Source organism: Viridibacillus sp. KH_047, assembly GCF_057838945.1.
The window spans coordinates 692,058-749,728 of sequence record NZ_CM174479.1; the positions used below are offsets into that span (position 1 = coordinate 692,058).

The 57,671-nt window shown below is 36.5% G+C and carries 62 protein-coding genes, 1 tRNA gene, 1 other RNA gene and 1 riboswitch (2 of these 65 cut by a window edge); of the genes, 55 read left to right on the top strand and 9 right to left on the bottom strand.

Features of this window, described 5'->3' with window-relative positions; genetic code table 11:
- The 9 genes from hisF to AC3IS5_RS03490 all read left to right on the top strand — a co-directional run.
- Positions 1 to 533 carry the 3' portion of an imidazole glycerol phosphate synthase subunit HisF gene (gene hisF / locus AC3IS5_RS03450; RefSeq protein ID WP_489426577.1) on the top strand. 226 nt of this gene lie to the left of the window's left edge, so only the last 533 of its 759 coding nucleotides appear in the window; its start codon lies off the left edge, out of view; the stop codon is at positions 531 to 533.
- Positions 530 to 1,150 (top strand): bifunctional phosphoribosyl-AMP cyclohydrolase/phosphoribosyl-ATP diphosphatase HisIE, encoded by a 621-nt coding sequence (gene hisIE / locus AC3IS5_RS03455; protein ID WP_489426578.1) that lies wholly within the window; start codon positions 530 to 532, stop codon positions 1,148 to 1,150. Before hisF ends, hisIE begins: the two co-directional genes overlap by 4 nt.
- Before the next feature lie 74 nt (positions 1,151 to 1,224).
- A complete protein-coding gene (locus AC3IS5_RS03460) occupies positions 1,225 to 2,751 on the top strand; it encodes a tetratricopeptide repeat protein (protein WP_489426579.1) in 1,527 nt (508 codons plus the stop codon).
- Positions 2,752 to 2,853: 102 nt separating this feature from the next.
- Positions 2,854 to 3,798, top strand: a complete 945-nt coding sequence (gene trxB, locus AC3IS5_RS03465) for a thioredoxin-disulfide reductase (RefSeq protein ID WP_489426580.1) — start codon at positions 2,854 to 2,856, stop codon at positions 3,796 to 3,798.
- Positions 3,799 to 4,085: 287 nt separating this feature from the next.
- Positions 4,086 to 4,568 (top strand): NUDIX hydrolase, encoded by a 483-nt coding sequence (locus AC3IS5_RS03470; RefSeq protein WP_489426581.1) that lies wholly within the window; start codon positions 4,086 to 4,088, stop codon positions 4,566 to 4,568.
- On the top strand, positions 4,561 to 5,445 hold the full coding sequence (gene rapZ / locus AC3IS5_RS03475; protein WP_489426582.1) for an RNase adapter RapZ: 885 nt from the start codon (positions 4,561 to 4,563) through the stop codon (positions 5,443 to 5,445). Before AC3IS5_RS03470 ends, rapZ begins: the two co-directional genes overlap by 8 nt.
- 4 nt (positions 5,446 to 5,449) lie before the next feature.
- Positions 5,450 to 6,430: a gluconeogenesis factor YvcK family protein gene (locus AC3IS5_RS03480; RefSeq protein ID WP_489426583.1), complete on the top strand. Its 981-nt coding sequence runs from the start codon at positions 5,450 to 5,452 to the stop codon at positions 6,428 to 6,430.
- Positions 6,431 to 6,473: 43 nt separating this feature from the next.
- The gene (gene whiA, locus AC3IS5_RS03485) at positions 6,474 to 7,421 is read left to right on the top strand and encodes a DNA-binding protein WhiA (protein ID WP_489426584.1); all 948 of its coding nucleotides are present in this window, start codon (positions 6,474 to 6,476) and stop codon (positions 7,419 to 7,421) included.
- Between the two features lie 57 nt (positions 7,422 to 7,478).
- Positions 7,479 to 7,736, top strand: a complete 258-nt coding sequence (locus AC3IS5_RS03490; protein WP_489426585.1) for an HPr family phosphocarrier protein — start codon at positions 7,479 to 7,481, stop codon at positions 7,734 to 7,736.
- Positions 7,737 to 7,794: 58 nt separating this feature from the next.
- On the opposite strand, the gene clpP is transcribed toward AC3IS5_RS03490, so the two are convergent.
- Complete coding sequence (gene clpP / locus AC3IS5_RS03495; protein WP_038188848.1) at positions 7,795 to 8,385, bottom strand: ATP-dependent Clp endopeptidase proteolytic subunit ClpP; 591 nt, start codon at positions 8,383 to 8,385, stop codon at positions 7,795 to 7,797.
- 157 nt (positions 8,386 to 8,542) lie between these two features.
- Here clpP and AC3IS5_RS03500 point away from each other — a divergent pair.
- Positions 8,543 to 8,614: transfer RNA gene (locus tag AC3IS5_RS03500), tRNA-Arg, on the top strand.
- 166 nt (positions 8,615 to 8,780) lie between these two features.
- Here AC3IS5_RS03500 and AC3IS5_RS03505 read toward each other — a convergent pair.
- Complete coding sequence (locus AC3IS5_RS03505) at positions 8,781 to 9,689, bottom strand: TetR/AcrR family transcriptional regulator (protein WP_489426586.1); 909 nt, start codon at positions 9,687 to 9,689, stop codon at positions 8,781 to 8,783.
- A 171-nt stretch (positions 9,690 to 9,860) separates the two neighbouring features.
- Between AC3IS5_RS03505 and AC3IS5_RS03510 the strand changes: the two genes are divergently transcribed.
- Positions 9,861 to 11,492 (top strand): DHA2 family efflux MFS transporter permease subunit, encoded by a 1,632-nt coding sequence (locus AC3IS5_RS03510; RefSeq protein ID WP_489426587.1) that lies wholly within the window; start codon positions 9,861 to 9,863, stop codon positions 11,490 to 11,492.
- Positions 11,493 to 11,542: 50 nt separating this feature from the next.
- Here AC3IS5_RS03510 and AC3IS5_RS03515 read toward each other — a convergent pair whose 3' ends face one another.
- Positions 11,543 to 12,163: a spore coat protein gene (locus AC3IS5_RS03515; RefSeq protein ID WP_489426588.1), complete on the bottom strand. Its 621-nt coding sequence runs from the start codon at positions 12,161 to 12,163 to the stop codon at positions 11,543 to 11,545.
- Between the two features lie 173 nt (positions 12,164 to 12,336).
- Here AC3IS5_RS03515 and AC3IS5_RS03520 point away from each other — a divergent pair, with 173 nt between their 5' ends.
- The 19 genes from AC3IS5_RS03520 (at position 12,337) to AC3IS5_RS03610 (ending at position 31,262) form a co-directional block, all read left to right on the top strand.
- Positions 12,337 to 12,918: a LemA family protein gene (locus AC3IS5_RS03520; protein WP_489426589.1), complete on the top strand. Its 582-nt coding sequence runs from the start codon at positions 12,337 to 12,339 to the stop codon at positions 12,916 to 12,918.
- Positions 12,915 to 13,724: a TPM domain-containing protein gene (locus tag AC3IS5_RS03525; RefSeq protein ID WP_489426590.1), complete on the top strand. Its 810-nt coding sequence runs from the start codon at positions 12,915 to 12,917 to the stop codon at positions 13,722 to 13,724. The genes AC3IS5_RS03520 and AC3IS5_RS03525 overlap by 4 nt, the downstream gene beginning before the upstream one ends.
- Before the next feature lie 103 nt (positions 13,725 to 13,827).
- Positions 13,828 to 15,102 (top strand): RNA polymerase factor sigma-54, encoded by a 1,275-nt coding sequence (gene rpoN / locus AC3IS5_RS03530; protein WP_489426591.1) that lies wholly within the window; start codon positions 13,828 to 13,830, stop codon positions 15,100 to 15,102.
- Positions 15,103 to 15,114: 12 nt separating this feature from the next.
- Positions 15,115 to 15,357 (top strand): glutaredoxin family protein, encoded by a 243-nt coding sequence (locus AC3IS5_RS03535; protein WP_489426592.1) that lies wholly within the window; start codon positions 15,115 to 15,117, stop codon positions 15,355 to 15,357.
- Positions 15,358 to 15,529: 172 nt separating this feature from the next.
- Entirely contained in the window at positions 15,530 to 16,558 is a 1,029-nt protein-coding gene (locus AC3IS5_RS03540; protein ID WP_489426593.1) for a sugar-binding transcriptional regulator, read from the top strand.
- Between the two features lie 23 nt (positions 16,559 to 16,581).
- Positions 16,582 to 17,589, top strand: a complete 1,008-nt coding sequence (gene gap, locus AC3IS5_RS03545) for a type I glyceraldehyde-3-phosphate dehydrogenase (protein ID WP_489426594.1) — start codon at positions 16,582 to 16,584, stop codon at positions 17,587 to 17,589.
- Positions 17,590 to 17,829: 240 nt separating this feature from the next.
- Positions 17,830 to 19,014, top strand: coding sequence for a phosphoglycerate kinase (locus AC3IS5_RS03550; RefSeq protein ID WP_489426595.1), 1,185 nt, complete (start codon positions 17,830 to 17,832; stop codon positions 19,012 to 19,014).
- A 14-nt stretch (positions 19,015 to 19,028) separates the two neighbouring features.
- On the top strand, positions 19,029 to 19,790 hold the full coding sequence (gene tpiA, locus AC3IS5_RS03555; protein ID WP_489426596.1) for a triose-phosphate isomerase: 762 nt from the start codon (positions 19,029 to 19,031) through the stop codon (positions 19,788 to 19,790).
- A complete protein-coding gene (gene gpmI, locus AC3IS5_RS03560; protein WP_489426597.1) occupies positions 19,783 to 21,309 on the top strand; it encodes a 2,3-bisphosphoglycerate-independent phosphoglycerate mutase in 1,527 nt (508 codons plus the stop codon). The genes tpiA and gpmI overlap by 8 nt, the downstream gene beginning before the upstream one ends.
- 20 nt (positions 21,310 to 21,329) lie before the next feature.
- Positions 21,330 to 22,625: a phosphopyruvate hydratase gene (gene eno, locus AC3IS5_RS03565; RefSeq protein WP_489426598.1), complete on the top strand. Its 1,296-nt coding sequence runs from the start codon at positions 21,330 to 21,332 to the stop codon at positions 22,623 to 22,625.
- 244 nt (positions 22,626 to 22,869) lie between these two features.
- The gene (gene secG / locus AC3IS5_RS03570) at positions 22,870 to 23,097 is read left to right on the top strand and encodes a preprotein translocase subunit SecG (protein ID WP_038188803.1); all 228 of its coding nucleotides are present in this window, start codon (positions 22,870 to 22,872) and stop codon (positions 23,095 to 23,097) included.
- 117 nt (positions 23,098 to 23,214) lie between these two features.
- Positions 23,215 to 23,961 (top strand): alpha/beta hydrolase, encoded by a 747-nt coding sequence (locus tag AC3IS5_RS03575; protein WP_489426599.1) that lies wholly within the window; start codon positions 23,215 to 23,217, stop codon positions 23,959 to 23,961.
- A 43-nt stretch (positions 23,962 to 24,004) separates the two neighbouring features.
- On the top strand, positions 24,005 to 26,284 hold the full coding sequence (gene rnr, locus AC3IS5_RS03580) for a ribonuclease R (protein ID WP_489426600.1): 2,280 nt from the start codon (positions 24,005 to 24,007) through the stop codon (positions 26,282 to 26,284).
- A complete protein-coding gene (locus AC3IS5_RS03585; protein ID WP_489426601.1) occupies positions 26,281 to 26,415 on the top strand; it encodes a hypothetical protein in 135 nt (44 codons plus the stop codon). Before rnr ends, AC3IS5_RS03585 begins: the two co-directional genes overlap by 4 nt.
- Before the next feature lie 33 nt (positions 26,416 to 26,448).
- Positions 26,449 to 26,916: an SsrA-binding protein SmpB gene (gene smpB, locus AC3IS5_RS03590; protein WP_038188785.1), complete on the top strand. Its 468-nt coding sequence runs from the start codon at positions 26,449 to 26,451 to the stop codon at positions 26,914 to 26,916.
- A 178-nt stretch (positions 26,917 to 27,094) separates the two neighbouring features.
- Positions 27,095 to 27,454: a transfer-messenger RNA gene (gene ssrA, locus AC3IS5_RS03595) on the top strand.
- 179 nt (positions 27,455 to 27,633) lie between these two features.
- On the top strand, positions 27,634 to 28,599 hold the full coding sequence (locus AC3IS5_RS03600; RefSeq protein WP_489426602.1) for a tyrosine-type recombinase/integrase: 966 nt from the start codon (positions 27,634 to 27,636) through the stop codon (positions 28,597 to 28,599).
- A 991-nt stretch (positions 28,600 to 29,590) separates the two neighbouring features.
- A complete protein-coding gene (locus AC3IS5_RS03605; protein ID WP_489426603.1) occupies positions 29,591 to 30,859 on the top strand; it encodes a hypothetical protein in 1,269 nt (422 codons plus the stop codon).
- Between the two features lie 229 nt (positions 30,860 to 31,088).
- Positions 31,089 to 31,262, top strand: a complete 174-nt coding sequence (locus AC3IS5_RS03610) for a hypothetical protein (protein ID WP_489426604.1) — start codon at positions 31,089 to 31,091, stop codon at positions 31,260 to 31,262.
- Between the two features lie 240 nt (positions 31,263 to 31,502).
- Here the strand turns inward: AC3IS5_RS03610 and AC3IS5_RS03615 are convergent, their stop codons facing one another.
- Both AC3IS5_RS03615 and AC3IS5_RS03620 read right to left on the bottom strand, forming a co-directional pair.
- The gene (locus AC3IS5_RS03615) at positions 31,503 to 32,057 is read right to left on the bottom strand and encodes a recombinase family protein (protein WP_489426605.1); all 555 of its coding nucleotides are present in this window, start codon (positions 32,055 to 32,057) and stop codon (positions 31,503 to 31,505) included.
- Positions 32,058 to 32,269: 212 nt separating this feature from the next.
- A complete protein-coding gene (locus AC3IS5_RS03620; protein ID WP_489426606.1) occupies positions 32,270 to 32,809 on the bottom strand; it encodes a carbon monoxide dehydrogenase in 540 nt (179 codons plus the stop codon).
- Between the two features lie 190 nt (positions 32,810 to 32,999).
- Here AC3IS5_RS03620 and AC3IS5_RS03625 point away from each other — a divergent pair, with 190 nt between their 5' ends.
- From AC3IS5_RS03625 to AC3IS5_RS03665, 9 genes are all read left to right on the top strand, one after another.
- Positions 33,000 to 33,431, top strand: coding sequence for a hypothetical protein (locus AC3IS5_RS03625; protein WP_489426607.1), 432 nt, complete (start codon positions 33,000 to 33,002; stop codon positions 33,429 to 33,431).
- Positions 33,432 to 34,194: 763 nt separating this feature from the next.
- Positions 34,195 to 34,422, top strand: a complete 228-nt coding sequence (locus AC3IS5_RS03630) for a hypothetical protein (protein ID WP_489426608.1) — start codon at positions 34,195 to 34,197, stop codon at positions 34,420 to 34,422.
- A 40-nt stretch (positions 34,423 to 34,462) separates the two neighbouring features.
- A complete protein-coding gene (locus AC3IS5_RS03635) occupies positions 34,463 to 34,588 on the top strand; it encodes a hypothetical protein (protein WP_489426609.1) in 126 nt (41 codons plus the stop codon).
- Positions 34,589 to 34,720: 132 nt separating this feature from the next.
- On the top strand, positions 34,721 to 35,080 hold the full coding sequence (locus tag AC3IS5_RS03640; RefSeq protein ID WP_489426610.1) for a hypothetical protein: 360 nt from the start codon (positions 34,721 to 34,723) through the stop codon (positions 35,078 to 35,080).
- A gap of 591 nt (positions 35,081 to 35,671) precedes the next feature.
- Positions 35,672 to 35,839, top strand: a complete 168-nt coding sequence (locus AC3IS5_RS03645) for a hypothetical protein (protein ID WP_489426611.1) — start codon at positions 35,672 to 35,674, stop codon at positions 35,837 to 35,839.
- A gap of 176 nt (positions 35,840 to 36,015) precedes the next feature.
- Complete coding sequence (locus AC3IS5_RS03650) at positions 36,016 to 36,153, top strand: hypothetical protein (RefSeq protein WP_489426612.1); 138 nt, start codon at positions 36,016 to 36,018, stop codon at positions 36,151 to 36,153.
- A gap of 72 nt (positions 36,154 to 36,225) precedes the next feature.
- Positions 36,226 to 37,134, top strand: coding sequence for an EamA family transporter (locus tag AC3IS5_RS03655; RefSeq protein WP_489426613.1), 909 nt, complete (start codon positions 36,226 to 36,228; stop codon positions 37,132 to 37,134).
- A gap of 117 nt (positions 37,135 to 37,251) precedes the next feature.
- Positions 37,252 to 37,770, top strand: coding sequence for a sigma-70 family RNA polymerase sigma factor (locus AC3IS5_RS03660; RefSeq protein WP_489426614.1), 519 nt, complete (start codon positions 37,252 to 37,254; stop codon positions 37,768 to 37,770).
- Complete coding sequence (locus AC3IS5_RS03665) at positions 37,763 to 39,082, top strand: DUF4179 domain-containing protein (RefSeq protein WP_489426615.1); 1,320 nt, start codon at positions 37,763 to 37,765, stop codon at positions 39,080 to 39,082. The genes AC3IS5_RS03660 and AC3IS5_RS03665 overlap by 8 nt, the downstream gene beginning before the upstream one ends.
- Before the next feature lie 48 nt (positions 39,083 to 39,130).
- Here AC3IS5_RS03665 and AC3IS5_RS03670 read toward each other — a convergent pair whose 3' ends face one another.
- A complete protein-coding gene (locus tag AC3IS5_RS03670; RefSeq protein ID WP_489427813.1) occupies positions 39,131 to 39,970 on the bottom strand; it encodes an alpha/beta hydrolase in 840 nt (279 codons plus the stop codon).
- Between the two features lie 268 nt (positions 39,971 to 40,238).
- Between AC3IS5_RS03670 and AC3IS5_RS03675 the strand changes: the two genes are divergently transcribed.
- Together AC3IS5_RS03675 and AC3IS5_RS03680 are read left to right on the top strand one after the other, a co-directional pair.
- Positions 40,239 to 40,700 carry a hypothetical protein gene (locus tag AC3IS5_RS03675; RefSeq protein ID WP_489426616.1) on the top strand — a complete coding sequence of 154 codons (462 nt, stop codon included), beginning with the start codon at positions 40,239 to 40,241 and terminating at the stop codon, positions 40,698 to 40,700.
- 15 nt (positions 40,701 to 40,715) lie between these two features.
- Positions 40,716 to 41,165 (top strand): OsmC family protein, encoded by a 450-nt coding sequence (locus AC3IS5_RS03680; protein WP_489426617.1) that lies wholly within the window; start codon positions 40,716 to 40,718, stop codon positions 41,163 to 41,165.
- Positions 41,166 to 41,249: 84 nt separating this feature from the next.
- Here AC3IS5_RS03680 and AC3IS5_RS03685 read toward each other — a convergent pair whose 3' ends face one another.
- Complete coding sequence (locus tag AC3IS5_RS03685) at positions 41,250 to 41,834, bottom strand: DJ-1/PfpI family protein (RefSeq protein ID WP_489426618.1); 585 nt, start codon at positions 41,832 to 41,834, stop codon at positions 41,250 to 41,252.
- A 140-nt stretch (positions 41,835 to 41,974) separates the two neighbouring features.
- Here AC3IS5_RS03685 and AC3IS5_RS03690 point away from each other — a divergent pair, with 140 nt between their 5' ends.
- From AC3IS5_RS03690 to AC3IS5_RS03700, 3 genes are all read left to right on the top strand, one after another.
- A complete protein-coding gene (locus tag AC3IS5_RS03690; RefSeq protein WP_489426619.1) occupies positions 41,975 to 42,415 on the top strand; it encodes an Lrp/AsnC family transcriptional regulator in 441 nt (146 codons plus the stop codon).
- A 338-nt stretch (positions 42,416 to 42,753) separates the two neighbouring features.
- Positions 42,754 to 44,241, top strand: a complete 1,488-nt coding sequence (gene hutH, locus AC3IS5_RS03695; RefSeq protein ID WP_489426620.1) for a histidine ammonia-lyase — start codon at positions 42,754 to 42,756, stop codon at positions 44,239 to 44,241.
- A gap of 201 nt (positions 44,242 to 44,442) precedes the next feature.
- Positions 44,443 to 45,330, top strand: coding sequence for a 5'-3' exonuclease (locus AC3IS5_RS03700; protein WP_340705770.1), 888 nt, complete (start codon positions 44,443 to 44,445; stop codon positions 45,328 to 45,330).
- Here the strand turns inward: AC3IS5_RS03700 and AC3IS5_RS03705 are convergent.
- Together AC3IS5_RS03705 and AC3IS5_RS03710 are read right to left on the bottom strand one after the other, a co-directional pair.
- Positions 45,313 to 45,834, bottom strand: coding sequence for a C39 family peptidase (locus AC3IS5_RS03705; RefSeq protein ID WP_489426621.1), 522 nt, complete (start codon positions 45,832 to 45,834; stop codon positions 45,313 to 45,315). The two genes, AC3IS5_RS03700 and AC3IS5_RS03705, sit on opposite strands and share 18 nt — an antisense overlap.
- Positions 45,835 to 46,081: 247 nt before the next feature.
- Complete coding sequence (locus AC3IS5_RS03710) at positions 46,082 to 46,408, bottom strand: thioredoxin family protein (protein WP_489426622.1); 327 nt, start codon at positions 46,406 to 46,408, stop codon at positions 46,082 to 46,084.
- A gap of 258 nt (positions 46,409 to 46,666) precedes the next feature.
- Here AC3IS5_RS03710 and AC3IS5_RS03715 point away from each other — a divergent pair, with 258 nt between their 5' ends.
- From AC3IS5_RS03715 to AC3IS5_RS03765, 11 genes are all read left to right on the top strand, one after another.
- A complete protein-coding gene (locus AC3IS5_RS03715) occupies positions 46,667 to 49,051 on the top strand; it encodes a 3-hydroxyacyl-CoA dehydrogenase/enoyl-CoA hydratase family protein (RefSeq protein ID WP_489426623.1) in 2,385 nt (794 codons plus the stop codon).
- A gap of 31 nt (positions 49,052 to 49,082) precedes the next feature.
- A complete protein-coding gene (locus AC3IS5_RS03720) occupies positions 49,083 to 50,255 on the top strand; it encodes an acetyl-CoA C-acetyltransferase (protein ID WP_368539262.1) in 1,173 nt (390 codons plus the stop codon).
- A 27-nt stretch (positions 50,256 to 50,282) separates the two neighbouring features.
- Positions 50,283 to 52,067 carry an acyl-CoA dehydrogenase FadE gene (locus AC3IS5_RS03725; RefSeq protein ID WP_489426624.1) on the top strand — a complete coding sequence of 595 codons (1,785 nt, stop codon included), beginning with the start codon at positions 50,283 to 50,285 and terminating at the stop codon, positions 52,065 to 52,067.
- Positions 52,068 to 52,175: 108 nt separating this feature from the next.
- Positions 52,176 to 52,532, top strand: a complete 357-nt coding sequence (locus AC3IS5_RS03730; protein ID WP_489426625.1) for an arsenate reductase family protein — start codon at positions 52,176 to 52,178, stop codon at positions 52,530 to 52,532.
- A 78-nt stretch (positions 52,533 to 52,610) separates the two neighbouring features.
- Positions 52,611 to 52,991 carry a glycine cleavage system protein GcvH gene (gene gcvH / locus AC3IS5_RS03735; RefSeq protein ID WP_427735259.1) on the top strand — a complete coding sequence of 127 codons (381 nt, stop codon included), beginning with the start codon at positions 52,611 to 52,613 and terminating at the stop codon, positions 52,989 to 52,991.
- Positions 52,992 to 53,070: 79 nt separating this feature from the next.
- The gene (locus tag AC3IS5_RS03740; protein ID WP_489426626.1) at positions 53,071 to 53,415 is read left to right on the top strand and encodes a toprim domain-containing protein; all 345 of its coding nucleotides are present in this window, start codon (positions 53,071 to 53,073) and stop codon (positions 53,413 to 53,415) included.
- An 11-nt stretch (positions 53,416 to 53,426) separates the two neighbouring features.
- Positions 53,427 to 53,735, top strand: a complete 309-nt coding sequence (locus AC3IS5_RS03745) for a thioredoxin family protein (RefSeq protein ID WP_340705775.1) — start codon at positions 53,427 to 53,429, stop codon at positions 53,733 to 53,735.
- Between the two features lie 56 nt (positions 53,736 to 53,791).
- A riboswitch (SAM riboswitch) is annotated at positions 53,792 to 53,898 on the top strand.
- Between the two features lie 126 nt (positions 53,899 to 54,024).
- Positions 54,025 to 55,050, top strand: coding sequence for a methionine ABC transporter ATP-binding protein (locus AC3IS5_RS03750; protein ID WP_430355714.1), 1,026 nt, complete (start codon positions 54,025 to 54,027; stop codon positions 55,048 to 55,050).
- Complete coding sequence (locus AC3IS5_RS03755) at positions 55,043 to 55,711, top strand: methionine ABC transporter permease (RefSeq protein WP_489426627.1); 669 nt, start codon at positions 55,043 to 55,045, stop codon at positions 55,709 to 55,711. The genes AC3IS5_RS03750 and AC3IS5_RS03755 overlap by 8 nt, the downstream gene beginning before the upstream one ends.
- A gap of 63 nt (positions 55,712 to 55,774) precedes the next feature.
- On the top strand, positions 55,775 to 56,578 hold the full coding sequence (locus AC3IS5_RS03760) for a MetQ/NlpA family ABC transporter substrate-binding protein (protein WP_489426628.1): 804 nt from the start codon (positions 55,775 to 55,777) through the stop codon (positions 56,576 to 56,578).
- A 261-nt stretch (positions 56,579 to 56,839) separates the two neighbouring features.
- Positions 56,840 to 57,671, top strand: partial view of a dicarboxylate/amino acid:cation symporter gene (locus AC3IS5_RS03765; protein WP_489426629.1) — the 5' portion only. 335 nt of this gene lie beyond the right edge of the window; the window shows 832 of its 1,167 coding nt (coding positions 1-832); its start codon is at positions 56,840 to 56,842; the stop codon falls past the right edge of the window.

The following is a 57,671-nucleotide window of genomic DNA, read 5'->3' on the forward strand; positions in this document are numbered from 1 at the left end:
CTTTTACTGTTGGGGGAGGCATTCGAACACTAGAGGATATGAAACGATTACTCCGTGCTGGTGCAGATAAAGTATCAGTCAATTCTTCTGCTTTGCAACGGCCGGAACTTATTAAAGAAGGTTCTGATTACTTCGGAGCACAATGTATCGTTGTGGCAATCGATGCTAAGTGGAGTGAAGAAGACGGTACTTGGATGATATATACGCACGGTGGTCGCAATAAAACGAATTGGCAAGCAGTGGCTTGGGCGAAAGAAGCAGTAAGGCTTGGAGCAGGAGAATTATTAGTCACAAGTATGGATCAAGATGGAGAGAAAAGTGGCTTTGATTTACCGTTAACAAAAGCAATCCGTGAAGCTGTCAACGTACCAATTATTGCGAGTGGTGGTGCTGGAAACGCGGATCACTTTTATGATGTTTTACAACATGTAGATGCGGATGCTGCACTAGCGGCTTCTATATTTCACTATAAAGAAACAAGTGTCGCAGAAGTGAAAAATGAATTGCGACAAAAGGGAGTGTTCGTGAGATGATAGAAAATCTTCAATTTGACGAAAGAGGTTTGATTACTACAGTAATACAAGATGCACAAACGAAAGAAGTATTAACTGTTGCATTCATGAACAAGGAATCTTTAGACAAAACATTAGCAACAGGTGAAACGTGGTTTTATAGCCGTTCTCGTCAAGAACTTTGGCATAAAGGGGCCACAAGTGGTAATACACAAAAAGTGATAGCTATTCGTGCTGACTGCGACAAAGATGCACTAGTTGTAGAAGTTTTACCAGCAGGACCTGCGTGTCATAATGGTACGACAAGTTGCTTTACTGAGACCATAAAAGAAAAATCAGAGAATGTTGGTTCTTTAGATATTATTACGGAGCTTCGTAGTGTTATTCAAAACCGCGAAAAGGAAATGCCAGAGGGTGCATATACAACTTATCTATTTAACGAAGGTATCGATAAAATTTGTAAAAAAGTCGGAGAAGAAGCAACAGAGGTTGTTATAGCTTCAAAAAACCGCGATGTCGATGAATTGAAATGGGAAACTGCAGATTTAATTTATCACTTATTGGTACTATTACAAGAACAAAAGGTGGATGTATTTGATGTTTTAGGTGTGCTTCAAAAGCGCCATGAGCAACATTAAATATGTTATAATCAAGGATACTAGAGTATAAGGGACGTTTCTATACGTTCCTTATTTTTTTCGGAGGAATTTTTTTGGAGAAAAATCGTAAACTAAAACCGCGAGAAAATGTCGTATCTTTTATTCCAAATGGGGATTTTTATTATAATAAAGCATTACAAGCGTTAGATCGAGAGCAGTTTGATAAGGCGCATAAATACTTACAAAGAGCAGCAGAACTTAGCCCTGATGATTCACTTATACTTATGCAATATGGTGTTATTAAAATGGAGCTTGAACAGCATGATCATGCTTTAGAGCTATTAAGAAAAGCGTATTCAATTGACCCTGATGAACCAGAAATAGTATTGTTTTTAGCTGAAGTCTCTGCGCATCTAGGCATGTCAGATGAAGCAGGAAAATACGCAAAGCTTTATCTAGAGTTAGATCAACAAGGTGTTTATGCGGAAGAAGCGCTTGAAATTATTGATTTTTCTGAGCAGATGAAAGAGCAACCAACTTCTGATGAACCACAAGATTCAGAAGCTGTGTATTTACAAGAAAAGGCTCGCCGTATGATGGAAGAAGGAAATTTTAAAGAAGCCATTGAGCAATTTGAAGAGATTATTCAAGATAACCCAGATTTCTGGGCAGCCTATAATAATCTATCTCTTGCTTATTTTTATCTAGGTGAAGCTGAACAAGCAAGAGCGTTATTGCATCAAGTGTTAAAAGGGAATTTTGGTAATTTACATGCCCTTTGTAATTTAACGGTCATGGCTTACTACGAAAAAAACAAAGAAGAGTTGGACGAGCTACTTGAGTTATTAGTGAAAATCCAACCATACTCATTTGACCATCGTTATAAATTAGGAGCTACATTAGCTCTCGTTGGTCGTTATGAAGAAGCTTATAAATGGTTACGTAGTTTGCAAAAACGTGGGTTTGAAGGCGATCCTGGATTTTACTTTTGGCTATCCCATGCAGCTTATTTCTCAGGTAGAAAAGTTGTTGGGAAAAGTGCTTGGAAAAAACTACTTGAAATCGATCCCGATAAAGAAGGCTTTGAGCCATGGGCACACGAGAGCCGTGTGACAAATCCGAATGCTATCGAGCAAAATCGCGATTTTATCGTTGAAAAGCTTGAAAGTAAATACCGTAGTGATCGATTATTTGGTTTATATTTATTAGGTAAAACAATTCACAAACAGGAAATTATTGCACATCCAAGTTGGATAGATGTCGATGAATATTCTTCGATGGAAAAGCTATTTTTAGCATACGCACTTGAGCATGAATTTGATGCGCAGGATAAAAGTATTTTACCGTTTTTAAGAGCAATGGAAGCTTCGGATATTTTATACATGCAATCGATGCCTATATCAATGCCTACCACATTTCTATTTCAAATGTGGTTCGTATTATGTGAACGAGCGTTAGATGAAAATTATCAATTCAAGAATCCAAAGGCACTTGTAGCAGCAGCGGACTATATGTATAAATCCTCACGTATGAAAAGTGTTACTAAAAAATCGGTTGCTGAAGCATATGGGGTTACAACAACTACTTTAACGAAATATGTGAACGATTTAATACATTTTTTACCTGGATTCGACGCTTAAATGTCAAAATGGTAAGCAGAAATATTGAACCTACACCAGTTATCCTCTACCATGGATATTGAATATAATGAAATGCTTTATACAGATCTAGGAGGAACAGATATGTCAGAAGAGAAAATTTATGATGTAGTTATTATCGGTGCAGGTCCGGCAGGGATGACAGCTGCCGTTTATACTTCTCGTGCCAACCTATCTACATTAATGTTAGAACGCGGTATTCCAGGTGGACAAATGGCTAATACAGAAGAAGTTGAAAACTATCCAGGTTTCGATTCTATTTTAGGACCTGAATTATCTACTAAAATGTTTGACCACGCGAAAAAATTCGGTGCTGAATATGCTTATGGTGATGTTACTGAAATTATCGATGGCGAAGAATATAAAACAATTAAAGCAGGTTCAAAAGAATTTAAAACACGTGCAATCATCATTACTACAGGTGCTGAATACAAAAAAATGGGCGTACCTGGTGAAAAAGAACTTGGTGGACGTGGTGTAAGTTATTGTGCAGTATGTGACGGGGCATTCTTCAAAAATAAAAACTTAGTTGTTGTTGGTGGAGGAGACTCTGCTGTTGAAGAAGGTATTTACTTAACTCGCTTTGCGGAAAAAGTAACAATTGTTCACCGTCGTGATAAATTACGTGCCCAAAAAATCATTCAAGATCGTGCATTTGCTAACGAAAAAATTGATTTTATTTGGAACAACACTGTTAAACAAGTGAATGAAGAAAACGGAAAAGTAGGCAGTGTAACGCTCGTTTCTACTGTGGATGGTTCTGAACAAGAATTTGCTGCTGATGGTGTATTCGTTTATATTGGTATGTTACCATTAACAAAACCGTTTGAGGGTCTAGGAATCTTAAATGAAGCTGGATATATCCCAACAAATGAAGAGATGGAAACAACGATTCCTGGTATCTTCGCTGCTGGTGACGTACGTGAAAAAACATTACGTCAGATCGTAACTGCAACTGGTGATGGTAGTATCGCAGCTCAAGCTGTTCAACATTATGTGGAAATGTTAAAAGAAAAGATTGGTAATTAATTGCTAATTTTAACGTCTTCTTAACATAGCTGTAACTCATTTGCAATATAATAAGGGTATAGTTGTAAGTGCAATAACCCCCTATTAAGATAGATATATTGGTAAGGCTGTTTCGCGGTAATTTGCCGTTAGAAGCAGCCTCTTTTTTATATTATATAGTTTTTGATAATGGACTAGAGTGATGTAAACATATGAAATCACTGTTCTTTCGTACATAATTTTGTACGCTAATGGTGTAACAATGTATAATAATGATTATAAGTTTACAATGATTTGGAGTGTCGTGCGTGCAAAGAATAGCAAATTTGATTGTTAGAAAAGATAACAAAGTTCTTTTACTGAAAAAACCACGACGAGGCTGGTATGTTGCGCCAGGTGGTAAAATAGAGAGTGGGGAGTCTATTTTTACAGCTGCTAACCGAGAATTCCGGGAAGAAACGGGGACAATCCCTTTAAACCAGCACTTAAAAGGTATATATACAATGGTGATAAAAAATGATCAAGATATTGTAAATGAGTGGATGCTCTTTACATTTGTTGCAGATGGCTTAGAAGGCACGCCTTATGAAGATACAGTTGAAGGTGTCCTGGAATGGCACCCAATTGAAAGCTTGCACCACTTACCGATGGCTGAAGGAGATCGTACTAATTTATTGTTTGCCGTAAACGAAAAAGGTATGCAATATGGTACTTTTACTTATACAGAAGATTTCGAACTATTAAATGAAACAATTCAAATTTCAACTGAAGGAGATGGCATCAATGCCTAGCACTCAACCGGTTAACGAATTGATCATTATTACAGGGATGTCTGGAGCAGGAAAAACGGTCGTAATCCAAAGTTTTGAAGACTTAGGTTTTTACTGCATCGATAATTTACCTCCTGCATTACTACCAACTTTCTTAACTCTTATGAAAGAGTCGAAAAAAGAATTTTCTCGTATCGCAGCTGTGATGGATTTACGAGGTGGTGATTTCTTTTCATCAATAATTGATGCATTAGAGCAAATCGAGAAACAAGATTTAGTCGCGACAAAAATTTTGTTCTTAGATGCAGATAACGAAACACTAGTGAGACGTTATAAAGAAACACGCCGCTCACACCCACTTGCTCCTGCTGGTGGATTGCCGTTAGAAGGGATCCATCATGAAAGAGAATTACTTGCTGAAGTGAAACAAAAAGCACAATTTATATATAATACATCAAGTATGAAACCTCGAGAATTACGCGAACGAATTATTGCGCAATTTTCAGGTGTAAATTCTCGAAGATTTACAGTCAATATTATGTCATTCGGCTTTAAGCATGGCCTTCCAATTGACGCGGACTTAGTATTTGATGTGCGTTTTTTACCGAATCCTTATTATGTGGAGAGTTTACGCCCTAAAACAGGATTAGAGAAGGACGTATCATCATATGTTCTAAAATATGATGAAGCACAGACATTAATAAAAAAACTGACGGATTTATTTGAATTTATGGTGCCTCTTTATAAAAAAGAGGGTAAAACACAACTCATTATTGCATTTGGTTGCACAGGGGGTCAGCATCGCTCTGTTACATTAGCCGAATATTTTGGTGATTATTTGAATAAAGATGTGCCAACGGTTATTACGCATCGCGATATTGCGAAAAGAAAGGGCTAATTCTATGGGGAAACGAAATACGCGTATCGTCATTCTCGGTGGAGGAACTGGATTATCAACTCTTTTACGAGGTTTGAAAAAGTTCCCAATTGATATAACTGCCATTGTGACGGTAGCGGATGATGGGGGAAGCTCGGGTAGATTAAGAGATGACTACGAAATACCGCCACCAGGCGATGTGCGAAATGTCATCGCTGCACTATCTGAAGTCGAACCTCTGGTAGAAGAAATGTTCCAATATCGATTTTCAGCATCTGAAGATTTAAGTGGTCATTCACTAGGCAACTTGATGTTAACCGCATTAACTGAGATTACTGGCGATTTTTCGCACGCAATTCGAGAAATGAGTCGTGTCTTAAATGTGCACGGTAAAGTATTACCAGCAGCAAATCAAAGAATTACTCTTTTTGCTGAGCTAATTGATGGTACAATTGTAAAAGGTGAATCTAAAATTCCAACATTCAATACAGGCATCAAAAGGATTTTTTTATCGCCTGAGGATGTGAAACCGCTACCAGAATCTGTAAGTGCTATCAAAAAAGCGGATATTATTATTATAGGACCTGGAAGTTTATATACGAGTATTTTACCGAATCTGTTAGTGGATGATATTCAAGAGGCCATTATTAGTGCTAAAGGAAAGAAAGTGTATATTTGCAATCTCATGACGCAAGCAGGAGAAACACAAAACTTTGCGGCGTCAGACCATGTAAAAGCATTATATGATCATGTAGGGCAACCTTTTATTGAAACTATTTTAATTAATAAAGAAGAGGTACCAGCATCTGTAAGGGCGGCTTATAAAGAACAAGAAGCAGAGCCGGTTTTTTTTGATGTTGGAGTATTAGAAAAAATGGGTATCCAAGTAGTAAAAAAAGAAATTGCTACAACTCATGATGGCGTTGTGCGTCATGAAGCCTCAAAGGTTGCTGAATGGTTAGTAGAGTATGCTCATTCTTTTAACAGTGACATAAAAATGATATAAAATCCGTTATTTTATATAAATTATGATAGAGAGGGGGGTTAATATGTCATTTGCTTCAGAAACAAAAAAAGAATTAACGCAAGTTGAAGCAGGCGATACCGGCTTAAAAGCAGAATTATCTGCCCTCATCAGAATGAATGGCTCTCTTTCATTTGCAAACCGTCAACTTAGTCTTGATATTCAAACTGAAAATGCAGCAATCGCACGAAGAATCTATACAGTAATGAAGAGGTTCTATAGTTATAGAGTTGAGCTTCTTGTGCGAAAGAAAATGCGTTTAAAGAAGAATAATGTTTATATCTGCCGTGTGAGAGAAGGAGCAAAAGAAATTTTGGAGGATTTAGAAATTGTCTCTGGGAACTTTTTGTTCAATCATACAATTGCAGAAGCTTTAGTCGATACAACAAGTGGTAAGCGTTCATATTTAAGAGGCGCATTTTTAGCTGGTGGCTCTGTCAATAATCCGGAAACTTCTGCGTATCATCTAGAAGTGTATTCGTTATATAAAGAGCATGGTGAGGCATTGGCCGATTTAATGAATAATTTTGATTTAAATGCAAAAACAATCGAAAGAAAAAAAGGATTTGTCACATACTTAAAAGAAGCTGAAAAAATTTCAGACTTTTTAAGTTTAGTAGGTGCACATCAAGCCATGATGAAATTTGAAGATGTGCGTATTGTACGTGATATGAGAAATAGCGTGAATCGACTTGTGAACTGTGAAACGGCCAATTTAAATAAAACGATTGGAGCAGCTGTTCGCCAAGTAGAAAATATCCGATATATCGATCATAATATTGGGATTGATCAACTACCTGAGAAGCTTAGAGAAATCGCTCGATTACGTGTGGAGTATCAAGAAGTAACATTAAAAGAACTTGGTGAAATGGTATCAGCAGGTACTGTTAGTAAATCTGGTGTCAATCATCGCCTACGTAAAATTGATGATATTGCTGAATCTTTGCGTCGAGGCGAAGCGGTTAAGCTTTAATGAAATGAAGATGCACGAATAATGAATATGTAAGTAATTATAGGAGGAGTAAAACGAATGGCAGAACAACAAGTAGAAGTAAAACTTAAATCAGGATTACAAGCAAGACAGGCAGCTTTGTTCGTACAAGAAGCAAATCGCTACTCATCGGATGTGTTTTTAACGAAAGATAATAAAAAAGTAAATGCTAAAAGTATTATGGGTATTATGAGTTTGGCTGTTGCAAAAGGATCAAAAGTTATTTTAACTGCAGATGGTGCCGATGAAGCACTTGCATTAGAAGGCCTAGTAAAACTAATTCAATCAGAGGATTAAATGAATACAATATAAAAACCGCTGTTCTCATCTTACGAGAATAGCGGTTTTTAGATGTTTATTTAATTTCGTTACGTTCAAAAATTTGATCGATTAAACCATATTCTTTTGCACGTTCAGCTGTCATGAAGTTATCACGATCTGTGTCTTTTGCTATAACTTCGATTGGTTGACCTGTACGTTCAGATAAAATACTGTTTAGTTTTTCGCGAAGGAATAAAATGCGTTTTGCAGCAATTTCAATTTCAGTCGCTTGACCTTGTGCACCACCAAGTGGTTGGTGAATCATAACTTCAGCATTCGGTAATGCAAAGCGTTTGCCTTTTTCACCAGCAGCAAGTAAGAAAGCACCCATAGATGCAGCCATACCGATACAAATTGTTTGTACATTTGGTTTGATAAATTGCATAGTATCGTAGATTGCCATACCAGCTGTAATGCTACCACCAGGGCTGTTAATGTAAATAGAGATATCTTTCTCTGGATCTTCAGCTTCTAGGAATAAAAGTTGAGCAACAATAGCATTTGCAACGTTGTCATCGATAGCGCTACCTAACATAATAATACGGTCTTTCAATAAGCGTGAGTAAATGTCATAAGCACGTTCACCGCGGTTTGTTTGTTCAATAACTGTAGGGATTAAGTTCATAAGAATATCCTCCTCAAAAGGTAAATTCAATTTTCTTCTATTGTATCTTTATCATACACATTATGGTCAAGGAAGGTCAAATGATTCGAATCCAAATTCCTATGGTTGAATTGTTTTGGTTTCCTTTGTATAATAGAAAAGTCGCAATTGATGAATTGCCCTCGTAGTGTAATGGATAACACATAAGATTCCGGTTCTTAGGCTGGGGGTTCGATTCCCTCCGAGGGCGTATATAACTGCACTTTAAACATCTAGGTCGTTATTTAAATAGCGACCTAGATGTTTTTGTATGATTTGCTCCAGTAATGATAATATGCCCAATTCAATAGAATAATAAACTGTAATAAGGAAATTAAAAGTCGCTTTTATATTGAAAAGCGACTTTTTCTGTCTAACTAATTACTATTTAATATGTCTAAACTGTGATTTTGTTTTAAAAATAGCCATAAAAGATTAGCAATTTCTTGGGCTTCTGCAGCATGTTTAGTCCCTTTAAAGCTAGTGTTAAAGGGTGATGCAATTGCTTCAATTATATAGTATGGGATGGTTTCTTCATGTAATGATTTTATAAGGCAGGCTGTATATTCTTTACCAGCTTGTAAATCATCTTCAATAAGACCTTTTGAAAATCCATTTAGCTGTTCTGCTAAATATTCTTTCGTTACATATTTATGTTTGAAATTCTCATGTAAGTACTTTGCTAAATCACAGCCAAGGAAATGTTCACCTTTCTCAATTTGAGCAGGTAAAATGGCGTCTAGCTGTTGAATGACGTATTTTACAATCAGTACTGGGTCTAGAGAATCTTCACGAGTAATTTTCCAAATATGCAGCATGTGTTGTATCATACCGAAAGTTAGGATGGCAGCATCATAACAGTGTGGCTTTGATTCTTCTCCGTAAATATCGACAATTCGTTTTGCGAGCCAATTTAATTCGTTAAGATGAAATCGCATTACTACTTCTTTAAGTTCTGGGTCACCTGAATGGAAAATCGATTCAAAGATGGGGATTAAATTTTGATCACGGTTTATTTGCATCAATACAGCAATTTGCTTAGCTAAAATGTTTTTATCTTTTGGATCCTGTCCTATAAGCATCTCATGCTTGCGAACATCGGCTTCTTCACGACCCTTTGCTATTATGGCGATTAAGCATTCGTTTTTTGAAGCAAAATAATTATAAAAAGTGCCTTTAGAAATATGTGATTCATCTAGAATGTCTTGGATGGAAGTATTTTGAAAACCTTTTTCGACGAAGAGCTTTTGAGAGGCAACGATAACTTGACGTTTACGATTGTTCATAAATTCACCTGTATTTTCGATTAGTGTACTATCATTCTAACTTGGAAACGCTTTAATATCAATGTTTATAAAATGACGAAATTTTTTAGTTGAAAAAGTTGTACCGTGAGTATAAAATGAAACAAGTAAACTTCTAGATACGAAATATATTGAAAGTAGAGAGGGTAAAATATGAATAGTAACGCATTACAGAAAAAGCCACCTTACGCAATGATAGTAATCTTGTTTATAGGTGCTTTTGTTTCTTTTCTTAACAACACATTATTAAATGTGGCATTACCAACGATAATGAAGGAGTTTGATGTAGCGGCTTCTCAAGTTCAATGGCTATCAACGGGGTATATGCTTGTCGGAGGTATACTAGTTCCAGCAAGTGCTTTCTTTATCACTCGATTTAAAAACCGTCATTTATTTATTACATCAATGACGTTGTTTTCTATAGGTACAGCTTTAGCTATATTCGCTCCAGAGTTCTGGGTACTTATTGCAGCTCGTATGATCCAAGCAGCAGGTGCAGCGGTATTAGGACCATTATTAATGAACGTTATGTTAACAAGTTTCCCAATTGAAAAACGTGGGTCTGTTATGGGTATCTTCGGTCTAGTAATGATTTCTGCTCCAGCTATCGGACCAACATTATCAGGCTGGATTGTAGAGCACTATGATTGGCGTATGTTATTTGAAATCATCTTGCCTTTCGCAATTCTTGTATTATTGCTAGCAATCTTTAAACTAGGCAATGTAATGGAAACAAGAAAAGTAAGTCTAGATGTCTTTTCATTAATCTTGTCTACAATTGGATTTGGTTCTTTACTTTATGGCTTCAGTTCAGCTGGAGATAAAGGTTGGGATAGTCCAATCGTATACGGTACAATTATTGTCGGTGTTTTAGGTGTTGCTGCATTTGTTATTAGACAGCTGTTCTTGGAACAACCTTTGCTAGATGTTAGAATTTACAAACACCCGATGTTTGCACTTTCTTCAGCGATTTCAATCGTCGTTTCTATGGCAATGTTCTCAGGTATGATTATTACACCAATTTATGTTCAAACAGTTCGTGGTATTTCGCCTTTAGATGCCGGATTATTAATGCTACCAGGTGCACTTGTGATGGGGATTATGTCACCAATTACAGGTAAGTTATTCGATAAATTCGGCCCTAAAATATTGGCTCTTACTGGGTTAACAATTACTACGATTGCAACATATGAGTTAACAAAATTAACTGCTGATACGAGTTATGGTTACTTAATGTTTGCATATACAATTCGTATGTTCGGTATGTCTATGGTTATGATGCCGATTATGACAAATGGTTTAAACCAATTACCAATGAAGATGAATCCACATGGTACTGCCATGAATAATACGCTACAACAAGTTTCTGGCGCGATTGGTTCAGCTGTATTAATCACAATTATGACAAAGCATACAGCAACTCGTGCAAAAGAGATAGGTTTAGAAATGAAAGAAAAAATGGCTTCAGCTGCGCAATCTGGTAATGTACCAAGTGCAACAGAAATTGCTCAAATGAAAGCTCAAGTTGGTCAACAAGCGTTGATTGATGGTATTAACTTCTCATTCTTGGTAGCGATGTGTATTACGATAGTTGCATTTATATTAGCACTATTCGTTAAACGTGTTAAGGTTGATGGAAAATCAATGAAATCAACTGAAAACACTCAAACTCAAGAACAAAAAGAAGAAATTAAAGAAGAAATTAAAGAAGAAGTTAAAGAAGAAATTAAAGAAGAAGTTAAAGAAGAAATTAAAGAAGAAGTTAAAGAAGAAGTTAAAGCTTAACAAAAGAAAACGCTCAGTCATGACGTAAAGTCATAACTGGGCGTTTTTTGTTATTGTAGACGGGAATTTGGAGCGGGGGCAAAAGCATTTAATAACTCTTGCATATCTTTTCCATCTAATTGTGGAACTTGATAATATTTATGTTTGTTTTGATACAGGGATAATTCGTAAGCCATTTCGATACAGTTCGGTATTGAATCGGCTAGCACACGTCTTGTGACTGGGTTAGTTGTTTCGAGGGCAGTTGTTGCCTTACATGAAGCGAGTTGTTTATGCCCACCTAGTAAGTAACCTGAAATCATTTCGTCATTCAGCTCAGAGGCATTGGACATTGGCTTTTTTGGTTGAGATGGTTCTAAGCCGTAGATGAAATCATGGTTAAGTTTCATCTTATAGCTACCTGTCGGATGTGAAGGATCACGTCCTCCTCTAAATGACTCAACTGTAATATTGTACTCATCTAAGCTGAAATTGTACTGGCGGTCTAAAATATCCAGTAATTCGGGGTCTTGTACGTGTGGACGCAAAAGTACAGCATGATTAAGCATAGCAACTGTTTCAGATAATGTTTCGTGCATGTCTAAAACTTCATGGCCACCATGGTTCATCTTCGTCGACTGTGGTTTATACATATCACCGGATTCAGTTTGTCCAAATTGGTTATTAGTCAATTGTTTGGCCTCCTTAATGAAATAGCGTTTTTACCGCAACTGTAGTATGGATTTAATGCAAAACATTATACGATGAAAATGAAACTTCCAAATGTTTGAAGCGTATAATAAGTCGTATGTTTTTTCATAAGGAAGTAAGGGAAGAATAATCAAAAATTGAGGAGGTCATTCATTTGAAAAAGTTGGTCACACCCTTAATAATAATAGCCGTAATTATTGGTGTTTTAGCGATGATGATTGTGCCACGCTATAACAAGTTAGTGAATGCGGATGAGCAAGTGGATTCGAAGTATGCTCAAATTGAAAATCAATTACAAAGACGTTTGGATTTAATACCTAATTTAGTGAATACAGTTAAAGGATATGCAACTCATGAAAAGGAGATTATGTCGGACATCGCAGAATCTAGATCGAAATTAGCTGGGGCGAATACACCACAAGATCAAGCTACCGCAAATGATCAATTAACTGGTGCATTAAACCGTTTATTAGTTGTTGTAGAAAAGTACCCTGATTTAAAAGCAGACGCGAATTTCCGTCAATTGATGGATGAACTCTCTGGAACGGAAAATCGTATTGCTGTCGCTCGTGAAGATTATAATGAAGAGGTAAATAGTTATAATAAATTAAGAAGAGCATTTCCAGGGAATCTTATTGCTGGAATGTTCGATTTTGAGAAAAAAGAATATTTTAAAGCTAATCCTAATGCCAAAGATGCTCCGGCAGTAGATTTTGGCGGGAATGATTCAAAATGAAAAAAATCACTCTTGTACTAGGTGTATTATTTACTGGAGTGTTGTTTTTTATAACTTCTGCAACGGCTCAAGCCGCAACTTTACCCAAGCCTGAGCAAGATGGTTATGTGCAGGATTTCGCAAATGTTGTATCAAAAGACACAAAAGAAGAATTGAATGAGCTCTCCAAAAATTTAGAGATTGCAACCGGTGCACAAATTTATATTCTAACAGTAGATACTTTAAATGGTTTGGATGCTGCATCTTACGGTACAAAAATTATGCGTGCATGGGGAATTGGAAGCAAAGAAAAGAATAATGGAGTACTTATTTTAGCAAGCTTTGGTGAAGCAGAAGGTGATCGAGATTTACATATTACTGTTGGTCAAGGTCTGGAAGGCGCTTTGCCTGATGCTAAAATTGGAAGGATCTTAGATGAATACATGGTACCGAATTTAAAGGCTGGAAATTATGACGATGCCTTTAGTTCTGCATATAAGCTAATATATAATATCGTTGCAGAGGAATATAACTGGAATGGGAAAGTAGATAATCCTGTAAAACCTGAAGAAGAAGGCTTATCACCACTATCGATTATCATCATCGTTATCCTTTTTTTAATCGTATATAGTATATTTTCAAAAGGCGGAGGTGGATCTGGTGGTTCAGGTGGTTCACGAGGTCGACGAAGAAGTATATATGATTATGGGGGTGGCTGGGGGAGTTTTAATTCCGGTGGTAGTGGTAAATCTAGTGGCAGAAGTTTTGGTGGATTTAACGGCGGTGGAGGATCATCAGCTGGTGGTGGAGCAGGTCGAAAATGGTAGATGAGATGGTTTCGCGAAATTGCGGAACCATTTTTTTGTATATGTGTTTTCGATTGGCATGATCATCGCATAAACTTTATAATTGAGGTGGGGGTGTAAAGAAATGTCATTTCGCTTTGAGCAATCGCAAACACAAATTCAAAAGCTAGCGCTAACGCAGGAAATGCGGCAATCATTAGATTTATTGCAATATTCCTCTGAAGAATTGCACGCTTTTCTACAAGAAAAACAAGTGGAAAATCCCTTTTTAAAAATAAAAGTAAAATCATCAAGGAATCAACCAACTAAAGATTGGGTAGAGTGGACTGCATCGGCAGAATCGGATTCAATTCAAAGTTCTATTATGGATCAGTTATTAAACCAATCCGTATCTCCTGAATGTAAAAAAGCTATCAATTGGTTAATTAATGATTTTGATGATTTTGGCTTCTTAACAAGTACGGATGAAGAATATTCTAAATGGCTAGGTCTGAATATTTCAACTATAAAACAAGCTAGACAATACATACTACAATGTGAACCAACTGGCATTGGAGCTAGCTCGATGTCACAATGTTTACTATTACAAGCAGAAAAAGGGCAAATGAATGAAGTTGTTTGCAATATTTTATCTAGTTACTACACATTATTTATTGAGAAAAGGTGGCAGGAGTTAGGTCGTATTTCAAACTATTCTTTAAAACAAATCCAACAAGCAGCAGATGCAATTGGTACGTTGAATCCATCACCTATAGATTATTTAAGAACACCTAAAACAGAATATATAATTTCGGAAGCAGACGTTTTTATGGAAAATGGTAAATTGTTAATTCGATATGCAAAGGAAGCATTCCCTTCTGTCGAGTTAGACGAAGAGTATGTTAAGGAAATCCAGGGAGATCAAGAATCACTTGCTTATATTAATGGAATGAAGGAACAGGTACGTATTATAGATAAGCAATTATTGCAAAGAAAAGAAACCCTGCGCCTTGTCATTCAAGAAATCGTTAAAAAGCAATCAGCATTTTTTTCAAAAGGTTACGACGCCATTGTTCCTTATACAATGACAGAATTAGCTACAAAGTTAGAGTTACATGAATCGACGATAAGCAGGACAATTAAAGAAAAATATATTCATACTGCATTGGGTACATTACCATTACGTAGATTCTTTTCTCAGCGCTCAACGATGGTCAAGGACGAAGATATTTCTGTAGATCGTGTCAAAACAAAGTTACAACAATTAATTCAAGCTGAGAATAAAACAAAGCCATTATCTGATCAAGCAATAAAAAGTTTGCTCGAGCAGCAAGGTTTGGTATTATCAAGACGTGTCATAGCGAAGTATCGGGAGCAATTAGGTATACTTGCTTCGACGAAACGAAAAAGGTTTGAGTAATGAGGTGAGTAGATGAACATCAAATATTATAGTCGACCGGGTTGTGGGCTTTGTGAAGAAGGGATAGAACTATTAAAGATAGTACAAGAAGATGTTCCATTTACAATAGAAGAAATTAATATTGAAACAGATGATTCGTTGCATGAGCGATTTATGTTAATGATTCCGGTGGTTGAAAAGAATGGAGAAATCGTTCAATATGGAGCACTTGATTATGTGACTTTATTAGAGGGATTAGCTAAAGAAGAGGGGTAATTACCCTCTTTTTTTAGCTAAAAAAAGTTGATTAATAATTCACTTTTTAGTTGCGAATTTTGAAAGGCAATTGTATACTATGGGCATGAAATAAATTTTTTTACCCCATGTGGGACAAAATAATAACTAGTGGGATAGAAAACGACCCACCGCTGATGGAGGACGTAATAATATGTATACATTATCGGAGGCACAATTAAAATTACTACCCGAAATGTCAGACATCCTTCAAATCAGATATCGACTTCTTCAAACGATTCAGATGATGGGTCCGATTGGCCGTAGAGCATTAGCTGAGCAATTATCAGTTACTGAGCGTGAAGTACGTAAGGAAACTGATTTGTTAAATGAGCAAGGATTAATATTTACGAGTCGTTTAGGTATGAGTATTTCGGATAGTGGGCATCATGTACTCAGTAAACTAAAATCTCTCGTGCATGAATGGTCAGGAATATCATCATTAGAAACTATACTCACAAGACAATTCAAAATTCAAAAAGTAATTATTGTACCTGGCAATAATGATGTTGAACCATCTGTCAAAGCTTTAATGGGAACGGAAGCTGCAAATGAGCTAGAACGCTTAGCGAATGGTAAGAAAACCGTAGCTGTCACTGGTGGAAGTACTGTTAGTGCAATTGCTGAAAGTCTAACTCCATCGAATAAATTTTCACAACTACAGTTTATAGCAGCTCGGGGCGGTATTGGTGAAGAAATGCAGTTACAAGCAAATACCATTGCATCTGTATTTGCAAGTAAAACAGGCGGTACTTATCGCACGTTGTATTTACCGGAATATTTAAGTGAAAAAGCTTATTCTACAATGATGCAAGAACCTATTGTGAGAGAAATGATCGATCTATATGAACAGACTGATATTGTCATACATGGTATCGGTTCTGCAGAGGAGATGGCTGTTCGCAGAAATTCATCACCTGAAGATTTACAAGCATTACAAAGTTTTGGAGCAGTCGGTGAAGCTTTTGGTTATTATTTTGATGAAACGGGTAACGCAGTACATAGAATTCGTACTGTTGGTATCCAGCTGGAGCAAGTTCATAAATGCCCGTCTATTTTAGCTGTAGCGGGAGGAACTTCAAAGGCTAAGGCAATTCTTTCGTATATTAAACATCCTGCTGAGCAAACTATCCTTATAACGGATTTAGGTGCAGCAGAAGAAATGATTCAATTACTTAAGTAATTAAACAAATGGAGGAATAGAACATGACTTTAAAATTAGCGATTAACGGATTTGGACGTATTGGACGATTAGTATTTCGAAATGCAGTACAGCATGAGAATATTGAGGTAGTAGCAGTAAACGATTTAACAGACGCAGCAATGTTAGCTCATTTGTTAAAATATGATTCCGTACACGGTATTTTAGATGCAGAAGTATCTTCTGAAGGCGAATACCTAATTGTTAATGGTAAGAGAGTACGTGTTTATGCTGAAAAAGATCCAGCAGTTTTACCTTGGAAAGACCTTGGAGTCGATATTGTTATCGAGTCTACAGGACATTTTGTTAAAACAGAATTAGCAAGTAAACATCTTGAAGCAGGTGCTAAAAAAGTTATCGTTTCTGCACCAGGTAAAGGTAGTATGCCAACATTCGTTATGGGTGTAAACCATAAAGAATACAATGCTTCAGAGCATAATGTTGTTTCAAATGCATCTTGTACTACAAACTGCTTAGCACCATTAGCAAAAGTATTAGATGAGAAATTTGGTATTAAACGTGGAATGATGACAACAATCCACTCATATACAAATGACCAACGCATTTTAGACTTACCGCATTCTGATTATCGTCGTGCACGTGCAGCTGGTGAATCAATGATTCCAACAACAACAGGTGCTGCAGTGGCAGTTGCAAAAGTTTTACCTAATTTAAAAGGCAAATTAGATGGTATGGCAGTACGCGTACCAACGCCTAATGTATCTTTAGTAGACTTAGTAGCTGAATTAGACAAATCAGTATCAGTAGAAGAAATCAATGCGGCACTAAAAGAAGCTTCAGAAAACGAACTAAAAGGCATTTTAAATTTCACAGACTTACCACTAGTTTCAATTGATTATAATGGTAATAAAGCATCATCAACAATTGATAGCCTATCAACAATGGTCCTTGAAGATAACCTAGTAAAAGTACTATCTTGGTACGACAATGAGTCAGGATATTCTGCTCGTTGTATTGACTTAGCGCTTTACATGTACGATCAAGGTTTGTAATAGAAAAACCGTAGCCTTTATGAACCCGAGAGTTTATAATGTATTAGGGTAAAAGGAGAAGGGGTTACTCTTCTCCTTCTTTTATTCCTAAAAAGAGTAAGCGTTTGCCTACTAGTAATATTGGAATGAATTTTTCGAAGGTATTGTCGAATGGCCTGTTATATTATCAAAAAATTATAAATAAGATGCTTGTTCACATAGTTGGAAAAGCAATTTAAACAATTGGAGGAGGCTCTCTTCATGTATCAGAAGAAGACGATGAATGATGTAGAAGTAAACGGAAAACGTGTATTTGTGCGCGTAGATTTTAATGTGCCTATGGAAGATGGTAAAATCACCGACGACACTCGTATTAGAGCAGCACTTCCTACAATTTCTAACCTAGTTGAAAAAGGTGCTAAAGTAATTTTAGCTAGTCATCTTGGACGTCCAAAAGGTGAAGTGAAAGAAGAGTTACGTTTAACTGCAGTTGGAAATCACCTAGCTGAATTGCTAGGAAAACCTGTTACAAAATTAGACGAATCAATTGGTGAAACAGTAAAAAAAGCGGTAGCAGACATGAAAAACGGTGACGTAGTATTACTTGAAAACGTTCGTTTCCATGCTGGAGAAGAAAAAAATGATGCTGACCTTGCAGAAAGCTTTGCTAAATTAGCAGATATTTATGTGAACGATGCATTTGGAGCAGCTCACCGTGCACATGCAACGACTGCGGGTATCGCTGAATATATCCCAGCTGTTTCGGGCTTATTAATGGAGAAAGAGCTTGATGTATTAGGTAAAGCTTTATCTACTCCAGAACGTCCATTCACTGCAATTATTGGTGGAGCCAAAGTTAAAGATAAGATTGGCGTAATCGAAAATCTTTTAGAGAAAGTAGATCACTTAATCATTGGTGGCGGTCTGTCATACACATTCTCGAAAGCACAAGGTTTTGATATCGGACAATCTTTATTAGAAGAAGATAAAATTGAGTTAGCGAAATCTTTCATCGAAAAAGCGCAAGCTAAAGGTGTGAAATTGCATATGCCTGTCGATGTAGTTGTTGCGGATACATTCTCTAAAGACGCGAATACAAAAGTAGTTGATATCGATCAAATCCCTTCTGATTGGATGGGGCTAGATATTGGTCCTAAAACAACTGCAAATTATGCAGATGTCATCAAAAACTCTAAGTTAGTTATTTGGAATGGACCGATGGGTGTCTTTGAAATGGATGCTTTTGCGAACGGAACAAAAGGCGTGGCTCAAGCTATGGCAGAAACGGATGCCTACACTATTATTGGTGGTGGAGATTCAGCTGCAGCAGTTGAAAAATTCCATGTAGCAGATAAGATGGACCACATCTCAACAGGTGGCGGTGCATCACTAGAATTTATGGAAGGCAAAGCTTTACCAGGCGTTGTCGCATTAAACGATAAATAATGGAGGGTATTCACATGCGTAAACCAATTATTGCAGGTAACTGGAAAATGTTTAAACACTTAAGCGATGCTGTAGAATTTGTAGAGGCAGTAAAATCATCAATCCCGAACAAAGAAAAAGTGGACTCAGTTATTTGCGCTCCAGCTTTATTTTTGCCAACACTTGTCGAACAAGCTAAAGGCTCTAATTTAGCAATTGGTGCTCAAACAATGCACTTTGAAAAAGAGGGTGCCTTTACAGGTGAAGTAAGTCCTTCTCAACTTTCAGATATTGCGGTTTCTTATGTAGTTTTAGGCCACTCTGAGCGCCGTGAGTATTATAACGAAACGGATACAGCAGTTAACAAAAAAACTCAGGCAGCATTTGAATATAACTTAACTCCAATTGTATGTGTTGGTGAAACACTAGAAGAGCGTGAAGCTGGAAACACAGTTGCAAAAGTAGCTGGTCAAGTACGTGCAGCTCTTGAAGGTTTATCAACAGAGCAAGTAAAACAAACTGTTATTGCGTACGAGCCAATTTGGGCAATCGGTACAGGTAAAACGGCAACTGCAGAAGATGCAAATGAAGTTTGTGGAGCTGTTCGTGCCACTGTTCAAGAAATTGCTGGTCCAGATGCTGCTGCAGCAATTCGCATTCAATATGGTGGAAGTGTGAAGCCTGAAAATATTGTTGAATTACTATCAATGGAGCACATTGACGGGGCTCTTGTAGGTGGAGCAAGCCTACAATCAGATTCTTATTTAAGACTTTTGGAGGCGGGCGCAAATGCCTAAAAAACCTGTAGCACTTATTATTTTAGACGGTTTAGGTTTACGTAGTGAAGTGTTTGGAAATGCTGTAGCACAAGCGAAAAAACCAACATTTGATCGTTTATGGAATACGTATCCACACTCGACTCTACTTGCTTCAGGTGAAGCAGTAGGGTTGCCAGATGGTCAAATGGGTAACTCAGAGGTTGGCCATTTGAATATTGGTGCTGGACGTATTGTGTATCAAAGTTTAACGAGAATTCACAAGTCTATTAAAGATGGTGACTTCTTTGAAAATGATGCATTAGTGCAAGCAGTAAAACATGCAAAAGAGAATAATACGAAACTACATTTAATGGGCTTACTTTCTGATGGCGGTGTACATAGTCATTATGAGCACTTATTCGCACTGTTAAAGCTAGCTAAGAATTATGGTTTAGATGAAGTTTATATTCATGGTTTCTTAGATGGTCGTGACGTAGCACCAACATCAGCAGTTTCTTATATTGAAGAAACGGAACGTCAAATAGCTGAAATCGGTGTAGGGAAATTCGCATCAATCAGTGGTCGTTACTATGCAATGGATCGCGACAATCGTTGGGATCGTATAGAAAAAGTGTATAAAGCACTCGTAGAAGCTAAAGGTGAAGAAGCAAATTCTGCAATATCTGGTGTGCAAAATTCATATGCAAAAGATATTACAGATGAATTTGTTGTACCTTTTGTCGTGAAAGAAAACGGCAAACCTGTTGCAACAATTGATTCGAATGATTCTGTCATTTTCTTCAACTTCCGTCCTGACCGAGCAATTGAACTTTCAAAAGCATTTACGGATACTGCATTTAATGGGTTTGAATTAAGTGAAAAACACCCTGCAGATATCGTATATGTAACATTCAAGCATTATAGTGATGAAGTAAATGCTAAGGTTGCGTTTGAAAATGATAACTTGGTCAATACTATTGGTGAAGTAATAGCTAATGAAGGTTTAACTCAATTGCGTATTGCTGAAACTGAGAAATATCCTCATGTCACATTCTTTATGAGTGGTGGACGTGAAGAGAAATTCGCTGGTGAAGAACGTATTTTGATTAACTCACCTAAAGTAGCGACATACGATTTAAAACCTGAAATGAGCGCTTATGAAGTGACTGATGCATTATTAGCAGCGATTGAATCTGATGCATTTGATGGCATTATTCTCAACTTTGCTAATCCTGATATGGTTGGACATAGCGGTATGCTAGAGCCAACGATTAAGGCAATTGAAGTTGTTGATGAGTGTTTAGGTAAAATTGTAGATGCTATCATTGCAAAAGGTGGAGCAGCAATTGTAACTGCTGATCATGGGAATTCTGACGAGGTTATTACTTTGGAAGGTCAACCAATGACAGCTCATACAACGAACCCTGTTCCAGTAATCGTCACAAAAGAAAATATTGTTTTACGAGATGGTGGAATTTTAGCCGATTTGGCTCCAACCATGTTAAAATTACTTGGAGTGGAACAACCACTTGAAATGACAGGAAAACCATTATTTTAAAACTGAGGAGAGTTAAAACAATGCCAATTATTACAGACGTACAAGCTCGTGAAGTATTAGATTCACGCGGTAACCCAACAGTAGAAGTAGAAGTATTCACAGAAAGCGGTGCATTTGGTCGTGCAATCGTACCATCTGGTGCATCTACAGGGGAATATGAAGCAGTAGAATTGCGCGATGGCGATAAAGGTCGCTACCTTGGAAAAGGTGTTTTAAAAGCAGTTGATAATGTAAATAACGTCATTGCACCTGAATTAATCGGTAACTATGCTGTACTTGATCAAGTATCAATTGATAACAGCATGATCGAATTAGATGGTACTGAAAACAAAGGTAAACTTGGAGCAAATGCTATTCTTGGTGTATCTTTAGCAGTTGCACATGCAGCAGCAGACTATTTAGGAGTTCCTCTTTATCAATATATCGGTGGAGTCAATGCAAAACAATTACCAGTACCGATGATGAACATCTTAAATGGTGGCGAACACGCTGATAACAACGTAGATATTCAAGAATTTATGGTAATGCCTGTAGGCGCTGAATCTTTCCGCCACGCATTACGTATGGGTACTGAAATCTTCCACAACTTAAAAGCTGTATTAAAAGAATCTGGACATAATACTGCAGTAGGTGATGAAGGTGGCTTCGCGCCAAACCTTTCTTCTAACGAGGAAGCACTTGCTACAATTATGACAGCAATCGAACGCGCTGGTTACAAACCAGGCGAAGAAGTATTCTTAGCAATGGACGTAGCATCTTCTGAACTATTCAGTAAAGAAGACGGCAAATACCACTTAGTTGGTGAAGGCGTTGTTAAAACTTCTGAAGAGATGGTTGCATGGTACGAAGAAATGACTAATAAATATCCAATCATCTCAATTGAAGATGGCTTAGATGAAAATGACTGGGCTGGTCACAAATTATTAACTGAACGTATTGGCGAGAAAGTACAACTTGTTGGTGATGACTTATTCGTAACAAATACGAAAAAATTATCACGTGGTATCGAAGAAGGCGTTGGTAACTCAATTCTAATTAAAGTTAACCAAATCGGTACTTTAACAGAAACTTTAGATGCTATTGAAATGGCTAAACAAGCAGGCTACACAGCTGTTATCTCTCACCGCTCAGGTGAATCTGAAGATGCGACTATTGCTGACATCGCAGTAGCTGTAAATGCTGGCCAAATCAAAACAGGTGCACCTTCACGTACTGACCGCGTTGCGAAATATAACCAATTACTTCGCATCGAAGATCAACTACACTCAACAGCAAGATATAATGGCTTAAAATCTTTCTACAACTTAAAAAAATAAGTTAGAAATTTACTTAAGCTCTAAATAATAGAGAGCTATTTCACTGTCATAATTAGGACAGTTGAAATAGCTCTATTTTTTCATTAGGTAGTCGTCAAAATTGTATGGAAATGTTAGAATATAACTTAAGCGCTAGTCTATTTACAGGCTACATAGCATGATTGAATTAGAACAACGTTGTCATTACGTACAGTTTTTGGTAAGATAAGACTGTTGTGATGTTTCGAATCAGGAGGTGGAACATATGCATACTGTGATTATGACACTATTAATCATTGTTTCTCTTGCATTAGTTGTCTTAGTATTATTACAATCAAGTAAAAGTGCAGGTCTTTCGGGAGCCATCTCTGGTGGAGCTGAGCAACTTTTTGGTAAGCAAAAAGCTCGAGGCATGGACCTTATTTTGCACCGCATTACGGTAGTATTATCAATTTTATTTTTTGTACTAGCTTTAGCTATTGCGAAAATTTAATGAGCGATATTTGAACCGCCTGACCCCTTATGGTTAGGCGTTTTCTTTTATAAAAGCATATAATTAATAATAGAACACTTACATACATGAATTGTATTATTAATGGAGGTTTGCTTCATGGAAGTTTTAATGTCACAGCCTTTCTTTTTTAAAGCAGGTCCACGCGCAGTTTTACTGTTGCATGGCTTCACTGGGAATTCTTCTGATGTACGAATGCTAGGAAGGTTTTTAGAGAAAAAAGGCTATACTACGTTTGCTCCTCATTATAAAGGCCACGGTGTACCACCAGAGGAATTAATCCATACAAGACCATCAGATTGGTGGGAAGACGTTCTACAAGGATATAATACTTTAAAAGAAGCTGGTTATGATGAAATTGCAGTTGCTGGTTTATCTTTAGGTGGTGTATTTTCACTGCGATTAGGGTATACACTACCTATTAAGGGGATTGCAACAATGTGTGCACCAATGTCAATGCGCACTACGGATTTAATGTTCGAAGGTGTGTTGAAATATGCACGTGACTTTAAAAAGTTTATTGGAAAAAAACCAGATGAAATCGAGCAAGAGATATCTGAGCTGAAGCAACAAGGGATGCCTTCACTTTCAGAATTACGAGAACTTGTTTATCAGGTCCGTAATCAGATTGATCTAATCTATGCTCCAATATTCGTTGCCCAAGGATTATTAGATGACGTGATTGATAAAGATTCAGCACAAATCATTTATGATCAGGTGGAGTCCAATGATAAAGACATAAAATGGTATAAAGAGTCTGGGCACGTTATTACTCTTGACAAAGAGAAAAAACAATTACATGAAGATATATATGCTTTTTTAGAAAAACTCGATTGGCAAGAGTAGAAACAGCATTCTTCGCAAACGCTATTAGAAGGAGGGAAGAAAGATGAACAATCAAGAATTAACATTGCAAGAACGATTATTAACTTTCATGAAAGAAGAACAATATAAACCGCTCACTGTTGCCGAATTCGAACAACAATTTGGTTTTAAAGATGCGGATGAATTTAAAGAACTAGTGAAAACACTAGTAAGAATGGAACAACAAGGGCAGGTAGTACGCTCTAATACGAATCGTTATGGTACGCCAGATCGTATGAATTTGTTAAAAGGTCGCTTCATCGGTCATGCAAAAGGTTTTGGCTTTGTTGCACCTGAAGAAGCAGGAATGGATGATGTGTTCATACCGCCAGATGCTATTAATGGCGCATTAAATGGTGATACAGTATTAATCCGTGTATCTAAAACAACTTCTGGAGATCGACGAGAAGGTAAAATCATTCAGATCTTAGAAAGAGGAACAACGAAGGTTGTCGGCGTCTTTCAAGCAAATCGTGGTTTTGGCTTTGTAGTACCTGATGATAAGAAATTATCAATCGATTTCTTTATCGCAAAAGGGGACACTCTCGGCGCGATGGATGGTCATAAAGTAGTCATTGAAATTACTGGATGGCCTGATGATAATCGCTCAGCAACAGGAATTGTAACGCAAATTTTAGGTCACAAAAATGACCCAGGTGTAGATATCTTATCGATTATCCATAAACATGGTATCGCTATCGACTTCCCAAAAGAAGTGATTGATGCTGCATCAGCTATTCCTGATGAAGTAACTCAAGCAGATTTAGAAGGTCGTATCGATTTACGTGATCAAATGATTGTCACAATTGACGGTGAAACTGCAAAAGATTTAGATGATGCTGTTACTGTGACAAAAAATGATGATGGTACGTATAAGCTAGGCGTCCATATCGCTGACGTAAGCTACTACGTAACAGAAGGTTCAGATCTTGATGAAGAAGCGTATGATCGTGCTACTAGTGTGTATTTAACGGACCGCGTTATTCCGATGATTCCTCATCGACTATCAAACGGTATTTGTTCGTTAAATCCACAAGTTGACCGACTAACATTATCTTGTGAGATGACGATTAATGGTAGTGGTGAAGTAATAGGACACGAAATTTTCCAAAGTGTTATTAATACAACTGAACGTATGACTTATACAGACGTTTATAAGATCTTAGAAGAAGATGATGAAGAGTTAAAAGAACGTTATGCAGATCTTGTTCTTATGTTTAAGGATATGGGCGAATTAGCGCAAATTCTACGCAATAAGCGTATGGACCGCGGTGCTGTGGACTTTGACTTTAAAGAATCTCAAGTACTTGTAGACGAAAATGGATGGCCAACAGATGTTGTATTACGTGAACGTACTGTCGCTGAGCGTCTAATCGAAGAGTTTATGTTAGCAGCCAATGAAACAGTTGCAGAACATTTCAAATGGATGGATGTACCTTTCATTTATCGTATTCACGAAGACCCTAAGCCAGAAAAACTTCAACGATTCTTTGAATTTGTAACAAACTTTGGGTTAGTGATTAAAGGTACTGGTAACACAGTCCACCCACGTGCATTACAAGAGATTTTAGAATCAGTTAATGGATTACCTGAAGAACCTGTTATTTCGACTATGATGCTTCGTTCTATGCAACAAGCAAAATATAGTGCGGAATGTTTAGGACACTTTGGTTTATCTACAGAGTTTTACACACACTTTACATCTCCAATCCGTCGTTACCCGGACTTAATTGTGCACAGATTGATCCGCACTTACTTAATTAACGGTGACGTTTCATCTGCTACAATTGCACATTGGAATGCTATAATGGATGAAATCGCACAGCATACATCTGAGCGCGAACGTCGTGCAGTCGATGCAGAGCGTGATACAGATGCACTGAAAAAAGCACAATTCATGGCTGATAAAATTGGTGATGAATTTGAAGGTATCATTAGTTCAATTACAAACTTTGGTATGTTCATCGAATTAGAAAACACAATTGAAGGTCTTGTTCATATTAGTAATATGACAGATGATTACTACCGTTTTGACGACCGTCAAATGGTGATGATTGGCGAACGTACTGGTCGTATTTTCCGTATTGGTGATGGTGTAGAAATTAAAGTTAAGGCTGTCAACGTTGAAGAATCAGCTGTTGATTTTGAAATCGTCGGTATGAAACGCGAATTCGGCCGTACTCGTAAAGAAGCACCACGTGTCATTCATGCGAAGAAAAAGAGGGCACTAGAGGTGGCAGAGGAAAAGGCAGAAGCGAAAGTGGAAGCGGAAGCGGAACTCGAAAACCAAGTGGTGCAAAAGTGAATGGTAAGACACGCAAGGAAGAGCGTAAGGCTTCCGGTAAAAGCGGTAGCCAAAAGAAAAAGTTCTACGAAGGTGTTGCTAAAAAGAAAAAAGGTAGCAATGGTAAAAAGAAAAATAAAGAGAAGCGCTAGTCGCTTCTCCTCTATTTAATGAGGTGAATGATAATGGCTAAAGGGTCAGGAAAAGTTCTGGCACAAAATAAAAAGGCAGGACATGATTTCTTTATAGAGGAAACGATCGAAGCAGGAATGGTATTACAAGGAACAGAGATTAAGTCAATTCGTAACGGTAGAGTGCAATTGAGAGACTCATACGTCCGCGTCAGTGGTAATGAAGCTTGGATTTCTAACATGCACGTTAGTCCATATGAACAAGGAAATCGTTTTAATCATGATCCATTACGTTCACGTAAATTATTGCTTCATAAAAGACAAATTGCTGAGCTAATTGGTAGAGTTAAACGTGACGGTTATACTATCGTACCGCTGAAAATGTACATAAAAGACGGTTACGCGAAATTATTAATCGGTGTCGGTAAAGGTAAGAAAAACTACGATAAACGTGATGACCTACGTAAAAAAGAAGCAAAACGTGATATGGAACGTACATTCAAGGCAAAAAACCAAATCTAATTGAGATGCTCAAACTTGAATTTTAACCAATCTTGTCTTATAATTTATAAAGTAAACAAGCCAGTATAAATACTTTTTCTAAAAGTATTTCCGAACGGCCTTAAGACATTTATTGTCATAAGGATCCCTAAGGCATTTAACTACAAGTAGTAGAAATACCTTGTAAAGCCTATATTAAGGGGACGTTACGGATTCGACAGGGATGGTCTGAGCTTGAGTTGCGCGTCGGAGGTCTCGGCTTCGTCATCAACGGAAGTTATATAATAACTGGCAAACAACAAAACAACTTAGCTTTCGCAGCGTAAGCTGATGAAACTGCCTGTCTATTCTATCGCCCATGTAGCATAGTTCAGGCTCACTTATAGTGGGATACGGTTACTAGTGCCACTTGAGCTAGTAACAAGAGCTTCCCAAGTTAGCGCTCATGATGCCTGCTTGCTGGCTATTGAAGCGTGAATCCTAAATAGGCAAGATACACGCGTAGAAGCTTGAGTATTGGAGTTTCTGGACGCGGGTTCGACTCCCGCCGTCTCCATACAAGATATTTAACAGTAGAAATGCTGTTATATCAACGTTTATAAGAGTTAGGGTAACTTGATGAAGGTGTTAAACTTTCAAAAAGACTCCCTAACTTTTTTCGTTTTTAAGGGTACATTTAATTGAATACTTACGTTTATAAACCTTCTAATTCACATGATGAATAGGAGGTTTTTTTATTTGGATAAAAGCAGAAAGCATGGTGTGTTCTCGATGGGAAATGCACGTCACGTTAATCCTAAAGCTAGTAATAATCATTGGATACCAGTTGATTACGCATTAGAAATTGTGTTTAAGCAAATGAATATTGCTGGCAATAGACCACGTACAATCGATAGCTATAATTATATTTTCCGGGGATTTTGTGAAGCGAACAAAATTAACTATTTAGAGGAAATTACGATTGATACAATTTATAACTACTTAGAAGGGCTAGATGTTTCACAGCAAACAAAGAAAATACGTTTAAAGACCATTAAAGCAGTTTTAGGGAAATTCTATTTCAATGACTGGATGAAAGATAAGTTTTGGCTAAAGATTCAAATTAAGGTTGATACAGAGGTAAAAGCAGCAGCTAAAGAAGGAGATATTCTTAAACTGGTTCACTTCATAGATAAATCAACCTTCATCGGATTTAGAGATGTTACCGCTATTTTACTTATGTATCGTTCTGGGATTCGCATTCACACACTTTGTGAATTGAAAGAACGTCATATTGACTTTGAACACCAGTGTCTAAATTTAGATGGTTCAACATTAAAGAATCACAAGTTTTTAAAGCTTCCACTAGATGATGAACTAACAGAAATGCTGCAACTACTTATTAAGCAAAATAAAAAAATACGTCAGCATTACAAGATTAACAATCAAAGTGTGTTCATCACACAGAACGGTTTATCCATGAGTACATCTAAATCATCTAACTGTGCTATTTCTAAGCAGCTTAATAAGTATTCAAAGCGTTTTGGGTTAGAAAATATTAACCCACATGCGATTAGACGGGGCTATGCGAAGAATCTATTGTCTAAGGGGGCTAGTGTGCCTTTAATCAGTAAGGCATTAGGTCATTCAGATTTAGCAGTAACAACGCAATATTTGGACCTCAACGTGGAAGAAGTGGCACGTAGCTTAAAGGATTATTTATAGACAAATAAAAAAGAGAGTGCTTGAACACTCCCTTAGTTTAAAACATTGCACTATATGTTTAGCGACATAGTAGTGCGAGACCCATAACAAATCGACTCACCATCGATAACTAAATATGAGTTACATTGCCTTCATTTTACTTCAAAAAAAGCTAAAGTGCAAAGGTCTACTTTCCTATTGTCTTTTTTAGAAAGAACTCTTTCAAGGTCGCCCACTAACTTGAATCAAAACTAAACTGGAAAGGTTATGACTTAGCCGCCGCATTAACTAAGTCTAGGATACAATAAAACACTTCCTTGTTGGTGTAAGTATCTGAATGGTGCTAGCGACCATTAACGGCTAGGAGTGGAAGGTCTGAATAGTTACGGCTATTGCAGAATACATCACACATTGTAATTATTGCCGAGTTCCTCATGACAGTAGGATACGCATTTACGAGTACGTCAAAAGGATGTATGACGGATTACAACAACTATCGGGGGCAGAAGTAGATAGTAGGTGTATTGTTCGAGAGAACGCATTTAACAAGGGCATACATATACGGATACCTCAAATGAAGGATTCATGTAATACATATACAGATGCGAATGTCTTGTCTTGTTCCTAATATCAAATTTTATTGTGTTAGAGAATAAGGCAAACATTTTCAGCACCAAGCCGTTGTCCTCAACTCTGGCTTCATGATGAGAGTGCAACAGAGATTCGTCAATACATATTTGAAAGGTTATGAATTGGGAAAGCCATGCGTTAGAACGAGTAGTAGAATTCAAGTATTAAATTATTTAGGCAGCAAATAGGTTATAAAGTCGTTCGAGAAATTCGGACGGCTTTTTTTGTTATGGATGTCCTAAAACACTGTGACTTTGCAAGTATAGAAGTAGATGGGCAATCAATCGATTTTTAATTAAGCGGTGATGTCCTATTTAAAAGTGCTATTACAAGTACTACTTTGTAAGGACGTATCATTAAAAATTTCTTGGAGGTATTCAAAATGCAAAATTTACTTATTACTAGAAAACCAATTACAGTTGTTGATTCAATTATGGGAAGTGGAAAAACGAGTTGGGCGATTCAATATATCAATGAGAGTCCTATGGCAACAAAGTTTATCTTTATCACACCATATCTAAAAGAGATTGAACGAATCGTTGAACATACAACGAAACCTTTTTTTCAACCGGAACAGAACGGTAAAAGAAATAAACTTGATTCACTAAAACAAGCGATTGCGAATGGTGAAAATATCGCTTCTACGCATGCTTTATTTAAAAGATGCGATTCCGAACTTATTCAGCTAATTGAAGCGGAAAACTATATCTTAATTTTAGATGAGGTATTAGATGTCATTGATGAAATCGCAATGACAAAAGATGATATTAAAATTCTGTTGAATTCTACTGATGACAATGGCAATCCAATTGTATCAATCGGAACGAAAGGTGAAGTGAAGTGGAATAACGTTGAATATGATTCGGGTAACTACCAAACAATTCGTAACTTAGCTTATGCGGGTAATTTAGTTTTATTTGATGAAAGTAAAATGTACTGGTTATTCCCAACAGAACTATTTAAAGCATTCAGTGAGGTATTTATTTTAACGTATATGTTTGAGGGACAAATTCAGTGTTACTATTACCGTTTATTTAAAATGGAGTTTACGTATCGATCCGTAGGATTCGATACTAAACTTGGTTATTATCTAACGAAATATACGGGGAGAAAAGGTGAAGACCGTCATCGTTTTAAATCACTAATAAACATTTACTATTCATCACCAAGTGATAATCGGGATATAAATAAGGTTGGCGAAAAACATAACGCTTTTAGTAAAAGCTACTTAGTAGTCAATCTAAAAAATAAGCACTATAAAGATATGATTAAGAATAATAGCTATAACTTTTACCGTCACAAAATGAACTGTTCTACAAAACATGTTATTTGGACAACATTTAAAGATTTTAAAAAGGCATTAACACCTATTGGACTAAAGAAAAAATTTGTTCCTATAAATGCTAGGGCTACAAATGAATATGCAGAAGCCACTACTTGTATATATTTAGCGAATAGATATATGAATCCAATGATTAAACGATTTTTTCATTCGCATGATATTAAAGTAAATGAGGATTTATTTGCACTGTCTGAATTACTTCAATGGTTGTTCCGTAGTGCCATTCGAAATGATGAACCTATCAATGTGTATATTCCATCTGAAAGAATGAGAACATTATTAGAAATGTACTTAAATAACGAGGTTTAGTTTGCATAAAAAAACTAGCAAATAACTCTACAAATGCTGATATATCAAGGTTTTAAAACCATTTTCTTAAAGAAAGAAAAAATACACTATACACACTCCGAGGGATACAAACAATCCCTCTCCATGTGATAAGTGCAGATATAGAAAAAGATACTATTTTAGCTATCAATAGTGGGAGTGAAGCGACCACATACGAAGCGTAGCGGAGTATAGAGAAAGGAGTATATAAATGACTAACAATAATAGTGTAATGGATAGAACGATTAGATTAGCAATGAAAAATCAATCCGTTATCGAAGGGAAACGAGTAACTAAAGATGAGGTAATAGTAATAGCGTTGCATGATTTGATAGTAAAACAAGAAAAAACAATCAATAAATGCTGTGCAAAATTGTGCAAATAAAAAGTTATAGAGTAGGGAGAAACCAAGTGGGGCGGGCTATTAAGCTATACTACATTAAGTAGTTGCACAATATATGGTCAGCCCTCAAAAACTTTTTTGCACAACTTTAGTAGTATTAAGCGTACATGATTGATGGATTAAACACTATCCGTTAGACATTAAAAGACCGTTGTACAATATCCCTTTTTAGGGACGTTACATAGATGATGCTAAAAAGGAACTAAAAAAAGCTATCACTAGTTAGAGTGTAGCCTTTCGTTTAGCCCGTATTAACGTACTTTTTGATATTCCTGTTATATCCTCAACCTGTTTATATGAATGAGTTTCTAGTAGCCCTAAAGCGTGTTCTATTTGCTTTTTGCTGAACTTATTTGGTCTGCCTTCTTTAAAGTCGTCACGCTGTTTAGCAATGGCTTTCCCTTCTTGGGTACGTTCTACAATTAGATTTCTTTCCATTTCTGCAACAGCTAATAGAGTAGTCAAAAAGAAACGTCCCATTGTTGTATCTTCCAGTAGCCCCACATTCAAAACATGAACCCTAACACCCTTAGAAAATAAATTCTTCACTATCTCTATGCCTTCAACAGTGTTTCTTGCTAGTCGGTCTAATTTAGTGACTACCAAAGTGTCACCTTCTTTTAACAGTGACAGAACTTCTTTTAATTGTGGTCTATCTGATTTAGTTCCAGTAAATTTCTCAGAATAGATTTTGTCACAGTTCTCCGCTTCTAGTGCCTGTAATTGTACTTCTAATTCCTGTGATACCGTTGATACCCTTGCATATCCGTATTTCATTATGTAATATCTCCTTTTTGGTGGTTTATTTATGGCACCAAGTTATGACACCTTTCGATACCTTGATAATACAGGGTTTCAAAAACGGTGTCAATACTATTGAGTTATGACACTTGGAAGCACAAAAAAAGACTGTCTATTGACAGTCGTGTTCTTGTATTTAAACAATCCGTTAGTTGAAGAAGGTTCCTAATGGTCTTTAACTGAATTAGTTATCCAATTGAGTTAGCTATTCGAACTAATGTTTCAGGTGTTACTGTGTTGGCTACTTTATTATAAATTCCAAGCATATACTGCAAATTATTTTTTTCAAAGACAAAAAAATTAAAATATTGTGATTCGAAATAAATCCCTTTTGTACCATCTTGAAGAGTATACTTTTTACCTTCAAAGTCCAATTTATTATTTAATGAACGAATATCGATTTTAAATATATTTTTTTTAATATCTTTATTTACAAACATTATGTGCAAGGCACTATTTAAATTATATTCCTTGTCTACATAAAATTGACCGAAATTATGTGTGAAAGAAATAGAAGGCATAATTGTAGGCAACTTTACTTCATATTTATAATGATTTTCAAATTCTTTAACCGCGTCTTCTACTGATTTATATCCGGCTTCAGTAATTTTTTCCTCAAAAGAAGGAGGAGTATCGTTCAGATTTGCATTTACTGTGCCATAATACAACCCACAAATTAGTATACTAAATAAAACCAATAGAACAGGAATACTTTTATTCAATTTCATCACCCTAAATTATATTTAGGTTTAGTTTGTCCTGTTTAGTTACAGTAATTCCTTAACGTTAATTGAATAAGAATCTGTTCCACACTGCTTAAAATATGATGCTAAAATGACTATTTAACCAAAGAACTAAATATGAGTTGAGACATAGTATGGTACAGATATGAGTATTATAGTTTTGGAGGGGATAACGATGAAAAAAATCACTTGTACAATTCTATTTAGTTTTGGTTTTCTTTTAATTCCTAGTTCAATCTTAGCTAAAGACACTAATTCGGAAATGTTGACATCTAAAGATACTAGCACTACAGGGAATGTAATTCAGAAATTCGAAGCAGATAATGGAGATTTAAAAGAGATTCTAAAACGCGAAATGGCTAAAGCGGCGAAGAAATATAATTCAGATTCAGTTGCAGCAATATTAGAAAGCCCAGCTGGTATTGAAGTTTATAAATATGAAGTAGATGCAGATAAAGCAGATTTAGAAAAAAAATATAGTGCCATTGCAGTAATGTTACCTAATTCTGCCGGAAATACAGTTTATAAGTACGAGTCACTTAATGGAGATGTATCTTTAGAAGAAGTTCAAAAACATTTAATTTCAGGATTAGAGAAAAAATATTAAATCAAAAAGGTTAATTCTTTTGGATTATTACAACTTAATATGAATTTATTTGAATCCGAAAAGTAGTCTTTGTAAAGTTTATCTTTACCTGCGAAAGCGGGTTTTTTTGTTTGTTTTTTGAACTCTCAAATATCAACAGTTGTGAGTGGGGCTATCCAGTAAAGCAAGAACAAGGGGTGGCGGTCAATCAAAAGTAACAATCAAAACGGTGTGCTGTGAAAAGGGAAGAAATAGCCACTTAAAAGCCACCCCATATAAAGACCGTACCCAGCCCGTACACGGATAAGGATAGAAGGTATCAATACAAGGTAAGACAGAACAAGGACGGACACAGGGCATAAGAGACCCAAACAAACAGCCCTACTCATAGTGACCACTGGACACAGGACGGACAACAGCAAACAGAAAGAAACAAGAACAGAATGAACGGTTGTGACAAGTAGGGAAGAACCCAATTGATAGGGAAGGTATGACTGTATTCTTTTTGATAGGCTATAAGGGTATACCATGGGGCTGGGGGGTGTATATAGGGCTGTCTGGCACTTGGAAAATATACACACCATTTTAAAAACTTTTTGGGGTCAAAAGTGTGGCTACACGCGATTCTAAGTGATTTAACTTTCACTTGATGGGTAAGTGTATTACTCGATTCGTTTCACAGCGTTTTAGGCGAAGGGTGCATCAGATTTTTGCTATAATTGGGTAGCCATTTTAGAAAAAAATAATTTCACCAATTTTTTTAAAACACCTTAGGGGGATTACTATGACTGATAAAGAAAGAGAACAAGAACAATTTGAAAAGTTATTTGCGGAAATTAAATTACTGGAGAAAAACGTAAATGAATTAAACAGTGGTATGAAGGAATTTCGTTCTGAATTTAATGGGCGTATGGACGGAATTGAAAACAGATTTAGTAAGGTAAATGAAAAGCTAGATAATATCATTAAAAAAACTGACAAAATCATTGAAAAAGGGAGACCGCTGCTATGACAAAAATGACTGCTGAACAGATATTAAAAGCAAGGATGAAATGGACAATGGGGAACGCATAAAGCTATTAACAGCGTTGTCAGAAAAGCATTTTGGGAGAAAGCCGACTATCGAAGAAATAGCCGAATTAAACTATAAGGCTTTTTATGGTGATGACGAGGACTAATAAGGATAGGCTGTTTTCAAAATGGTTGTTGTTATTCAACAAAAAGGTAGGTCAGTTGAACAGTGGATTATCAATACTAGCTGGGAATTTGTATAAATCATCGAAAAAAATTTAAGGATGTAGAGAGAAGTTATGAGGGGTAGACCAGAACTAAAAATAGAAGCAGAAAAAATTTATAAAACGAAGAAGAACGCTAATGGAATGTTTGTAGCACGGATTATCCAGATACCTAAAGAAGAAGAAAAGCTAGATTTTGTTTTAGTGGTTCAAAACCGAAAAAACAAGCAGATTACTTATACAGAAATCTTGGTAACAACAAATAATGATTATGATTACTTTCGGTCAGCACGGGGAAATCTTGAATGGGTGTCCTTGTATGCAGTTGGAGTATGGGACAAAAGTGGTCATAAATTAGTGGAAGTAGCAGCTTTAACAGGTAGGGAAAATTACCGTATTTCTGATGAACATTGTTCAGCATATCGGAACAGATGAAAAGTTTTAATCTTAAACCCTTAGACACTGTTGAAATGTCCTTTTTTCACAAACGGAGGCTATAGGTGGGTTTCTGTTTGCGAAATATAGTAAAACAGCCAAGTTAAATAAGATTCTCTTTTTATTTTGCGGAAATGAGATATAATGTTTAAAGTAGGTTTTATAAACCAAGTTTAAATTAAATGTAATACACCTTAACTATATAAATAAAGTATGGACTGCCACCTGAGTCACCGGCAAGAGATTTCCAGGTTAGCGTACAGGACGCCTGTTTGTCGGCATAATGCTACGTGAATTGCGAATAGGCAAACTACACGCGTAGACGCTGAAGTATTGGAGTCTTTGGACGCGGGTTCGACTCCCGCCGTCTCCATATGAAAGACAAGAAAAACCGTTGAGGAATCAACGGTTTTTTGTTTTTGAAAAAAATATTTGGATTGAAAGAACTTTGATTGCTGAAAAAACAAGATTAAATAAAGCACAAATAGAGAAAGCTGTAGCCACAATTAAAACCAATGAACAAGAAAGGTTAGGTGGCTACCGATGGAATTAGAGAAAAAACTATATTGCTACAATTGCAAGGAAGAGACCGTGTATCAAAAAAGACGTAATAATAACACGTATATGGAAAGTCATTGCAGAGAATGTGGTTGTTTTGAATGGCAGAATAGAGCTGTAGAAAGTGAAGTAAAGAAATGGGCAGAGTATAATTTAGTAAAAGGTATACCGAACTTTGAAGAAGTACAGCGAATTATTTAAGCTAATTGATTAAATATATCTTTTAAAAACATTTCATAGGCACAATAACCAGCCCTCTTAAATTAACTTTTAAGAGGGCTTAAAGTCCTTGGGTAATTGGAAGCGCTATTATGAAAATACTTATTGTCAATGGGTGAAAAAATACATACAATTAGACAGAACGGAGGTATTTCTACATGAAAAAAGCTTATTTAGCAAACGGTCTGTTCAGTTTAGGCAATCTATTTGTTAATGGACTTAATATACAGAATGGTGAAATTGCTACTACGAAGCAAGAAGTAACCAAGGCTTTCAAAATGCATTACTCTCCATAATTTTAATTGTTATTTACCTTATTATTCTTTCAAAATTACTAGGTTACCATTAAAAAGGAGTTTATTTAGATTATGTGGTTTTTATTTGCAATATTAACATGGCTCTCATGGGGAGCAGCGAACTTATTTTACAAAAAGGGCTCAGATTCAAATGACAAAAATAGTCATATCAAAATAACGATTATGGTTGGTCTTGTTATGGGGATTCACGCAACGATCTATATGTTCGTGAAAGGTTTAGAATTCCATCCTCAAGATATGTTAACGTATTTACCTGTTTCAACATTGTACATTGTTTCAATGGTTTTTGGTTATGTTGGATTACGTTATTTAGAATTATCCATTGCAGCGCCAGTGCAAAATGCTTCAGGTGCGGTTACAACGATATTATTATATATGTTCTTTCCACAAGAAGTTACTTGGATACATTTTGCAGGTATCATTGCTATTACAGCCGGCGTTATTTGGATTGCTGTTATTGAAAAGCAACAGGACGATGCATTATTACGTTCTCAAAAAGTCAAAATCGAACGTAAATATCAATTTGGATTTTTCGCAATGTTATTCCCGATTTTATACGCATTAATAGATGGGGTTGGAACTTTCGCTGACGGTATCTACTTGGATGAGTTAACAATCATGACTGAAGATGCAGCGCTACTAGCATATGAATATACATTCTTTATCGTAGCAATTGTATGCTTTATCTATCTTCGCTTTTATAAAAAAGTGAAATTTAATGTATTTAAAGAGCGTGATCGTACATATGCAGCGGTTTTAGAAACGATTGGTCAGTTCTTCTATGTGTATGCAATTTCAGCATATGCGTTTATTTCAGCACCAATTATTTCTTCATACTGTATTTTCTCAATTATACTATCGCGTATTTTCTTAAAAGAAAAACTAACAAAGAAACAATATTTCGTCATTGCAATTATTATGCTAGGTATTGTCATCCTTGGTCTTGCCGACGAATTATAATTGTAAAACGTCAATCGAAAAATCGATTGGCGTTTTTTTTGTTATATTTAAAAATAGGATGAACTTTTTCTTTACTACTATGTCTAATACATACAAAGCCCGAAACGAGGTGAAAGGATGGAACCACAAGAGCTAGCGCAACAAGCGATTAAAGGTGATGACACTGCTTTTTTAGCTATCATGCAGTTGTATAAGAATGATTTATACCGTACTGCCTATGCCTTTCTAAAGAACGAACATGATGCGATAGAAGCTGTTCAGGAAGTAACAGTCCGAGCCTATCAAAAAATTCATACGCTAAAGGAACCAGCCTATACAAAGACGTGGCTCATCCGCATAATGATGAACTATTGTCAGGATCAAATAGCAAAGAATAAACGCTTTACATCAACTGAAAAGCTACAAGAAATTGCAACAATGGATGACACACGTTTCTTAGAATTGAATGAAGCAATGGCCTCCTTATCTAAAAAAGACCAACAACTCATTACATTGAAATACTTCCAAAATACGAAGATAAAAGACATTGCCATACTTGAAAATATACCTGAAGGCACAGTGAAATCGAGATTATATAAAGCATTACAATCATTGCGGACGTTTTGGTCAAAGGGAGGAGAGAATACAGATGTATGAAAAGGAAGAAGCTAAATTACATGACATGCAAAAGGATTTAGAGAAATTATCAATTCCTGAGGATGAGCTTAATCAAGCAATTCAGCAAGGGATGCAAATTGCAAAGACTTCGGAACGTAGAAAGAAGCGCTCATTTAAACGCATTGCTTGGTCCATTTCAATTGCAGCACTTCTTTTTATCACATTCGTTACATCTATTCGAGTTTCCCCAGCCTTTGCCAAAACCGTTGCGAGTATTCCAGGGTTGGAACGTTTAGTTGATTTAATCCAGTACGATAAAGGTCTTCAAGCAATAGTTGATAATGAATACTATGAAGCAATTGGTGTATCGCAAACAAAAGATAATATAAAGGTTACGATTGATGGGGTCATTGTTGATGAGTCAGGTATGGTCATATTTTATACTACTGAATCACCTAAAAAATTACGTTCTGGAGATTATGGAAGTATTGAAATTTTTCATAATGGAAAAAGTCTCGTAGGTTCAACAGAGTATGGTAATCCAGATCAAGAGAATAAAAAATATCGAACAGATGAAATAACCTTTACATTTGCTGAACAGCAAAAATATAGTTCTAAAGAGTTTGAACTGAAACTAAATTTAAGGAACGAGCAAAAAACGAGTTTTAGTATTCCGTTCACACTTAAAAAGGACATTCAAAAAGGAAAAGTGTTCACAATTAATAAGGAAATAATAATGGATGGACAGAAAATTGTTATAGAAGATATTATTCTCTATCCATTACGTGTTGCTGTTAATATGACATTTGATCAGCGCAATACGATGAGAATATTAAATTTTGAGGATATCCGAATTGAAGATGAGCGTGGGGAAGTCTGGGGGAGTATTAAGAATGGAATTACAAGTTTTGGAGGAAATGACGATCATCAAAGAACTTTCTTCTTACAAAGCAATTTCTTTAAACAGCCTAAGAATCTGTATTTAAAATTTGATAGAGTTCAGGCATTACCAAAAGAAGACGCTTATATAATTGTTGATCTAGAAAAGAAAAAAGTATTGAAACGTTCATATCAAGACAAGGTGGTAGTTACTAATATATCCGAGCATTCTATAAAAGCAAAAATGAAAGTGAAGAATGGAGATAAACATTTTGGATTAATCTATAAAGTAAAAGATGCCAATAACAAACAAATTGATACATCCTCAATAGCTTCGTGGTTTGATGATGAAAATAATGAAGCCAATTGGGAAGTAGAATTAAAACCGCAAAAAATAGCCAATCCAGTGAAATTTTATTTCAGCGATTATCCAAACTATTTAAAAGGAAGCACATCCATCCAAATCAAATAAATTAAACAAAATGCCTAACTTCTCCATTAAGAGAAATCTAGGCATTTTTTATTTAGAAAATTTATCTAAAAAAATAATAAGTTCTTCAAATGTATGCTCGGCCTGTTTTGTGTTCATCATAAATTGATATTCATGACCTAAAACAGCTTCGTCCTTATCATAAAAAACGCTAGTTACAGGGACGTTTAGTTTAGTAAGTTTTTCTGCCAATGCTTTACCTTGTTTTTCGAAAGAACCTTCGTTACCGTCTGTGATGAAAGCAGGTACATAATCTGCTGAAACGTGGTCAATAGTAGAAGCAAACTTAGTTGTTGGATGGTCGAGCCAGTTTCGCTCACCGATATATGCCCAGCCTACACGTTTGAAAATGAAATTTATTAATTTACTATCACTGGATGTACCAAATTCTTGAATATCATATGGTCCACAAAATAGTAAGGCACCTTTAATCGTACTGGTTGGAACTACCGCTGTAAGCTTAGCCATTTCAGAGTATTCCTCATTGACCTGAACATTCACATACTGACTTGCCATTTGGGCTCCTGCAGAGTCACCTGCGATATAGAGTTGATCAAGGTCAAGTTTATACTTGTCAGCATTTTGTTTCATGTAACGATAGACTTCGTCGATTTGCTGTAATGGTGTCGGGTATTTAACTCCAGGAGCGAGCTCGTAATTCATATTAACTACAGCATAGCCGCGGCTTGCAACCTGAACTGCGTATTCTGTAATGTCTCCTTTATCACCAGCAACGAATGCACCTCCATGAATCCATAAAATTACGGGTACATGTTCTGATGTATCTTTGGGAACAATGATATCAAGGTAACCGTCTTTATACTTAGAATCATAATCGATAGTATTCCAGCTCTTTGTCTTTTTCTCGATGGCATTCTATTTTTCAGGCTAAACTGCTACGCAACCATCAAACATCTTTTTCACTAGATAAGCTGTTGGTTTAGGTGAAAAGAGTACATAGAGTGTAAATAGTAATAGGAATTGTTGTGAAAACGAAATTGCCTGTCCGGTGTTTCTTCGATAGAGTGACCAGTTTTCCTTCTATCAATCTGCATTCTATTATGGCATAATTTGTCGTGGGCTTCGAATGCTTTTCTATTGAAAATAGGATTTATAAATTTTTTGAGGTGAAACATAAATGTATAAGAGAAAACGACTTTTACAAGGAATACTTGTAATTTCAGCATTAGAGATGCTGTATTATCACTTTATAGGGAAACAATATCTTTTTATAAATGGTCTAGGAGATATGCCATACTACATTATTGGCGGTAATGTATTATTGTTTGTAGCTTATTTTATATTGGTTGAGAAAAGTAATATTAGAAAAAAGAATGCACTTATCATTATTGCATATGCACTTTTAATCATAGCTCCGTTCTATTTCCAAAAGCATGTACCGAGTTTTAATGTAGATGATGCAGCGCAAATTATTTCGCGAACTGAGGGCGGAAAAGTTGTGAAGGACCGCAAATTTAGCGGAACGATTGTCGACTATTCTGGGCTAGAAGTATATATCATTACGCTTGAAAAAGATAAAGTAGTTTCGCGTTATGCATTTGATCCATATACTGAAAAATATTATGCCTTTGCGAATTAGAAATGAGGTTTGAACATGGCAGAACATAGTTTTCATTTGACTGCAAATTGGCCAGGTGGTCGTAATGATGTCGGCACAATCGCATCAGGTCAATTACAAACAAAAGTATCTATTCCCCCTGAAATGGACGGGCCAGGTATTGGCACTAATCCCGATGAGCTGCTGTTAGGAGCTGCTGCGACTTGTTATATTATTACACTAGCCGCAATGCTTGAACGATCAAGTATTAATGTAGAGAGCCTATCGATGCATTCTGAAGGAATCGTTGATGTAACGAATGGCGTCTTTACTTATAAGAAAATTATTCATAAACCAGAAATCACCTTACCAAGTGGCACAACGGTACGAGATGCTACTTTAACGCAAAAGCTTGCAGAAAAAGCAGAAAAAACTTGTATGATCAGTAAGGCAATTCAAGGGAATGTAGCAATTGAGTTGCAAGTGCATTTAATAATAGAAGAGTAAGATGAGCTGCTAAGTATTCGCTAAAGTCGATTACTTAGCAGTTTTTTTATGAATTGAAAACACATCTGCTTAATTTACTTTTGATTAGGCAAATCCCATGAGGTCTTTCACATGATGTGTGTTTTCTTTTGACGTTAGCATTTCAAGCAATAGGAATGCGACATCAAAAGCAGTACCGGGATTTGATGATGTAATGATATGGCCATCTTGAACAATTCTCTCATTTTGTACATTTACGCCAAAATTCTTTAACTGTTCTTTTCTTATACTTGTTGGGTGAGCGTAAGTCGTAGCTTTTCTATTTGTTAAAATGCCACTTTTACCAAGTGCTAACGATGCTACACAAATACTAGCGATAGGCTTTTGTCTTGCATCAAAATGACGGATTATGTTTGAGAAGGATTCACTAAATGCATCGTCATAAAAGCCGGCCTCTTCAAAACCTCCTGGAATAGCTAATGCATCAAATGCATCTAATTGAATATCATTAATCGTTTTTTCAGGGACAACGTTGAAATTCCATGTGCAAGTTAATTTATTTCGAAGGCCAACTGTCGCAACCTCAGTCGAGCCGTCGCCTTCCCATTTGTTCCAACCAAGCACATCTGTAAATACGCTAGCCTCTACTGCTTCAAAGCCATCTGCTAATAACAATAATATTTTTTTCATTTCTTAAATCCCTCCAATATCTTTATTTTAATTAAATAAAAAGTTATATTACATAAGCTGAAAAAGGATATTTCTTTAATTAAATTTATATTATAAGGATTTTGAGTTATTCTATTTAATAAAAAAAGGTGAGTGAAAAAATGGATCAAATAGATAAAAAGATAGTAAGGGAATTACAGTTAAATGCCAAAATTTCTATGAAAGAATTAGCAGAAATCGTTCATTTATCGGCTCCTGCAGTTATTGAGAGAGTTCGAAAGTTAGAAGAACAGCAAATAATTGAGGGTTATCATGCAAATGTTGCATTGAAAAAAATGAACCGTCCAATGCGTGCGATTATTTTGTTCGAGTCAAAGGACTGTAAAGCATTAGCGAATTTTTGTCATAATCATCCGGATGTACTTGAGTGTTACCGAGTGGCAGGAGAGATTAGCTATATTGTTAAAATAGCAACGCATTCTGTAGAGAGTTTAGAGCAATTTATCGATGACTCCATGCAATACGGCACACCTTCAACAAATATTGTGTTATCTTCGCATGAAAAGAAGGTAATAGAACGATTTATAGTGGAAGAGAAATAATTAAAGGGGTGTCATCGAAAGTAAAGTTTTCTTGAAGTTATTAGGCGCTCGGTAAAAAAGGTACTATTTAGTCTCTATCATAATCCTGTATAAAAAATATAGAAACTTGATAAAAGTTTATTGTTATTCAGCGACTTTATCCTGCTAAAATACTACATTGATAGCACATGAGAAATTTTTACTTTTTTACAAAAAGTACTTAATTTCAGACTGATTTTATGTAGAATGAATGTAGTATATAAGGAAAATTTCTGATTCAGTTCGTCTTCTTGAAGTTGTTTAAAAGGGCGAAAAGCGTACTGGAATTTTCACGATGATAAAGAGGAAGTGACTGTTGAATGATTACATTAGACGGAAAGAACCTATCATTGGCGGATTTAAATATCATTCTAAATGATAACGTCAAAGTTGAATTAGATAAAAATGCGATAGAGCTTGTTAAGAAAAGCCGTTTAGCTGTTGAGAAAATTGTTCGTGAAGACCAAACTGTCTATGGTATCAATACAGGTTTCGGTAAATTTAGTGATGTGAAAATTGCAGAAGAGGATACGCGAAAACTTCAACTCCATTTAATCCGCTCACATGCTTGTGGTATAGGTGCGCCTTTTGCTGAAGTCGTTTCTAGAGCAATGGTCGTTCTTCGCTTGAATGCATTGTTAAAAGGTTTTTCTGGCATTCGTTTAGAAGTGCTAGAACGTCTTGCATATATGGTAAATAACCGAATTCATCCAGTCATTCCGCAGCAGGGATCACTAGGTGCATCAGGTGATTTGGCTCCATTATCACATTTAGCTTTAGTATTAATTGGTGAAGGGTTTGTCTGGCAGAAGAATGAGCAAGTTCCAGCGGCTGATGTTTGGCAAACTCATAATTTGGAACCGATTACATTAGAGGCGAAAGAGGGCTTAGCATTAATAAATGGCACCCAAGCAATGACAGCTCAAGGCGTTGTCAATTATTTAGCAGCAAGGAAATTGGCTTATGACAGTGAATGGATTGCAGCAATGACGATGGAGTCCTTATTTGGAATTGTCGATGCTTTCCATCCATCAGTTCATGAGGCACGTGGCTATCAGGAGCAAATGGATGTCGCGGAGCGTATGCGTAATTGGTTAGATGGTAGTCAATTAGCGACTAAACAAGGGGAGAAGAGAGTACAAGATGCTTATTCTCTACGTTGTATTCCGCAAATTCACGGGGCTAGCTGGCAAGTACTCAATTATGTGAAAGAGAAGCTTGAAATTGAAATAAATGCGGCTACCGACAATCCGCTTATTTTCGATGATGGTGATACAGTCATTTCTGGAGGGAATTTCCACGGTCAACCCATCGCGTTTGCTATGGATTTCTTGAAAATTGGTATGGCTGAATTAGCAAACGTATCTGAACGTCGAATTGAACGTCTCGTAAATCCTCAGTTAAATGAAGGATTACCAGCATTTTTAAGTCCACAACCAGGTTTGCAATCTGGAGCAATGATATTGCAATATGCAGCAGCAAGTCTTGTATCTGAAAATAAAACATTGGCGCATCCAGCATCCGTAGATTCTATTCCATCTTCAGCCAATCAAGAAGATCATGTCAGTATGGGAACCATAGGCTCAAGACATGCCTATCAAATAATTGAAAATGCTAGAAGAGTGTTAGCAATAGAAGCTATTTGTGCAGCACAAGCAGTTGAATATAGAGGCGTAGAGCAAATGTCTAAACCCCTTTATACTAAATGGCAAGAAGTGCGCGCAGTTGTACCTACAATTAATGAAGATCGAATTTTTAGTGAAGATGTAGAAAAGCTTGCTGATTGGTTATCTCCAGCTAGCCATTAAACAGTCAAAAAAACGCGTCTATTTAGTAGCAATTATCTGCTAATAATAGAAGCGTTTTTAAATATGTATATTCATTTAATCCTCCTTACATATCTATTCATATTTACCCATAGAACGCACAACATACTCATTCTATCTAGATATTTGTTATAATGAATGCTTAATAGATATTAAAGTGAACAGATTGAGAGGATATATATAATGAATGAGCAACCACATATTTTAGTAGTAGATGGAATGGCACTGTTATTCCGTTCGTTTTTTGCAACAGCCCCGATGAACCAGTTTTTTAGAAAAGCAGACGGTACACCGACAAATGGAGTACAAGGTTTTGCACGTCATGTTTTGACTGCACAATCGATGATGAAACCGACTCATTTGGCCATATGTTGGGATATGGGTGTACACACTTTCCGAAATGACCTATTTGATGGCTATAAAGCAAATCGTCCGAGTCCACCAGATGAATTGAAGCCGCAATTTGATATGGCGAAGGAAGTATCAGAAATGATAGGCTGGAAAAACTTTGGTGAAGTAGGAATGGAAGCAGACGATACAATTGGTTCAATCGTTGAAAAATGGAAGAATGATGCGAAGATAACAGTTGTCAGTGGCGATAAGGATTTATTACAGTTATTAAATCCTTCAACTACGATTGCCTTAACGAAAAAAGGTTATACAGAATACAATGTCTATGATGTTCAACGTTTTGAGGAAGAATATGCAATTGCACCTGCATTATTTGCGGATGTTAAAGCATTTATGGGCGACTCAAGTGATGGTTACCCAGGTGTTAAAGGAATTGGCCCTAAAACTGCGTTGAGCCTCATCCAAAAATACGGCTCAGTGGATGGTGTTTTAGCTGCGATAGATGAGCTTAAACCAGCACAACGTTCGAAAATCACAGAATATGAAGAAATGTTAAAGCTGTCACATCAACTGGCGAAAATTCATACAGAAGTGCCTATTCATGCAACAATTGATGATTTATCATTGCCGTCACTAACGCAAGAGAAGCTTGATCAATTAACGATGGATGGTTATTCACTGATTTCACGCCATGCAAAATCATTATTCCCGAATGGTTAAAGGCGTCATCTTTACAAAGCTAAGCACTTTTTGATTGGCTTTATAGGAGACCTCACGTATTTGACTATCACGATTTTGTCCACCATTATCATGGATGATGAGGATGACATCGTCCTCAACCTCTTCATAACCAATGAGCGGCACCCAGTGATAGGCGTATGTGGGCTTTAAGCAAAAATGAAAAGAAAAATATTTATCAAACTTCATTGCAACCGGTCTTCCCGCGCGCAATTCAAACAAAGCATCATGAAAGCTACAGCTCTGAATAGACCAATCAGGCCCAACTATTTTCCGCATATTATGAATGAAGCGGTATTTAAAAAGGCCAATTGGTGTTGTTCCTAGCTGTTTATAAAGCTGATTGATGCTTTTTGTTTTTTCATGAGGGAATAGATAATCTAACATGACAGCAGCGGTTGTTGGTCCACATGCAGAATTCCGCCATTGCTTCCTCACATTATCGGCATGTTGGGATTGACCATTTACGGGTAACTGAATGCGCATATAATTCACCTCCATGAAAAGAATGTATGAATCTATACGCGATAGGATTCCGCTTGTAGATACCTATAAGAAAAAATACAAGCCAATCTCTAGTTACAATATATGAAGCGGTAGTTTAATCATTAATATAACAATTATGGATATCGGTGAGTAATTGTTAGAACTTTTCATGAATAGAATACATAGTATATTACAAAATATATAAGAAAAAACGGATAGACATTGAAGTCTACCCGTTTAAAAAATGTTACGCATTTTCCTTTTGAGCTTCTAAGAATTCAGTTACTTGAGCTGGTGATTTAGCATTTGCACTGTGAAGATGCGCTAATTTTTCGCCTTCTTTGAAGATTAGTAAGCTAGGAATCCCCATAACATCATACTTTTCAGCAAGCTCTGGAAGCTCATCGCGGTTCAATTCATACCAATCATATTGATCGTATTCTTCGATAATAGGGTCGATGAACATGTCCATGCGTGTGCAGTCAGGGCACCATCCAGCGTGGAATTTTACGATAACAGGTTTTTCTGTTGAAGTAGTTTCATTAAATTGTTCAATAGTTGTAATTGGTTTCATAAGTAAATCCCTCCTATTAAAGTAGTGTACACGTTTTTGGTTGACCCTGAAAGTAACTTGTTTTAAAAAAAGTGATGACAGTATGTTTAAGGGAATAAAAACAAAATATAATCCATATTTTTGTAGGTTATATGAATTTGATTATTGCGAAAAAACAGAAAATAGTCTAAACTAAGAAGCAGATAAGGAAGTTATATTTTTTTTATTCTTAAAATGAATGAGCATTCATTCAAAAAGGGGAAAAGGGAGGATTTGCTCATGGCTTATCAAATTAAGAAGGCAGCTGTGTTAGGTTCGGGGGTAATGGGTTCGGGGATCGCAGCCCATTTAGCAAACATCGGTATTCCAACGATTTTACTTGATATCGTACCAAAGGAATTGACTAAAGAGGAAGAAGCGAAGGGGCTTACTTTAGATAGTTCAGTCGTTCGTAATCGATTTGCAGAAAAGGCATTACAAAAGCTTTTAAAACAAAAACCAGCACCATTAACTGCAAAGAAGAACTTAGCATTATTATCAGTTGGGAACTTTGAAGATGATCTTGAAAAACTAAAAGAAGTGGATTGGATCATAGAAGTTGTCGTTGAAAACTTAGCTATTAAAAAGAATTTATATGAAAAAATTGATACAGTTCGTCAACCAGGCACAATTATTAGTTCAAATACATCAGGCATTAGTATTGATGCAATGGCTGAAGGTCTTTCAGAAGACTTCCAAAAGCATTTCCTAGGCACTCATTTCTTCAATCCACCACGCTATTTGAAACTGCTTGAAGTAATTCCGGCAAAGAATACTTGTCCTGATGTAGTGGCATTTATGAAGGAATTTGGAGAAGACAAACTAGGAAAAGGTGTCGTTCTAGCAAAAGACACACCAAACTTCATCGCTAATCGGATTGGTACATATGGCTTGCTTGTTACTTTACGTGAAATGCAAGAACGTGGTTATTCGGTTGGTGAAGTAGATTCTGTTACAGGACCGTTAATTGGTCGTCCAAAGTCAGCAACTCTTCGTACATTAGATGTTGTCGGCTTAGATACTTTCGTTCACGTTGCAAAAAACGTATATGATCAAACAACGGGCGAAGAGCAACGAGTATTCGAAGTACCAGCTTATGTTCAAAAGATGGTTGATAATGGCTGGCTTGGAGCGAAGTCAGGTCAAGGATTCTTCATTAAAAAAGGAAAAGAGATATTAGAGTTAAATACAGATACATTTGAATATGAACCAGTAAAAAAACTCCGCACACCTTCAATTGAAATGGCAAAGCAACAAAAAGGATTAGCAGCGAAAGTGAAGTTGTTAACATATGCGGATGACCGTACAGGAGAGTTATTGTGGAATGTGCTAGCACCAACTTTACTTTACTCAGCACAGTTACATGGTGAAATTGCAGATGATATTGTCGCAATCGATAACGCCATGAAATGGGGTTTCGGCTGGACACAAGGACCATTTGAAATTTGGGATGCAATAGGTGTTAAGAAATCAGTTGAGAAGATGACTGCTGAAGGTAAAGAAATTCCTAGTTTCGTAGAAGGCTTACTAGCTAAAGGCTATGAAACTTTTTATAAAGAACTAGAGGATGGATTAGCTTACTTCGACGGTGAAGATTACAAGCTAGTACCGGTTAATGAAAAAGCAATCGATTTGAAACGCTATAAGAAAAAACACGGTGTTATTAAATCAAACTCAGGAGCTAGCTTAATCGATATGGGGGATGGCATTGCGTTACTTGAATTCCATTCACAAGCAAATGCTATCGGTTTAGATGTTATACAAATGATTAATTATGCCATTGATGAGGTAGAAGCAAATTATAAAGGGCTTGTTATTGGTAACCAAGGGAAGAACTTCTGCGTTGGTGCCAACTTAGGAATGATTCTTATGGAAGCCCAAGATGACAACATTTTCGAGTTAGACTTTACGATACGTGGTTTCCAAAATGCGATGTCGAAAATTAAGTACAGTTCAAAACCAGTAGTGGCAGCACCATTTGCTATGACGCTTGGTGGCGGTTCTGAAGTTTGTTTACCAGCAGCTCATATTCAAGCAACAATGGAAACGTATATGGGGCTAGTGGAAGTAGGTGTAGGCCTAATTCCAGGCGGTGGAGGTAATAAAGAATTGTACTTAAAGCATTTAAAAGGATTGCCGAATGGAGTACAAGTCGATTATCAAAATATCGCAAACAAAGTATTTGAATCTATCGCAATGGCGAAAGTTTCAACATCTGCTGAGGAAGCGCGCGAAAATAATTTCTTAAACTTTGCTGATGGTATTAGCGTTAACTCTGATCACCAACTATATGACGCCAAACAAGTAGCATTGGCATTATATGAAGGTGGTTATACAGCGCCAATTAGAACTAAGGTGCCAGTTGTAGGTGAAACTGGTTATGCAACATTATTGTTAGGAGCACAAGGAATGTATCAATCAGGCTTCATTAGTGAGCATGATTTGAAAATAGCGAAAAAGCTTGCCTATGTTTTAGCAGGCGGCAAAGTTCCATACGGCACATTAGTGGATGAACAATACTTACTAGATTTAGAGCGTGAAGCGTTCTTAAGCCTTGTTGCAGAGCCAAAATCACAAGCTAGAATGCAACATATGTTAGTGAAAGGAAAACCACTTCGCAACTAATTTTAGAGAAGTGATTAAGGGGGAATCTACTATGCGTGAAGCTGTTATTGTAGCAGGTGCAAGAACACCTATTGGAAAAGCAAAAAAAGGATCTTTAGCAACTATTCGTCCTGATGATCTTGGAGCATTAGTTGTGAAAGAGACATTACAAAGAGCAGGTTATGAAGGGGACATAGATGATTTAATTCTTGGCTGCGCTATGCCAGAAGCAGAACAAGGGATGAATATTGCGCGTAATATAGGAGCGCTTGCCGGGCTACCTGATACAACACCAGCTGTAACAGTTAATCGATTCTGTTCATCAGGTTTACAATCAATCGCTTATGCGGCAGAACGTATTATGCTTGGACATTCAAAAGCTATTATTGCAGGTGGTATTGAATCTATGAGTCTAGTACCAATGATGGGCAATGTGATTAGACCTAATGCGACTTTAGCGGAAACTGCCCCACAATATTATATGAGTATGGGGCATACAGCTGAAGAAGTAGCTAAGAAATATGATGTTAGTCGTGAGGATCAAGATGCCTTTTCTGTTCGTTCACATGAATTAGCGGCAAAAGCAATTCAAGAAGGTAAATTCGTCGATGAAATCGTTCCAGTGGAAGTCGTGCAACGATACGTGGATGCAGGGAATAATTTGCAAGAGAGAAAATTCACTTTTGATATGGATGAAGGTGTACGTGTTGGTACATCTCAAGAAACACTTGCGAAATTACGCCCAGCATTTTCAGTAACTGGAAGTGTAACAGCAGGAAATGCTTCACAAACGTCAGATGGTGCAGCAGCAGTACTTGTTATGGACCGTGAAGAGGCCGAAGCACAAGGCTTAAAGCCGATGGCGAAATTTTTATCCTTTGCAGTAGGCGGAGTGCCTCCTGAAATTATGGGGATTGGTCCAACAGTTGCTGTACCGAAGGCGCTGAAAATTGCTGGCCTATCTATTGAAGATATTGACCTATGGGAAATTAACGAAGCCTTTGCTTCACAATCAATTCAAGTGGTTCGTGAACTGGGCATCGACCTTGAAAAAGTCAATGTTAATGGTGGTGCAATTGCATTGGGGCATCCGCTAGGTGCTACAGGTTCAATCCTAACACTGAAATTAATTCATGAGTTAAAACGTCAAGGTAAAAAGTACGGTGTAGTAACAATGTGTATCGGTGGCGGTATGGGAGCTGCTGGCGTATTTGAAATTCTATAAATAACACACAAAAGGGGAGCGATTATTATGACAGAGAAATTAGCGAATATCATTAAAGGCGGTAGCTTTTTAACTGAAGATGTAGAACTTGATCGCGTATTTACGCCAGAAGATTTCACTGAAGAGCATAAAATGATTGCGAAAACGACAGAGGACTATGTGCAAAATGAAGTATTACCAGTCGTTGAAAACTTAGAAAATCATGAGTTTGATCATTCTGTACGTTTATTGAAAAAAGCTGGTGAACTTGGTCTTTTAGCTGCAGATGTTCCTGAAGAATATGAAGGACTCGGCTTAGACAAAGTAACATCAGCATTAATTGCTGAGAAAATGTCAGTAGCTGGCGGATTCTCTATTACACACGGTGCACATGTTGGAATTGGTTCATTACCAATCGTATTATTTGGTAATGAAGAGCAAAAGCAACAGTACTTACCTAAGCTTGCATCTGGTGAGCTAATTGCAGCTTATGCATTAACAGAGCCAGGTTCTGGGTCGGATGCATTAGGTGCTAAAACAGTAGCCAAATTAAATGCAGAAGGCACACATTATGTATTAAACGGTGAAAAGCAATGGATTACAAACGCTGGTTTTGCTGATGTATTCGTCGTATATGCGAAAATTGATGGTGATAAATTCTCAGCATTCATAGTAGAACGCAACTATCCAGGTGTTTCTGTCGGTGCAGAAGAAAAGAAAATGGGGATTAAATCTTCTTCCACTCGCACACTAATTTTAGAAGATGTAAAAGTGCCAGTTGAAAACCTACTTGGTGAAGTAGGTCGCGGTCACATTATTGCATTTAACATTTTGAACATCGGTCGTTACAAATTAGGTGTTGGCTCAATTGGTGCATCAAAGCGTGCTCTTGAATTAGCGATTTCGTATACAAACCAACGTCAACAATTTAAAACACCTATTTCATCTTTCAATTTAACGAAAGAAAAATTATCAACAATGGCTTCAAAGTTGTATGCTACTGAAAGTTTAATCTATCGTACAGTAGGATACTTTGAAGATCGTATGGGCCAATTAAGTGAAGAAGAACAAAAAGACGGTAAAGCGATTGCAGCGTCAATTGCAGAATATGCTATCGAATGTTCTATCAATAAAGTTTTTGGTTCTGAAACACTTGACTATATCGCGGATGAAGCGGTGCAATTGCATGGTGGATATGGTTTCATGCAAGAGTACGAAGTAGAGCGCATTTACCGAGATTCACGTATTAACCGAATTTTCGAAGGAACTAACGAAATTAATCGCTTCATCATACCGGGCACATTTATGAAAAAAGCAATGAAAGGTGAGTTACCTTTATTGCAACAAGCGCAGAGCCTACAACAAGAGCTATTAATGCTAATGCCTGAAGAAATTAGTGATGAGCCATTAGCGCAAGAAAAGTATCTTGTGAAAAATGCGAAAAAAATCGCTCTATTAGCAGCTGGTCTTGCAGCACAAAAATATGGTCCGAAATTAGATGTCGAGCAAGAATTACTAGTGAACATTGCGAATATAGCTAACCAATTATTTGCAATGGAATCTACTGTGTTACGTACAGAAAAAGCTATTGCTCGTGATGGGTTAGATAAAGCAAGCCAAAAATTACTATATACTCAAATCTTCTGCCAAGAAGCATTTGAAGAAATCGAAAAAGAAGCAAAAGAAACAATCATTACAGCAGTTGACGGAGACAATGCTCGTATGATGTTATCTGCACTTCGCAAACTTACTCGTAACAATCCTTACAATGTCATTGCGAAGAAACGTGAAGCATCAGTTAAACTGATTGCTGCAGAAAAATTTGTTGTCTAAAATAAGCTAGTTGAGAATCCGAACACAACTTTTGTGTTCGGATTTCTTGCTTGTAGACTTTACTCCCACTACAATAGAATTAAATAGTTTGGAAAAAGGAGCATGTATATGTCTATTTTATTCATTCAATATCCAAAATGTACAACTTGTCGTAAAGCAAAAGCGTGGTTAGACGAAAATGGGGTAAACTATACAGATAAGCATATCGTTGAAGAAACACCTTCTAAAGAGGAATTAAAACAGTATGTAGATGCTAGTGGTTTGCCATTGAAGAAATTTTTTAATACTTCAGGAATGAAGTATAGAGAGTTGCAATTGAAAGATCGTCTGGCTGATATGTCGGAAGATGAGCAATTAGAATTGCTTGCTTCAGATGGTATGTTAATCAAGCGCCCAATCGTTACAGACGGAAAAAAAGTGACGTTAGGATTTAAAGAATCAGACTTTGAGCAAACATGGAAATAACACAGACATATGCTTGTTTTTACAATAGAAATATGTCAAACTTAAAGTGAAATTAATTACATATTTGGAGGGGTATTCATGAGCACACCAAAAGACTTACGCTATTCTGAAGAACATGAATGGGTAAAAACTGAAGACGGAAAAGTACGTATCGGTATTACACATTTCGCACAATCTGAACTAGGCGATATCGTTTTCGTTGAACTTCCACAAGTTGGCGACGAATTAGTAGCAGACGAGCCATTCGGCAGTGTTGAATCTGTAAAAACTGTATCTGAACTTTACGCACCGATTTCTGGTAAAGTTGTAGAAATTAACGAAGAGCTAGAAGAAAGCCCTGAGTTCGTTAACGAATCACCATACGAAAAAGCATGGATGGTTGTAGTTGAACCAGCAGATAACGCTCAAGTTGATGCATTATTAACTGCAGAACAATACGAAGCAATTATCGAAGAATAAGATCTAAAAACGCCGTGCATTTGCTCGGCGTTTTTTTAAACTGGGTAAACGGCAAAAAGTATTTGTTAGGAGGGTATATATGACTTTTAACAAGCTGATTATTGTGGAAGGGCGCCAAGATAAGTTGCGAATTGCGCCAATATTAGCAGAGAACATTCCGATAATATGTACGAATGGAACAGTTAGTGCAAGCCGATTAGAAGAGATCTTGGCACCATATGATGACTGTGAAATGTATGCATTTTTTGATGCTGACTCATCGGGTGATAAGCTCCGAGCTCTTTTTAAAAGAGAGTTCCCAAATGCTCGTCATCTACACACCTCCGCTACTTATAAACAAGTAGAAGCTACTCCAAGAAGACATTTAGCTAGAATATTATTGGCGGCAAATTTTGTAGTTCATAAAGAATATTTAATAGTATAGGAATGAAGAAGATGGAAGAATGGTCACGTGAACAATGGGAAGAAACGATGAAAACATCCTCGCTTTCGGCTTTTTATTTGTATACACCATTGTGTGGGACGTGTGCAGTTGCGTCGAAAATGATGGAAGTAGTAGAGCATGTCGTTAGCGATATTCCTATTGGTAAAGCGAACTTGAATTATATACAAGATGTAGCGTTTGATTATGAAGTAGAAAGTGTCCCATGTTTGATTATTTCGAAGAATGGGAAAATTCATGATAAAATCTATGCCTTTCAATCAGTACCTTTTTTGTTTGAAAAATTACGTCAAAACGATTGACGTTGAAGCAATAGCGTGATAAAGTAGCAAACATAACTAATTAAATATAGTCGTTACTCTTATTTAGAGAGGTGGAGGGAAGTGCCCAATGAAGCCCGGCAACCGTCATATTTATATGGCACGGTGCCAAATCACACAAAGTATTTACTTTGGAAGATGAGAGAACGGTTTTACGTATATAGCTTTGCGTTGAACCCTTCTGTTAATCTGCAGAAGGGTTTTTTTAGTTTCTAAGAGATGCCAGTAGAAAGTGCATACTTTTTAGTTTTAAAATAAAGGTGGTATGACAGTGATTCAGTTAGAAAATGTAATGAAAAAATATAAAACTGCTAACGGAGAGTTAACCGCTGTCAAAAATGTGAATTTATCTGTTGAAGACGGAGAAATATTCGGCATTATTGGATACAGCGGAGCGGGTAAGAGTACGCTCATTCGTTTATTAAATGGTTTGGAGCAACCGACAACCGGTAAAGTTGTTGTGAATGGTCAGGAAGTATCATCGATTAAAGGAAGTGCGTTACGTAATGCGCGTCAAAAAATCAGTATGATCTTCCAACATTTCAATTTACTTTGGTCACGTACTGTTGAAGAAAATATAGCATTTCCATTAGAAATTGCAGGTTTATCTAAGGCAGAACGTCAGAAAAAGGTATTAGATCTTATTGAATTAGTTGGTTTAAAAGGCAGAGAAAAGGCATATCCTTCTCAATTATCAGGTGGTCAAAAGCAACGTGTAGGTATCGCTAGAGCACTGGCAAATAACCCAGAAGTACTGCTTTGTGATGAAGCTACTTCAGCACTTGATCCTGAAACAACGGATTCAATTTTAGATTTACTAGTCGATATCAATGAAAAATTAGGCTTAACGATTGTACTTATCACACATGAGATGCATGTCATTCGTAAAATTTGTCATCGTGTGGCGGTAATGGAAGCTGGACAAGTTGTTGAAAATGGTGATGTCCTAGAAGTATTCCAATCACCACAAGCAGATGTTACAAAACGATTTGTTTCTCAAATTACAGATACGAATGAACGTAAAGAATCAATTGAACAAATTATTGAAAACTACCCATCAGGAACACTTGTAAAATTAACGTTTGTAGGCTCTTCAACTGGCCAGCCAGTTATTTCACATTTAAGCCGTGAACTTAATTTAGACGTGAATATTGTCCATGGTAATATTTCGCAAACGAAAAGTGGACCATATGGAACGCTCATTATACAGCTAGATGGTAATAATGATAATGTACAAAAAGCAGTCACATATATGAATGAACATGGAGTAAAAACGGAGGTGATCGAAAATGCTTAATGATCTCTTCCCGAATGTACAATGGGACAGAATGTGGGAAGCAACGATAGAAACACTGTATATGACAAGCGTTGCTACAGTTTTCACATTTGTCATTGGTTTAGCTTTAGGTATTTTGTTGTTTTTGACAAGCCCTCAGCAATTATGGGCAAATAAATTAGTAAGTTGGTTAACAGGTTCGATCGTGAATATTTTCCGTTCGATTCCATTCATTATTTTAGTGATTCTATTAATACCATTTACGAAACTATTATTAGGCTCAATTCGAGGTCCCAATGCCGCATTACCAGCATTAATTATTGGAGCAGCACCATTCTATGCGCGTATGGTTTTAATTGCGTTAAAAGAAATTGATAAAGGTGTCATCGAAGCGGCACGTTCAATGGGTGCAAAAACTTCTACGATTATCGGTAAAGTGTTAATTCCAGAATCATTACCCGCATTAGTTTCGGGTATTACTGTAACAGCTATCGCACTTGTTGGTTACACAGCAATGGCAGGTGTTATTGGGGCAGGCGGACTAGGGACATTAGCGTTTTTAGACGGTTTCCAAAGAAGTCAAAGTGATGTAACTTTTGTTGCAACAATCCTTATTTTAGTAGTGGTATTTGTTATTCAATTCGTCGGTGACCTTATTACAGCGAAGATTGATAAAAGATAATTTGGGCTTATACGGTATAACCGATCACATAAAACTAAACAGTATAAAAGGAGCGTTAAGAACATGAAGAAATTTGTAGCAGGAATCCTTACAGGAGTATTAGCCTTAAGCTTAGCAGCTTGTGGGAAATCAGAAGAGAAATTAGTAATTGGTGCAGCTAATACTCCGCATGCTGAAATTTTAGAAAAGGCAGAGTCCTTACTTGAAAAAGAAGGTATCAAGCTGAAAATCGAAAGATATCAAGATTATGTTTTACCGAACAAAGATCTTGAAAATGGCGATTTAGATGCAAACTACTTCCAACATATTCCTTACTTAGAACTTCAAAAAAAGCAAAATGGATATGATTTTGTTAATGTTGGTGGAGTACACGTCGAGCCGATCGGTATCTATTCTAAAAAATATAAAAAACTCGAAGATCTTCCAGAAGGCGCAACAATTCTTCTAAGTAACTCAGTTTCAGACCATGGACGTATGTTATCCCTACTTGAAGCAAAAGGGCTTATCACGCTAAAAGAGGGCGTAGATAAAACTGCAGCTGAAATTAAGGATATCACTAAGAACCCAAAAAACTTAAAATTTGATGCAAACACTGCACCTGAAATGCTTGTACAAATGTATAAAAACGACGAAGGTGACGCAGTATTAATCAACTCTAACTTCGCGATTGATGCAGGTATAAGCCCAGGAAAAGACGCAATTGCATTAGAAGATAAAGAATCAGAATACATTAATGTGATTGCTGTTCGTAAAGAAGATGAGAATAACGAAAAGATTAAAAAATTAGTTAAAGTGCTTCATTCAAAAGAAATGCAAGACTATATATTAAAAGAGTGGAACGGGGATATTGTTCCTGTATCTGAATAAGAAATAGTTAAAACACCCAAGCTTAATTAGCTTGGGTGTTTTAATATATTTATAAGATAAATTAAATAACAATATTTAGGTGGTTGTGCTATGTGAATATTGTAAGCCTTACAATTACTAGATTAACACAATCCAATAAAAATAATCTGAAAATACTTAATATTCCGGATTATTAATATACTATTCACTTTAATAAGTGGGTGTGATAGAGTGTGCATATACTTTTAGAAAAGACATATGTATTTATCAGGAGGACATTTTATGAAAATAAAGTTTGGTTTACTCCCACGAATTATTGTCGCGATTATATTGGCGGCTTTACTAGGGACTGTCATGCCGAAAGATGGCGTTCGTATATTCGCAACCTTCAATGGTATATTCGGGAATTTCTTAAATTTCGTCGTACCGTTATTAATCGTCGCATTTATTGCGCCGGGAATTGCACAATTAGGTAAAGGGTCGGGAAAACTGTTAGGATTAGCAACTTTCTTTGCTTACTTCTCTACATTAATCGCTGGATTCTTTGCATTCTTCACAGCTTCAAATGTTCTACCTAAGTTAATTTCAAAATCGGGTAGTGAACAATTTGCTAATCCTGAGGAATCATTGGTGCAAACATTCGTAACAATTGAAATGCCTCCACTTATGGATGTTATGACTGCTTTAATATTAGCTTTCATCCTAGGGATTGGTATGGCAGCTATCAATAGTGAAGTCATGAAAAAATTCTTTGATGAGTTTAATTTGATTATTGATAAAGTAATTTCGAAAATTATTATTCCTTTATTACCTATCCATATTTTTGGTATTTTCTTAAATATGACTTTTGCTGGTCAAGTAGCAAAAATTCTATCAGTTTTTGCAGTAGTATTTTTATTAATTATTTTAATGCATTTATGTATCTTGATAATACAATACGTAATAGCAGGCGCTATTAATAATAAAAACCCTCTCTACTTATTGAAGACGATGGCACCGGCATACTTCACAGCTCTTGGTACACAATCATCAGCTGCGACGATTCCGATTACATTAAAGCAAGCACGTAAGGCAGGTGCTTCTGAGCGAGTAACAGGTTTCACTGTTCCACTAT

Coding starts and splice junctions, on each gene's coding strand:
- hisIE (WP_489426578.1), top strand. CDS start 530: ATGATAGAAAATCTTCAATTTGACGAAAGAGGTTTGATTACTACAGTA.
- trxB (WP_489426580.1), top strand. CDS start 2,854: ATGTCAGAAGAGAAAATTTATGATGTAGTTATTATCGGTGCAGGTCCG.
- rapZ (WP_489426582.1), top strand. CDS start 4,561: ATGCCTAGCACTCAACCGGTTAACGAATTGATCATTATTACAGGGATG.
- AC3IS5_RS03480 (WP_489426583.1), top strand. CDS start 5,450: ATGGGGAAACGAAATACGCGTATCGTCATTCTCGGTGGAGGAACTGGA.
- whiA (WP_489426584.1), top strand. CDS start 6,474: ATGTCATTTGCTTCAGAAACAAAAAAAGAATTAACGCAAGTTGAAGCA.
- AC3IS5_RS03490 (WP_489426585.1), top strand. CDS start 7,479: ATGGCAGAACAACAAGTAGAAGTAAAACTTAAATCAGGATTACAAGCA.
- clpP (WP_038188848.1), bottom strand. CDS start 8,385: ATGAACTTAATCCCTACAGTTATTGAACAAACAAACCGCGGTGAACGT.
- AC3IS5_RS03505 (WP_489426586.1), bottom strand. CDS start 9,689: ATGAACAATCGTAAACGTCAAGTTATCGTTGCCTCTCAAAAGCTCTTC.
- AC3IS5_RS03510 (WP_489426587.1), top strand. CDS start 9,861: ATGAATAGTAACGCATTACAGAAAAAGCCACCTTACGCAATGATAGTA.
- AC3IS5_RS03525 (WP_489426590.1), top strand. CDS start 12,915: ATGAAAAAAATCACTCTTGTACTAGGTGTATTATTTACTGGAGTGTTG.
- rpoN (WP_489426591.1), top strand. CDS start 13,828: ATGTCATTTCGCTTTGAGCAATCGCAAACACAAATTCAAAAGCTAGCG.
- AC3IS5_RS03535 (WP_489426592.1), top strand. CDS start 15,115: ATGAACATCAAATATTATAGTCGACCGGGTTGTGGGCTTTGTGAAGAA.
- AC3IS5_RS03540 (WP_489426593.1), top strand. CDS start 15,530: ATGTATACATTATCGGAGGCACAATTAAAATTACTACCCGAAATGTCA.
- gap (WP_489426594.1), top strand. CDS start 16,582: ATGACTTTAAAATTAGCGATTAACGGATTTGGACGTATTGGACGATTA.
- AC3IS5_RS03550 (WP_489426595.1), top strand. CDS start 17,830: ATGTATCAGAAGAAGACGATGAATGATGTAGAAGTAAACGGAAAACGT.
- tpiA (WP_489426596.1), top strand. CDS start 19,029: ATGCGTAAACCAATTATTGCAGGTAACTGGAAAATGTTTAAACACTTA.
- gpmI (WP_489426597.1), top strand. CDS start 19,783: ATGCCTAAAAAACCTGTAGCACTTATTATTTTAGACGGTTTAGGTTTA.
- eno (WP_489426598.1), top strand. CDS start 21,330: ATGCCAATTATTACAGACGTACAAGCTCGTGAAGTATTAGATTCACGC.
- secG (WP_038188803.1), top strand. CDS start 22,870: ATGCATACTGTGATTATGACACTATTAATCATTGTTTCTCTTGCATTA.
- AC3IS5_RS03575 (WP_489426599.1), top strand. CDS start 23,215: ATGGAAGTTTTAATGTCACAGCCTTTCTTTTTTAAAGCAGGTCCACGC.
- rnr (WP_489426600.1), top strand. CDS start 24,005: ATGAACAATCAAGAATTAACATTGCAAGAACGATTATTAACTTTCATG.
- smpB (WP_038188785.1), top strand. CDS start 26,449: ATGGCTAAAGGGTCAGGAAAAGTTCTGGCACAAAATAAAAAGGCAGGA.
- AC3IS5_RS03605 (WP_489426603.1), top strand. CDS start 29,591: ATGCAAAATTTACTTATTACTAGAAAACCAATTACAGTTGTTGATTCA.
- AC3IS5_RS03610 (WP_489426604.1), top strand. CDS start 31,089: ATGACTAACAATAATAGTGTAATGGATAGAACGATTAGATTAGCAATG.
- AC3IS5_RS03615 (WP_489426605.1), bottom strand. CDS start 32,057: ATGAAATACGGATATGCAAGGGTATCAACGGTATCACAGGAATTAGAA.
- AC3IS5_RS03620 (WP_489426606.1), bottom strand. CDS start 32,809: ATGAAATTGAATAAAAGTATTCCTGTTCTATTGGTTTTATTTAGTATA.
- AC3IS5_RS03625 (WP_489426607.1), top strand. CDS start 33,000: ATGAAAAAAATCACTTGTACAATTCTATTTAGTTTTGGTTTTCTTTTA.
- AC3IS5_RS03630 (WP_489426608.1), top strand. CDS start 34,195: ATGACTGATAAAGAAAGAGAACAAGAACAATTTGAAAAGTTATTTGCG.
- AC3IS5_RS03635 (WP_489426609.1), top strand. CDS start 34,463: ATGGACAATGGGGAACGCATAAAGCTATTAACAGCGTTGTCAGAAAAG.
- AC3IS5_RS03640 (WP_489426610.1), top strand. CDS start 34,721: ATGAGGGGTAGACCAGAACTAAAAATAGAAGCAGAAAAAATTTATAAA.
- AC3IS5_RS03650 (WP_489426612.1), top strand. CDS start 36,016: ATGAAAAAAGCTTATTTAGCAAACGGTCTGTTCAGTTTAGGCAATCTA.
- AC3IS5_RS03655 (WP_489426613.1), top strand. CDS start 36,226: ATGTGGTTTTTATTTGCAATATTAACATGGCTCTCATGGGGAGCAGCG.
- AC3IS5_RS03660 (WP_489426614.1), top strand. CDS start 37,252: ATGGAACCACAAGAGCTAGCGCAACAAGCGATTAAAGGTGATGACACT.
- AC3IS5_RS03665 (WP_489426615.1), top strand. CDS start 37,763: ATGTATGAAAAGGAAGAAGCTAAATTACATGACATGCAAAAGGATTTA.
- AC3IS5_RS03675 (WP_489426616.1), top strand. CDS start 40,239: ATGTATAAGAGAAAACGACTTTTACAAGGAATACTTGTAATTTCAGCA.
- AC3IS5_RS03680 (WP_489426617.1), top strand. CDS start 40,716: ATGGCAGAACATAGTTTTCATTTGACTGCAAATTGGCCAGGTGGTCGT.
- AC3IS5_RS03685 (WP_489426618.1), bottom strand. CDS start 41,834: ATGAAAAAAATATTATTGTTATTAGCAGATGGCTTTGAAGCAGTAGAG.
- AC3IS5_RS03690 (WP_489426619.1), top strand. CDS start 41,975: ATGGATCAAATAGATAAAAAGATAGTAAGGGAATTACAGTTAAATGCC.
- hutH (WP_489426620.1), top strand. CDS start 42,754: ATGATTACATTAGACGGAAAGAACCTATCATTGGCGGATTTAAATATC.
- AC3IS5_RS03700 (WP_340705770.1), top strand. CDS start 44,443: ATGAATGAGCAACCACATATTTTAGTAGTAGATGGAATGGCACTGTTA.
- AC3IS5_RS03705 (WP_489426621.1), bottom strand. CDS start 45,834: ATGCGCATTCAGTTACCCGTAAATGGTCAATCCCAACATGCCGATAAT.
- AC3IS5_RS03710 (WP_489426622.1), bottom strand. CDS start 46,408: ATGAAACCAATTACAACTATTGAACAATTTAATGAAACTACTTCAACA.
- AC3IS5_RS03715 (WP_489426623.1), top strand. CDS start 46,667: ATGGCTTATCAAATTAAGAAGGCAGCTGTGTTAGGTTCGGGGGTAATG.
- AC3IS5_RS03720 (WP_368539262.1), top strand. CDS start 49,083: ATGCGTGAAGCTGTTATTGTAGCAGGTGCAAGAACACCTATTGGAAAA.
- AC3IS5_RS03725 (WP_489426624.1), top strand. CDS start 50,283: ATGACAGAGAAATTAGCGAATATCATTAAAGGCGGTAGCTTTTTAACT.
- AC3IS5_RS03730 (WP_489426625.1), top strand. CDS start 52,176: ATGTCTATTTTATTCATTCAATATCCAAAATGTACAACTTGTCGTAAA.
- gcvH (WP_427735259.1), top strand. CDS start 52,611: ATGAGCACACCAAAAGACTTACGCTATTCTGAAGAACATGAATGGGTA.
- AC3IS5_RS03740 (WP_489426626.1), top strand. CDS start 53,071: ATGACTTTTAACAAGCTGATTATTGTGGAAGGGCGCCAAGATAAGTTG.
- AC3IS5_RS03745 (WP_340705775.1), top strand. CDS start 53,427: ATGGAAGAATGGTCACGTGAACAATGGGAAGAAACGATGAAAACATCC.
- AC3IS5_RS03755 (WP_489426627.1), top strand. CDS start 55,043: ATGCTTAATGATCTCTTCCCGAATGTACAATGGGACAGAATGTGGGAA.
- AC3IS5_RS03760 (WP_489426628.1), top strand. CDS start 55,775: ATGAAGAAATTTGTAGCAGGAATCCTTACAGGAGTATTAGCCTTAAGC.